Raw genomic sequence first — 56,097 nt, 5'->3', positions numbered from 1 at the left:
ACGAACAGCTCGGGCTGCTGCTCGGCCAGGGCCATGATCGTCATGCCGCCCATGGAATGGCCCACCAGCACGAGCGGGCCCTTCGGCACCAGCGCGCGGAGCACGGAGTCCAGGTCGTGGCCGAGCTGCTCGATGGTGCTGGACTCGGCGGTGGCCCGGCCCGAGCGGCCGTGGCTGCGCTGGTCGTACAGCACCAGGCGAACCCGAGGATCGATCATCTTAGCCAGGTCGCGGCGCTGGAAGTGCCAGCAGCGGCGGTCAAGCACGAAGCCGTGCACCAGCACCACGGTCATCACCGGCGCGCCGCCGTCTTCGGGGTCCACCTCTTCGCACGCGATCGGCACGCCGTCGTCGGCGGCGACCGTGCACTCACGGCTCGCGCGTAACTGGCCTAACGGCTCGTCCTCGTGCGGATCGTCGGTGTCACGGCGCTGCCGGGCGATGCGGGCGTTCTGCGCCGCCGCGCCCAGGACCAGGCCCGTCGCCGCCGCCCCCACCACGCCGCCGGTCACCCCGGCGGCCTTCATCCACGGCCTCATCGACGGCCGCCGACGTAGGTCCGCCGCACTCTCGGTCGGTACATGCCGGTCACGATCTCGTAGTCGATCGTGCCGGTCTTGTCGGCCCACTCCCGGGCCGTCGGCTCGCCCTCGTCACCCGGGCCGAACAGGACGACCTCGTCCCCGTCGGTGATCGGGTCGTCGCCGCAGTCCACCACGATCTGGTCCATGCAGACCCGGCCCACCACCGGCCGGCGGGCGCCGCCCAGCCAGACGTCCATGTTCCCGGACAACGCCCTCGGCACACCGTCCGCGTAGCCCACCGGGACCAGCGCCAGGTTCGTGTCCCGTTCCGCCGTCCAGGTGTGGCCGTACGAGACGGATTCGCCGGCCGGCACCCGGCGGGCCAGCGACACCGAGGAGCGGAACGTCATCACCGGCTTCAGGTCCGAGTCGCCGGGCAGCGGATTCAGGCCGTACACGGCGATGCCCGGGCGGACCAGGTCGAAGTGCAGGTCCGGGCGGCTCAACGTGGCGGCCGAGTTGGCCAGGTGGCGGATCGGGTGCAGGCCCGCCTCCAGCGCCACCTTGTAGGCCTCGTCCAGGCGGGCGGCCTGGAGGTCCATCGACGGGTGGCCGGGCTCGTCGGCGTTGGCCAGGTGCGACCACACCGCCGCGATCTCCACGGTCCCCTCGTCGTGGGCGCTCGCCGCCGCCTCCACCAGCGTCGGCCAGTCCGCCGGCTGGCAGCCGCCCCGGGTCAGGCCGGTGTCGATCTTGAGGTGGATCCTCGCCTCCGTGCCCACCGCCCTGGCCGCCGAGTTCACGGCCCACAGCTGGCGCAGCGAGGACACCGACAGGTGGATCCCCGCCTCGACCGCCGGGCCGAAGTTGTCGTCGACCGTGTGCAGCCAACAGAAGATGCGCCCCTGGATGCCGGCCGCCCGCAGCGCGAGGGCCTCGTCCACCGAGGCCACCCCCAGCCACGACGCCCCCGCCGCCAGCGCCGCGTTGCCCACCGCGACCGCGCCGTGCCCGTATCCGTCCGCCTTCACCACGGCCATCGTCTGCGCGCCGGAGGACCCCGCCAGCCGCGTCAGCAGCTCGACGTTGTGCTTCACGGCGTCGAGGTCGATCCGGACCTCGGCTCGCGGGAGGGGATTGTGCTGATCAGCCATAACAACATCCATGGTGACACACGGCCCTGACACCCGGCCGGGGTAGCTACCGCCGAACGGGTTACAGGGCCCGGATGTGACGGATGGCGTCGGAGATGGCGGCCTGGATGTGGGAGGCGGGGGCGGGGGCGCCGTCGGCGGCGAGGTCGGCGGCGAGCTCGTGGACGTAGGCGGCACAGCCGGCGGCCAGCCAGGGGTCCTCGCCGGCGGCCAGCAGGGCGCCGATGAGGCCGGACAGGACGTCGCCGGAGCCGGCGGTGGCGGGCCAGGAGGATCGGGACTGGCTGACCAGCACGCGGCCGTCGGGGGCGGCGACGACGGTGGAATGGCCCTTGAGCAGCACCACGGCGTGGAAGCGGGCGGCGGCGCGGCGGGCGGCGGAGATGCGGTCGGGGCCGACCTCGCCGGCGAGGCGGGCGAACTCACGGTCGTGCGGGGTGAGCACGAGGGGGGTCTCGGGATCCCGGGCGTCCCACAGGGTGGGGTCGCCGGCCAGGAGGGTGATGGCGTCGGCGTCGGCGCAGACGGGGACGTCGGCGGCGAGGACGTCCACGAGGACCTCACGGCCGGCCTTGCCGGTGCCGAGGCCAGGCCCGACGACCCAGGCCTGCACGCGGCCGGAGTCGCCGACGTGGCCGGTGGCGACGACCTCGGGCCACCGGGAGCGCACGACGTCGGCGGCGGTGCCGGCGTAGCGGACCATGCCGGAGGTGGCCAGCACGGCGGCACCGGTGGACAGCACGGCGGCCCCGGGATAGGTGGCGGAGCCGGCGGCGATGCCGGTGACGCCCTGGCTGTACTTGTCGTCGGAGGGCCCGGGGATGGGCCACGCGTCGGCGACGTCGTCGGCGTCGAGGATCACGGCGTGCGGTTCGTCGAGGTCGTCGGCGATGCCGATGTCGACGACCCGCACGTGACCGCAGGCGACGGCGCCGGGACCGACGACGTGGCAGGGCTTGCGACCGCCGAAGGTGACCGTGACGGTGGCCCGGACGTGCGGCCCGTCGACGGCCCCGGTGTCGGGGTCGACACCGCTGGGCAGGTCGACGGCGACGATGGGCGCAGTGACGGACTCGACCAGTGCGGCGGCGTCCGGGCGAAGGGATCCCTTGGCCGACAGGCCGACAATGCCGTCGACGACGACATCGACCCCCGCCACCGATGAGCCGACACGGCCGCCGGCCCGGCGGAACGCGGCCAGCCCAGCGGCGTGGGCCCGCTCGGGCGCCAACAGCACGGCGGTCACGGAAACCCCGCGCCGGCACAGGAAAGCACCGGCCCACAGGGCGTCGCCGCCGTTGTTGCCGGCCCCGACGAGCAGCCCGACCCGGCGCCCGGACGTGCCGCCGGTCCGCGCGGCCAGCAGCGCGAGCACCTCGTTGGCCACGGCGTACGCGGCGATCCGCATCAGCCGGCTCTCCGGCACCCTGGTGAAGACCCGCTGCTCAGCCGCCCGCACCTGGTCGGCAGTCCACACGCCCCGCATCACACAGCCCCGATTACTCGACGGTCACCGACTTCGCGAGGTTACGCGGCTTGTCGACGTCGTACCCGCGACTGCGGGCGATCTCGGCCGCCAGCACCTGCAGCGGCACGCTGGACACCAAGGGCTGCAACAGGGTCGGCACGGCCGGTACCTCGATCAGGTGGTCCGCGAAGGGCTTCACCGTGTCGTCGCCCTCCTCGGCGATGACGATGGTGCGCGCGCCACGGGCCTGGATCTCGCTGATGTTGGACAGCAACTTGCTGTGCAGGACCGCCCGGCCCTTCGGGGACGGCATCACGACGACGACCGGCAGCTGGTCCTCGATCAGCGCGATGGGGCCGTGCTTGAGCTCGCCGGCGGCGAAGCCCTCGGCGTGCATGTACGCCAGCTCCTTCAGCTTCAACGCGCCTTCGAGGGCGACGGGGAAGCCGACGTGCCGGCCCAGGAACAGGATCGCCTTGGAGTCGGACAGCTCGTGGGCGAGCTCCCGGACCTGGCCGACGGTGCCCAGCGCCTGCTGCACGGCCGCCGGCATGGCCTCCAGCTCGTGGAACTCGCGCGCCACCTCGTCCGGGTACTTGGTGCCGCGGGCCTGGGCCAGTGCGAGACCGACCAGGTAGTTGGCGGCGATCTGGGCCAGGAACGTCTTGGTGGCGGCGACGCCGATCTCCGGGCCGGCGTGGGTGTACAGCACGGCGTCGGACTCGCGCGGGATCTGAGCGCCGTTGGTGTTGCAGATGGCCAGCACGCGGGCCTTCTGCTCACGGGCGTGCCGCACGGCCTCCAGGGTGTCGGCGGTCTCGCCGGACTGCGAGATGGCCACCACCAGGGTGTCGCGGTCCAGCACCGGGTCGCGGTAGCGGAACTCGCTGGCCAGCTCGCACTCGACGGGCAGCCGGGTCCAGTGCTCGATGGCGTACTTGGCGACCAGCCCCGAGTGGTACGCGGTGCCGCAGGCCACCACGAAGACCTTGTCCACGTCACGGAGGTCCTGGTCGGCCAGCCGCTGCTCGTCGAGCACGATGCGGCCGTCGGTGAAGTGGCCGCGCAGCGTGTTGGCCAGCGCCTCGGGCTGCTCCTCGATCTCCTTGAGCATGAAGTAGTCGTGGCCGCCCTTCTCGGCGGCCGACAGGTCCCAGTTCACCTCGAACGGCTTGGCCTGCACCGGCTCCCCGTGGAAGTCGGTGACCTCGTAGCCGTCCTTGGTGATCACGACGACCTGGTCCTGGCCCAGCTCGACGGCGTTGCGGGTGTGCTCGATGAACGCGGCCACGTCGGAGGCGAGGAAGGTCTCGCCCTCGCCGACGCCGACGACCAGCGGCGAGGAGCGCCGGGCCGCGACGACCTTGTCGGGCTCGTCGGCGTGGGTGACCACCAGCGTGAACGCGCCCTCCAGGCGCCGGCACACGGTCCGCACGGCGGCAGCCAGGTCGCCGTCGTAGATCCGGGAGACGAGGTGGGCCGCGGTCTCGCTGTCGGTGTCGCTGGCCAGCTCGACGCCGTCGGCCTCCAGCTCGGCCCGCAGCTGCGCGAAGTTCTCGATGATCCCGTTGTGCACCACGGCGATCCGGCCGGTGGTGTCCCGGTGCGGGTGCGAGTTGCGGTCCACCGGCGCGCCGTGGGTGGCCCACCGGGTGTGTCCCATGCCGGTGCCGCCGGTCAGAGTGTCGCGGCCGACCTCGTCCAGCCGCGCCTCCAGGTTGGCCAGCCGGCCGGCCTTGCGCTCGACCGCCAGCCCGCCGTCGCCGTCCAGAACGGCGACGCCCGCCGAGTCGTATCCCCGATACTCCAACCGGCGCAATCCGTCCAGTACGACGTCCAGTGCCGGGCGATGGCCGGTGTAACCCACGATTCCACACACGACGGTACAGGGTAGCTAGACCATCATCCGGTTGCGACCAGCCCGGTTGTTTCCCGTCACACCTGGTCAGAGGCATGATCGGAATCGATTTGGTGTAGACCAATATGGATCATTGGGGTAAGGCGAGGGCCGGGCACAGACGGAGCGAAGTGAGCGGACGGCGCGGGCGAGGCAGTGTGGGTGGAGGTGAGCACGAGCCGGACAGCGTGCGTGGTCCGGCCGTGAGCTTGATGGGCGGCGAAAACCCGTGATCCGGTACGGTCCCGGGTATGGCGCGACGCAAGCCGTTGACCGCGAAGCAGGCGCTCACCGAGCTCAGCCGGCCCGGTCCGCACGGCGTGCGGCGCGGTGACCTGGCCCTGGTCGGGCTGCCCGGCACGCTGTTCACCCCGCGCGGCGGGCACGGCCTGCCGGCGGTGGCCTTCGGGCACGGCTGGCTGCAGCCGCCGCAGCGCTATCTCGGCCTGTTCCGGCACCTCGCCTCGTGGGGCGTCGTCGTCGCGGCCCCGGCCACCCATCGCGGCCCGCTGGCCTCGGCCCGGCTGTTCGCCGCCGACCTGCGCACGGCGCTGGACGTGGTGTCCGGCGTGCGGCTCGGCGACGGCGACATCGGCGTGGACGCCGGCAAGTTGGCCGTCGGCGGGCACGGTGCCGGCGGCGGCGCGGCGGTGCTGGCGGCGGCCGAGGACGAGCGGATCCGCGGCGTTTTCACTGTCGCCGCCTCGGAAACGATGCCGTCCGCTGTGGACGGTGCGCGGCTGTGCCTGATGCCGGCCGTGCATCTGGCGGCCGAGGAAGACCTTGTCGCGCCGCCGGTCGGCCACGCCGAAGCCATCGCGCAGAGCTGGGGCGGGCCGGTCCAGCTGCGGACCATCGCCGGTGCCAACCACCTCGGCTTCGCCGAAGGGCGGCACTGGAGCGAACTGCTGCTGCCGGGCCGGGGCGAGCCCAGGACGCAGACCGTCGCCAAGGCCGTGATCACCGCGTTTCTGTTGCGGCAGTTGAACGGCGACCGCGCCTACGATTCGCTGCTGTACAGCGACGTGAAGCGAGCACCCGTCACGTACCAGCGTGCGGGCCGTCCGACGACGGCCCGCACGAAGAGCTAGCTATTCCATCCAGCTCTGGTTCGAGTAGTCGTCGTCATCGTCATAGGCGGGACGAGCGGTCCGCCGGGGCGTCGGTCGCGGCGGCGGGGTGACGTCGGGCATCTGGAACGACGGGGCGGCCGGCGGGTTGTACTCGTCCTCGCTGTCGAAGAACGTGTACTTCTCCTCCCGGACCTCCTGCGCGGGCCGGGCGACGGGGCGGCCGCTCTCGGCGGCCTCCCGCTTGGCCTTGGCCTCGGCCATCGCCTTCTGGGAGGCTTCCTTGTTCTCCTTGACGGCGTCCGCGAACTTCTTCTCGGTCGCCGCGCGCTGCCGCTGGACGTCGTCCCGGAGCTCCCGCATCTGCGCGACGGCAGTGTTCACGGCGACGGTCGCCTGATAGCTCACTGGCGCTGGCTCCCTTCGTCCTCACCGAGCACGCCGTTCATCCGGCTCACCGAGGCCGAGCCGTTGTCGTCGAAGACGGCGCTCGGCGTGCGCCACGCCGCGTTCGTGCTGCGCTCCTGGTCCTCGCCGCCGCCACCGTGGCCGCCGCCGCCCATGCCACCCATCATCGGCATGCCGCCGCCCATGGGCGAACCGCCCTGACCGGCCGCCGCCGCATGCGCGCCGCCGAGCTGGGCCAGGCCGGCGTCGCCGGGCGCACTGGCCTGGTTGGTCGATGCCTGCCCGCCCAGACCCGGGTCCGCGGCGCTGTGCGCGGTGTCCCAGGCGCCGGCGTGGTGCATGCCGCCCTGGCTGCCGACCATGCCGTGCCCGCTGTCATCGCCGAGCGTCCACGCCGACGAGCCGCCGGTGTCGGCCGAGGCCGGCGTGAACGAGGCGGCGGCGACGCTGGTGGAGGCCGGGGAGTCGAACAGGCTCCCGGAGAAGCTGCCCTGGTCGTGCTCGCCGGTCGGGGCGTAGGTGAAGCCCGGGTCGGCCGCGGCCGGCGCAGTCCAGGCCGGCTCCGGCATCGGCACGTCGTCCGGCAGCGCGTGGGCCGGGCCGGTGGACGCCGGGGTGTCGTCCGGCATCGTCCAGGCCCCGGCCGGGTCGGTCGACACCGCCGAGGCGGCCGGGTCCTCGCCGAGCTGGGCCGGGTCGTGATGCAGCTGCTGGCCCGGGTCGGCGGGCTCGTCGATCGCGTGTGCGCCGCTGGCGGTGCCGGTGGTGCCGACAACATGGTCCGGCGTCATGTGCGTGCCGCCGCCGGGCTGGCCCGGGTCCGCGCCGGCGGGGTGCGTGCCGGTCGGGGACGCCGACGGGCCGGCGGCGTCGTTGTAGTCGATGGTGTACGTGTGCGGCGCCTTGCCGGTGCCGTCGTCGATGGAGACCTGGACCTCGCCCGGCACCTTGCCCTGCTGCGCGGTGATGGTGAGGTCGCCGTCGTGGATGACGGCCTTGCCGTCGGCGCCGGCCGGCGTCGGGATGGAGCCGTCCGGGTTGGTCCCGGGCTGCCCCGGAACGCCACCGGGTTGGCCCGGCCCGCCGCCGGGCTGACCGGGAACTCCGCCGCCGGTCTGGCCGGGAACTCCGCCGCCGGTCTGGCCGGGCATCTGCCCCTGGACACCGGTCTGCCCCGGCTGGCCCGGAACCTGGCCCGGCCCGCCGGCCTGACCGTGCTGGCCGGCGAGGCCGGCCACGGCCGGGTTGTTGGCCACCTTGCTGAAGTCGACGTCGTAGGTCTTGGCCGGCTTGCCGTCGCCGTCGTCCACCTTGATCTTGACGTGGCCCTGGCCGTCCGGGCTGTCCACCTCGATGGTGTTGGCGCCGTCCTGGATCTTCACCGACTCCGCGGACTGCGGCGCGGTCGGCGTCGGGACCTGAGGCACGCTCGGCTGCGGGATGGACGGAGGCGGAGGCGGGGTCGTGCCGCCGCCAGTGCCACCGCCGCCGGTTCCGCCGCCACCAGTGCCACCGCCACCCGTGTCGCCGCCACCACCGCCGCCGGTCCCGGTGCCGGGACCGCCGCCGGTGTGGCCGGGGCCCTTGGGGTCGCCGCCGGTCTTCTGCTCCGGCTTGCCCTCCGGCACCGCCGACAGGCCCGAGAACGGACTCTGGTTGACCGCCTCGGCGGCGGAGATCAGCTCCTCGAAGGCCTGCTTGATGCCGGTGTCCGCGGTCTTGGAACCCTGTTGCAACAGCTGGAGGTTCTGCTCGAACGGCTCCTTGAAGCCGGCGTCGATGACCTTCTGGGTCAGGCCGGCGATGAACTGCAGGAACATGTCGGCTTCCCAGCCCATGATCCACAGGATGCACTCGCCCAGCGTGCTGCACACCGCCCACGCGGCGTCCAGCGCCCAGCCGCCGGGGAAGTCGAAGCCGATCAGGTCGGCGACGCCGTCCTTGAGCTTGTTGACCAGGTCGTCAAGGCCCTTCTCGGCCTTGTAGATGGCGATCAGCTCCAGCAGCGTGACCGGGTCGAACTGGATCTTGCTGAAGTCGATCTGATCCAGCGTCTGGCCGTAGGCGTCGACGATCTGCTTGGCCGCCGAGGTGCTCGACGTGATGGCCTGGCTCAGCTTGTCCAGGTCGCTGTCGATGGTCTGGGCCTTGGTGCCGAACTGCTGGATGTAGGCGCCGAACGCGTTGGCCGCGTCGCCCTGCCACGAGCTGCCGACGACCCCGGTGACCTTGCCGTTCATCTCGTCACGGGTGTTGGCGAAGTCCGACGCCACCTGCGAGAGCTCGTCCGCGGCCTGGGCCAGCTGGCCGTAGTCGATGCCGCGCGGCTGGTCGAACGGCTTGACGATGTCGGTGTCGAAGTTGAGGTTCTTGCCGGTGTACAGGTTGTAGAGGTCGAGCCATTGCTTGAAGCCGTCGCGCTTGTCGGCGTGGGCGTCGCAGACGTCGTCGGAGCGGCCGCTCAGGTCGCCGCCGGGGTCCCCACCGCTGCCGTCGCTGGTGTCGCCGGAGTCCCCGCCGTCGCCGCCATCTCCCCCGTCGGCGCCATCGCCACCGTCTCCGCCGTCGCCCCCATCGCCGCCGTTCCCACCATTGCCACCATTGCCGCCGTTGCCCCCGCGGCCGTCCTGCCCGTCCTGCCCGTCTTCACCGTCCTGGTCTTTGCCGCGTCGCTTCCCGTCCTCGTCCTTCTTGGGATGCGTGCCGCCGGTGTCCTCGTCGTCGTCCTTCTTGGGCTTGGTGGTGCTGGTGTTGCCACCGTCGTCCTTGTGATGGGTCGACGACGAGCTCGAATGATGGGAGTGCTTGCTTGCTTTGGCCATCAGGCGTTACCCCCCGCGGACGAGATCGAGGACGCATTCGAGGAATCGGTGTCGGCGTAGTTCTTCGCGGTCGCGTTCAATCCGGCGCAGATGTCCTCCGCGTGCGAACCGAAGTCCTTCATGTTGGCGCTCAAGGTCTGCACGGCCTTCGTGGCCGCGTCACCGGCCTGCGGGCACGACTTGCCCGTGATGTCGCCCGTGACGTGCACCGAGTCCAGCGTGGTGCGATATCCGACCGCGGTCGTCTCATCGAGATCTCGGAAGTACGACCCGAGAGTCGTGATCGCCTGGCCGTCGGCCTTGACGCTGCCCGACATGATCTTTGTCCTCCCCTGCCCCCTGCTGTGTACGACAACTCGGACTCCGCGGGGCGCGATTCGGTTCCACGCCGCGACCATGCCGATGCTTCGCACACTATTACAGAAACCGGACAGGGCAGGGCGCTATCACCGAAGTGGTGACCGGCGGTCAGCCGACGGCGGAAACGACCTCGGCCAGGCGGGTCGCGGCGCCGTTGGCCTCGTCGTGGCTGGGCGCCTCGACCATCACCCGCACCAGCTGCTCGGTGCCCGACGGGCGCAGCAGCACGCGGCCGGTCTCCCCCAGCTCGGCGGTCACCTCGGCGACGGCCCGGCTGACGGTCTCGGCCGCCGCGACGGCGGTCTTGTCGGCCACCCGCACGTTGATCAGCACCTGCGGCAGGCGGCGCATCACGCCGGCCAGCTCGCCCAGCGGCTTGCCGGTGGCGGCCACGCGGGCCATCAGCCGCAGCGCGGTCAGCAGGCCGTCGCCGGTGGTGGCGTGCGAGGGCAGGATCACGTGGCCGGACTGCTCGCCGCCCAGCGAGTAGCCGCCGGCCCGCAGTTCCTCCACCACGTAGCGGTCGCCCACCGCGGTGGTGAGCAGGCGCACACCGTACTCCTTCATGGCCAGGTGCAGGCCGAGGTTGCTCATCACGGTGGCGACGAGCGTGTCCTCCTTGAGCTCGCCCGCGTCCTTGAGGGCCAGCGCCAGCACGGCCATGATCTGGTCGCCGTCGATCTCGGCCCCGGTGTTGTCCACCGCGAGGCAGCGGTCCGCGTCGCCGTCGTGGGCGATGCCCAGGTCGGCGCCGTGTTCGAGGACCGCGGCCTGGAGCACGTCCAGGTGGGTGGAGCCGACGCCGTCGTTGATGTTCAGGCCGTTGGGGTCGGCGTGGATGGCGATCACCTCGGCGCCGGCCCGGCGGTAGGCCTGGGGCGCGGTGGTGGAGGCGGCGCCGTTGGCGCAGTCGACCACGATGCGCAGGCCGTGCAGGTCGTGCGGGGTCGACAGCAGCAGGTGGTCGATGTACCGGCTGGCCGCCTCCGGCACGTCGCTGACCCGGCCGACGCCCGCGCCGGTGGGGCGGCCCTCGGTCCGGTCGAGCCGGGCCTCGATCTCGTTCTCCAGCTCGTCGGACAGCTTCAGGCCGCCCTTGGCGAAGAACTTGATGCCGTTGTCGGGCATCGGGTTGTGCGAGGCGGAGATCATCACGCCCAGGTCCGCGCCCAGCTCGGCGACCAGGAAGGCCACCGCCGGGGTCGGCAGCACGCCCAGCCGCAGCACGTCCGCGCCGGCCGCCGTGAGGCCCGCGGTCACCGCCGCCTCCAGCATCTCGCCGCTGGCCCTCGGGTCCCGCCCCACCACCGCGACCGGGCGGTGCGTGGTGTCGTGCTCGGCCAGCACCCGAGCCGCCGCCGCGGCCAGCGAGAGCGCCAGCTCCGGGGTCAGGTCGGCGTTGGCCATACCGCGGACACCGTCGGTGCCGAACAGACGGGACATGGACGCTGCTACCTCCGGGGCGGGGAACGACGGGGCGGCCAGACTACGGCTAGGGCGCGCGAGGGCCGCGAGGGGTTGCTTCGCGGACATGCCCAGAACGCGCCAAAGGCGGCGCAACCTGCAGAAATCGCAGATCGCACCGCCTTTGAACGATACTCAGCGCTTGCTGTACTGAGGCGCCTTGCGGGCCTTCTTCAGGCCGTACTTCTTGCGCTCCTTGGCCCGCGGGTCACGGGTGAGGAAGCCGGCCTTCTTCAGCGCCGGGCGGTCGTCGATCTCGAACACGATCAGGGCACGGGCGATGCCCAGCCGCAGCGCGCCGGCCTGGCCGGAGATGCCGCCGCCGACGAGCGTGGCGATGACGTCGAACATCTCGGTGCGCTCGACGGTGACCAGCGGCTCCTTGATGAGCTGCTGGTGCACCTTATTCGGGAAGTACTCCTCCAGCGTCTTGCCGTTCAGCGTGAACTTGCCGGTACCCGGCACCAGTCGCACGCGAACGATGGCCTCCTTGCGGCGGCCGACGGTCTGGATCAGGCGGTTGGGCAGCGCGACGGGGGCGGGCGCCGGAGCGGCCTCCTCGTCGCCGTCGGCCTCGACGGCCGCGTCGAACTCGGCGACGGCGTCGGCCTCGGTGGTCTCGGCCTCGACATCGGCGGCAGCCGCGTCGGCCTCGACAACGTCGGGGGTCTCGGCAGCCTCGGCCTCGGCGACAGCCTCGGTGGTCTCGGCAGCCTCGGTGGTCTCGACGGCCTCAGCAGCGACGGCCTCGTCGGCGGCCTGCTCGGGCTCGTGGTCAGGAGTGGTCACTGAAACTTCCTCGGTCACTGGGCGATCTTCGTGATCTCGAACGGCTGCGGCTGCTGCGCCGCGTGCGGGTGCTCCGGGCCGGCGTAGACCTTGAGCTTGCTGGCCATGGCGCGACCCAGCCGGGTGTGCGGCAGCATGCCCTTGATCGCCTGCTCGAGGAGACGCTCGGGCTGCTTCTCCAGCATCTCGCCGAAGGAGCGCTTGCTCAGGCCGCCCGGGTGGCCGCTGTGGCGGTACACGAACGCCTGGTCCCGCTTGTTGCCGGTGAGCGCCACCTTCTCGGCGTTCACGATGACGACGAAGTCACCGGTGTCGACATGCGGGGCGTAGATGGGCTTGTGCTTGCCACGCAGCAGCGTCGCGGCCTGGGTGGCGAGCCGGCCGAGCACCACGTCCTGGGCGTCGATGACGTGCCAGGCGCGGTTCACCTCGCCGGCCTTCGGGCTGTACGTGCGCACGGATCTACCTCGTCGTCACTCACTCTGTGGCGCGACCCTACGCAGGTCCACGCTCGTGTCATGGGCTGTCGTTGCGGCGGGGCGCGCCAGCGCGGTCATGGACTGCTGGTGCACGCGCGGCAGCAAGCCTCGCGCCGCATTACCGCACAACAAAGAAAGAAGATACCCGGCCTGACCCGGCAGGGTCAAAACGGGTGGTCGGAACACATACGTGGACCCCAGGACGAGTCGTCCCGGGGTCCACGGGCACCGCACGGGCGGGCGTGACGAAGGTCTCAGCCCCAGAGCTTCTTGGCCGAGCCCTCGGCGCTCTCGTAGCCCTCGCCGGCCTGACGCACGGCGACGCCGATGGCCTGAAGGGTCTCCTGGAAGTCCTTGGCCGCCGCGTCCCAGTTGCGCTGCGCGTTCTGGTAGGCCTCGGCCGCCTCGCCGGTCCAGTCCGCGACGATCGGCGCGATCTTGCCCTTCAGCGTTTCCAGGTGGCTGCCCACGGTGTTCGCCGCATTGGTGACGTCCTGGGACGCCTGCTGGATCTCGGCGAAAGTGACCTTGATGACGGAGTCGCTCACGTTGTTCTCCCCTAAATGAAGTCTGACAAAGCCGCTATAGCAGAAGACGCTTTTCCGGCCGCAGCCGAAACGAGAGGTCAGCCACCCAGCCGGCTGGAGATGCTGCTGATGCCGTGCGAGGCTTCCTCTTCCTGCTGCGCGTAGGTGCCGGACGCGGTCTTCATCGCGGTCGAGATGTCGTTCAGGGCCTGGTTCAGCTTCTTGGCGTCCTCCATCAGACGCTCCTGGAGCTGCTGGAACGCCATCGAGGCCTGACCCTTCCAGCTCGACTGCAGCGGGGTGAGGTCGCCGTTGAGCTTGTTGACCGTCGCGTTGATCTCCTGCTCGACGTTCTCGATGTCCTTGGCGCAGCTCGCCATCTCGGCGAAGTTCGTCCCCATGCTGGACATTGGGAAGGCCCCCTTCAATCTGGGTGAGTACAGCGTGCTTGGTTCGTACGGTTACTGCGACGACGACAGTGCCACGGTCGGTTCCACCCCGTCGCGGGTTCTTCGCAAACCGTTGCTCAAGTAAACGGGCCCGGGTGGAACTAGCCGCGGAACATGATTCCCTCCTGCGAAAAGTCCTCGTCGTCGTCACTCGGACGGGGGCGTCGACCCGCCACGGTGGGGGCCTTCGGGGCACTGGGAGTAGTCGCCGTCATCGGGGCGAGCAGCTCGGTGCCCTCCGGCAGCCGGTCCACCGGCAGCCCCTCGTCGGCCCGGAACGAGGCCGCCGCCCGGCGCAGGCCCGGCGACGTCAGGTCGGCCGGCTGCGGCTGGGCCTGCCGGGACCGGACCCGGCCGACCAGCTCCCGGGTCTGTCCCCGGGTGGCCGCGCTGCGGGCCCTGGCCTCACCGGCGGCCCGGCTGCCCCGCGCGACGGCGGAGTCCACGTCGGACCGGAACTGGCTCATCGCGTCGCCGATCTGCACGGCGTCTCCTCCTCAGGCTTGCACCGCCAGCGTGCTCACGACCTGCCGGCACGCGGCCAGCACGGCGTCGCGGTCGCCGGGCGGGTACTGGCAACCGACGCTGACCTGCGCCTTGCCCTTGAGCACCACGTACCAGTCGACCGATGCCCCGTCGACACTCTCGCGGTAGTAGAGGACATCCTTGCCGCCGAAGCTGGTGGCGTCCGAGAAATCGGAGAACTCGGAGCCGGCCTGCGCCACCGCCGACCGCACCTGGCTGACGGCCAGGTCGCGCTGGGTGCTGGCGTCGTAGTTCAGCGCCCGCTCCTGCACGGCGATCAGGTCGCTGCCGGTCGAGCCGTCCGGCTTGAGCTTCACCTCGCGGAACGAGGCGTCGCCGCCGATCTGGCTCCATCCCGGCGGCGCGGTGAAGCGATAGTCGTACTGGGCCACGTCCTTGCCGTCCGGGCCGCCCGTGACCAGGCGGAACACGGCCACGCCGGCGGCGAGCACCACCACCACGGAGCCGACCACGATCCACGGCAGCCACTTGCCACGCTTGCGCGCCACCACGGGCGCCGGCGGCACCTGCGGGAAGTTCATCGACACCGGCCGGGTGACATCGGAAGATCGCGTCACGTCGGAGGCGCCGGCCGGCATCGGGCCCGCCCCGCCCACCGGGATCGCCGCGAAGCCCGGGCTCGGCGTCTCCAACGGCTGCTGCATCACGTTCGGCGGCCGCACCCCTGGGAACGCGCCCGTCCGATGTGGATCAAGGGTCACCACCCGCAGCGCGCCGCGGGCCACGATGGTCTCCGGCTGGTCCAAGGTGGTCGGCAGCACGCCGGTGCGCTCGTGCACCAGCCGGGCGACCAGTGGGATCCGGCTGGAGCCGCCGACCAGGAACACCGTGCTCAGCTCGCCGCCGGTCAGCCGCGCCGCCTTGACGGTGTCGGCGACCAGGTCGGCCGCCCGACCCAGCTGCGGGCCGATCAGGCGTTCCAGGTCGGCCCGCGTGATGTGGGCGTCCGGAAACGGCTGCGGCATCGGCACATCCGTGTAGGCGTGCCGGGACAGCGTCTCCTTGGCCCCACGCACGTCCTGCCGCAGCACCCGGCGGCGACGGCGGTCGGCCATCTCCCGGCCTTCCATCAACGCCTGCCACGCCGACGGATCCGACCCCGACACCAGCGTGCCGACGTGCTCCAGCAGCGCCTGGTCGATGTCCGCGCCGCCGAAGTTCGGCTCGCCCCGGGTGGCCAGCACCTCGAACGAGGCCCCGCGCCGACGCACCACGCTCGCGTCCACGGTCCCGCCGCCGAAGTCCAGCACGGCCAACGCCGTCCCGTCCGGCATCGCCGTGGACGCCGAGTGGAACACCGCCGCGGCAACGGGTTCCGGCACCAGCGACAGCTCCGCCCCCAGCCCCTGCCCGGCCTGGCGCAGGATCCGGGTGCGGACCGCGCCCCAGTCGGCGGGATGGGTCAGCACCAGCAGGTCGATCCGCGCGCCGCCGACCAGCCGCCGTGCCTCGTTGGTGGCCCGCACCAACACCGCCCGCACCACGTCCAGCACGTTGAGCACGGTGTCGCCGAGCAGCAGCTGCCCCTCGTCGATGCGGCGCTTGGGATTCGGCTCGTAGCGCGACGGGTCCACCGCCGCCTGCCGCTCCGCCTCCTGCCCCACGAACAGCGTGCCGCCGCGGTCGGCGAAGACCGCCGACGGCATCACCGGCGTGCCGCCCTCCAGGACGACCAGCTGCGGCTCCTTGCCGTCGACGGCCACCGCGACGCACGTGCTCGACGTGCCGAAGTCGACCGCTACGTGGACCGTCAACTCACTCGCCCGGCAGCCACGCGGTCTGCATGAGCTGCTGGCCCAGCTTGCGGGTGACGATCATGCCCCGGCCCGGCGGCAGCACCGTCGGCTTGTAGGTGCCGATCAGCACGCCCTCGTCCTTGCTGCAGCTCATCACCATGCCGGGCGCGGCGATCTCCCGCAGCTTGCCGATCACCGGGTCGAACAGCGCCCGGCTGGCGCCGCCGGAGCGGCGGGCCAGGATCATGTGCAGGCCGACGTCCTTGGCCTGCGGCAGGAACTCCGACAGCGGCTGCAGCGGGTTGCCGCTCTGGGTGGCCACCAGGTCGTAGTCGTCGACCACGACGAAGACCTCCGGCCCCTTCCACCAGGACCGGGCCTTGAGCTGCTCCTGCGTGACGTCGGGGCCGGGCAGCCGGCCCTTGAGGGAGTTCTTGACGTCGTTGATGGTGTCGCCGAGCTGGTTGGCCGACACCACGTAGCTGAGCAGGTGGTCGGTGTCGACGAAGCCGAGCATCGTGCGCCGGTAGTCGACCAGCAGGATGACGGCCTCGGTGGTGGTGTAGCGGGTCATGATGCCGCGCACGATGGTGCGCAGCAGGTTGGTCTTGCCGGACTCGCCCTCGGCGAAGGCGTAGAAGTGCGAGTCGTTGTCGAAGTCGAGGAACACCGGCGCCAGGCCGTCCTCGTTGACGCCGATCGGCACGAGGTGCGGGTTGCGCTGCTGTTGCGGCGACGGCATCTGCTCGTAGGGCAGCATCTCGGGCAGCAGCCGGACCTTCGGCGCGACCGGGCCGCGCCAGGCGGCGGTGATCTTGCCGATGGCGTCCTGCACGCCGGCGCCGACGTCGCTCGCGTTGGACGAGGAGTCGATGCGCGGCAACGCGGTCAGGAAGTGCAGGCGGTCCGGGGTCAGGCCGCGGCCGGGGCGGCCGACGGGCACGTTCACGGCCACCTTGCGGTCGAACTCGGACTCGCTGGGGTCACCGAGCCGCAGCTCGAACCGGGTGCCCATCAGGTCCTTGACCGCGGGCCGGATCTCCGCCCAGCGGTTGGCCGAGATCATCACGTGGATGCCGTAGGACAGGCCCTGCGCGGCCAGGCTGAGAATGGCCGGCTCCAGCGCCTCGAACTCCTGTCGGAAGTTCAGCCAGCCGTCGATGACCACGAACACGTCGCCGTACGGGTCGTCCTGGATCTCGCCGCGGCGCTTGCGGTTGCGGAACTCCACCATGCCGTCGATGCCGGCGGCGCGGAACCGCTGCTCCCGGTCGGAGATCAGGCCGCTGAGCTCGGCCACCATGCGCCGGGCCTTGTCCGGCTCCAGCCGGCTGGCCACGCCGCCGACGTGCGGCAGCGCCTCCAGCGGCGAGAGCGTGCCGCCGCCGAGGTCCAGGCAGTAGAACTGGACCTCCTCCGGCGTGTGCGTGATGGCCATCGACATGATCAGCGTCCGCAGCAGCATGGACTTGCCGGACTGCGGCCCGCCGACGACCGCGCCGTGGCCGGCCGCGCCCGAGAAGTCGGCCCAGAACGGGTCGCGTCGCTGGTCGAACGGCTTGTCCACCAGGCCGAGCGGGATCTGCAGGTAGCCCTGGAAGCCCTGCGGGAAGATGCCCCGGTCCGGCGTCGCGGCCAGCGGCGGCAGCAGCATGTCCAGCGACTGCGGCTCGTTCAGCGGCGGCAGCCACACCTGGTGGGCCGGCGCGCCCTGGCCGTTGAGCCGCCCGACGATGACCTCGAGCACGCTGGGCTCGATCTTGTCGTCCTTGGGCTTCTCCTTGACCGCCTCGCGCGGCTTCTCCGGCTCCTTGGGGATCTCCACGAAGTCCGGCACGAAGAACTTGGGCCTGCGGTCGCCGCTGATGCCGGCGGGCGTGGCCGGGCCGGCGATCATGCCGGCCGGCCGGTACGGGCCGGAGACGTAGGCGGCCTTGAACCGGGTCATCGGCTCGCCCTGCACGGCCAGGTAGCCCGAGCCCGGGATCGGCGGCAGCTCGTAGGCGTCGGGCACGCCGAGCACCGCGCGGGACTCGGAGGCGGAGAAGGTCTTCAGACCGATTCGGTAGGACAGGTAGGTGTCCAGGCCGCGGAGCTTGCCCTCCTCCAGCCGCTGCGAGGCCAGCAGCATGTGGATCTGCAGCGACCGGCCGACGCGGCCGATCTGGAGGAAGATGTCGATGAAGTCGGGCTTGGCCGTCAGCATCTCGGAGAACTCGTCGATGCAGATGAACAGGGCCGGCAGCGGGTCGAGGTCGGCGCCCTTCTCGCGGGCGCTCTCGTAGTCCCACACGTTCTTGTAGTTGCCCTTGGCCAGCACTTCCTGGCGGCGGGACACCTCGCCGGCGATCGCGTCCTTCATGCGGTCGACCATGGTGAGGTCGCCGGACAGGTTGGTGATGACCGCGGCCACGTGCGGCGCGTCGTCCAGGCCGAGGAACGTCGCGCCACCCTTGAAGTCGACCAGGATCATGTTGAGCGCGGTGGACGAGTGCGTGGCCAGCAGGCCCAGCACCAGGGTCCGCAGGAACTCGGACTTGCCGGAACCGGTGGCGCCGATACACAGGCCGTGCGGGCCCATGCCGCCCTCGGCCGCCTCCTTGATGTCCAGCTCCACGGACTGGCCGAACTCGCCGACGCCGAACGGGATCTTGTACCGGTCCGACTTGGGCCGCGGCCGCCAGGCCTGCCCGATCTCGAAGGTCATCGGGTCGCCGGGGATGCCCAGCAGCTCCAGGATGGGCGGGTTGGCGTTGAGCAGCGGCTGGTCCTCGGCGCCGGTGGCCTCCTGGCCGCCGACCCGGTACGGCGACAGCCGGCGGGCCAGCGCCTCGGCCTCCGGCACGGTGAGCGTGTCGGGCTGGCCGAACCACTCCACGCCGGCGTTGCTGCGGGCGCCCAGCCGCTCCGGTTCGACGACCAGGCGCAGGCCGCGGCGGGCGGCCAGGTTGCCGAGCGAGTCGGACAGGTCGAGCAGGGTCACGCCGACGAGGCCCTCGTCGAGGATGATCTGCTCCTCGCGGGTGATCTCGCCGTCGTCGACGATGATCAGGATGTGCGGCTGGTCGGTCAGCGGCGGGGCGTTGCGCTGGAAGCGCTGGCGGTCCTTGGTCTGCTCGTGCAGCCAGTCCTCGACCTGCTGGAGCGAGCCGCTCATCAGGCGCAGCTGGCCGATGCCGTCGATGTCGGTGGGGTGCTGGGCGTGGGGCAGCCACTTGCACCATTCCCACTCGTCCTTGGCCCGGCCCGTGCTGACCACGGCGATCAGCAGGTCCTCCGGCGAGTGGAAGGTGACCAGCTGGCCGATCATGGCGCGGGCCAGGCCGCGGGTGAGCTCCCGCTCGCCCAGCAGCGAGATGGCCGCGAAGCCGCGCATGGTGATCATGGTCGGCAGGTCGGGCACGATCGAGTGGGCGCGCACGAAGCGGCGCAGCGCCAGGGTGGCGATCGGCTCCAGCTCGTCGACGGGGCCGGTCTGCGGCGGCACGAGCCGGGTGGCCAGCCGCTGGGAACCGCGGGCGATGCGCACGTGGCCGAAGTCGGGGTCGCTCTGCCGGCGCTCCCACATCCGCCGCGTGGTGGCCATCGACCACAGGGCCTGGGGGTCCGGGTGGTTCCACTCCAGGGCGGCCCGCTGCTCGTCGGCCGCGTCCCGGGCGCGCTCCCGCATCTGGCCGAGGTAGCGCAGGTAGTCCTTGCGGTCCTCGTTCATCTCGGCCTTGCGCTGGCCGCCGCCGCGCCCGCCGCCCGCGCCGCCGGCCATCATGCCGACGGTGGAGATGAGGAAGAAGCCGCCCATCATGATCGTCTGCGGGTTCTTGGCGCCCGGCGCCGTGAACATGTAGCCCATCATGCCGACCGAGGCGACGATCATGACGACCGGCAGCACCTTCATCACGATGTTGCCGGGAATGATCCGGGGCAGCTCGGGCGGCGGCTCCAGATGCACCTCACCGCCGGGCGGCCGGGGCGCGGCTAGGCGCGGCGAACGCCTGAACTGGAGCGTGCTCACCGGGGACACACCTCTTCGGGTCGGGGGTGGATCGAAAACCCATGGGAACGTCTTCACCGGAACCGCCGTTCCCGGCCGCGCCGGTGCGGCCATACTAGGGGCGGCCACCGACGGCGCGCGGGCGGTTCGCGGAGTTCGGACGCGAAACGACCGCACACGGCGGTGGTGAGTCCACACGAGACCGAAAGACGAGGGGGCCCAGGTGGCGACCGGTACGACGGTGTTCAGCCGGGTGACGGTGGTCGCACCGCAGACACGGATCGACGTCGCGTTGCCGTCCGACGTCGCGGTTGCCGACCTGATGCCGATGCTGTTGCACATGGCCAAGGAGGTCAAGCCGGACGGCGGCGCCCGCCACGGCGGCTGGTGCCTGGCCAAGCTGGGCGACCCGCCGCTGGACGCGAGCCGCACGCTGGCCTCGCTCGGCGTCGTGGACGGCGACCTGCTGCAGTTGCGCCGCCGCTCGGAGAATCCGCCGCCGCCGCTGTACGACGACGTCGTCGACGCCATCGCGGAGTCCAATCCGGACAGTTTCCGGCCGTGGACCGCCGACACCGCAAGGCGGATCGGTCACGTGGCCGGCACGGTCGCGCTGATCGGCGCGGCCGTCGCGGTGCTGCTGGCCGGCCCGTTGACGCCCGGCGGCTACGGCCTGGTGGCGGCGATCGCCGCCGGCGTCGGCATGATCGCCAGCGTCGCGGTCGGCGCCGTGCTGACCCGGGTCTACCAGGTGCCCGTGACCGGGGTGATCGTCGCCGCGGCCGGCGGGCTGCCGATGGCCTTCGTGGCCGGGCTGTACGTGATCCCGGGCGAGCTCACCCGGTGGAGCCTGTTGTTGGCCTGCCTGCTGGTGATGATCGTTTCCTGGGCCTGCATCCTGCTGGTCGGATCGGGCGTGACCGTGTTCATCGCGGCCGCCACCGCGTCCACCCTGGGCTGGCTGGCCTTCCTGGTCGGCGCGCTGCTGGACACGCAGCCCATCGCCGGCGTCGCCGCCGGTGCGGCCGCGGTGTCGCTGGTCGCGCTGTCCTGGCTGCCGCGCTTCACCATCCGGCTGGCCAAGCTGCCGCTGCCGACCGTGCCCAGCAACGCCGAGGACCTCAAGGACGACGGCGGCTTCCCCGAGTACGCCATGATCGAGAAGCGAGCCGGCCTCGCCCACGAGTACATGACCGGCATGATCATCGGCGCCGGCGTGACCTCCGCCGTCGCCGCCGTGCTGGCCGCCACCTCCGGCACCGTGTGGGGCCCGATCTTCGCCGTCGCGGTCACGCTGGTGATGCTGCTGCGCTCGCGCACGTACGCCAACGGCTGCCAGGCCGTCGCCCTGCTGGCCAGCGGCATCGTCGCCGGCGCCGGCGTGCTGGCCGGCTGGATCGCGCTGTCCGACCCGTTCGGCCGGCTGCTGTGGGTGTTCGGCACGCTGATCGTGGTCGGCGCGGCCGCCCTGGTGCTCGGCGTCGCCTTCCCCAACCGCAAGTTCTCGCCCGTGCTGCGCCGCTCCGTCGACGTGTTCGAGGCCGTCTGCATCGCCTCGGTGGTGCCGCTGGCGCTGGCCGTCATGGACCTCTACAGCACGCTGCGCCACCTGAACCTCTGAGGGGATCATGCGGATCACACGGACAACCGCGCTGGCGGCGACCGTCCTGGTCGCGCTGCTCGGCCCCGGCCTGGCGCCCGCGCTGGCCCAGAACACCGTGCCCGCCGCCGACTCCGACGCGTGGGCCCCGCCGGCGCTGACCGAGACGGGGGCGCCGGCCAACGTGACGCCGGACAAGGGCATCGGGGTCGCCAACGGCACCTTCACCGAGCAGCAGCAGTGCATCAGCTCCAGTGGCGGCGGCGCGCAGCTCAAGGAGGCGCCCAACGGCCAGACCTGGCTGCGCCTGGACGAGGCGCACCAGTACTCCACGGGGCAGAGCCAGACCGTGGCCGTGATCGACACCGGCGTGAACACGCACGATGAGTTCACCGGGCGACTGCTGCCGAAGGTCGACTACCTCGGCGGCGTCACCGGCGTGAACAAGGACGACTGCGACGGCCACGGCACCGAGGTGGCCGGCATCATCGGCGCGGACACCACCGGCACCGGTGTCGGCTTCCAGGGCGTGGCCCCCAAGGCCAAGATCCTCCCGATCCGGCAGACCAGCCCGTCGATCAAGGTCAAGACGCCGACCGACCAGACCGACCGCGGGGCCGGCAACTCCACCTCGCTGGCCTACGCCATCCTGACCGCCGTCGAGAAACACGCCACGGTCATCAATATTTCGCTGTCGGCCTGCCTGACCCTGAACATGGGCCCGCTCGACCAGAGCTCGCAGAAGCTGTTGCAGCGCATCGTGCACTACGCGGTGAACGACAAGAAGGTGGTCATCGTGGCCGCCGCCGGCAACCTGAGCCAGGGCGCTCCCTGCAACACGCAGAACGACAACCCGGATCCCAACCGTCCCAAGTGGATCGAGTCGCCGGCCTGGTTCGCCAACGACGTGCTGTCGGTCGGCGCGATCAACACCGACGGTCCCAGCCCGGGCGCGCCGTCCGCCTTCTCCATGTGGGGGCCGTGGGTCGGCGTCGCCGGCCCGGGCACCGGCATCATCACCCTGGACCCGGGCCGCACCTCCGGCCTGGCCAACCAGGAGTCCGTCAACGGGCAGATGCAGACGTTGCAGGGCACCAGCTTCGCCGCCCCGTACGTGGCCGGGCTGGCCGCGCTGGTCAGGGACAAGTTCCCCAATCTCGACGCGTACCAGGTGATGCGCCGCATCGAGATGACCGCCCAGCACCCGGGCACGCCGTCCGGCCGCAACAACCAGGTCGGCTACGGCATGGTCGACCCGGTGGCCGCGCTGACCGCCGTGGTCCCGGGTGAGCCCAACGCGCCGGCCACGGCCAAGGCCGCGTCTATCCCGTCGGACGTCGGCGTGGCCGAGGTCAAGAGCCTGTCGCCGATGATGTGGGCCATGTACGGCACGCTCATCGGCGTCGCCCTGCTGCTGATCACCCTGTTCCTGGTCCACGCCACGAACCGGGCCCGCCGCAACCACCGACCGGCCGCCCCGCAACGGCTGCGCATGTGAGCCTCACTCGACAGTGAAAGGGGCCCCGCGCTTGCGGGGCCCCTTTTTGCCGAGTCGAACCGCCTAGTTCTCGCCGATGACCGTGGGCGCGGTCTTCTCCGGCGCTCCCAGCAGGTCACGCAGATCACCGCTGAGCCGGATCTTGGACTTGTGCTCCTGGTCCTCGCCGCCCTGGCCCTTCTGGCCGCCGGCCATGCCGCCCATCATGCCCATGCCACCGCCGGCCTGCCCGCCGCCGGCGGGCGGGGCAGCGGCCGCCGGGGCAGCGGGAGCCGGGCTGAAGTGCTCGGTGGAGGTTGGTTCGACGGCGCCGGAAACGGTGCCCGCGCCCGGTGCCTGTACGGCGTCGTGAGCGATCCCGGCGGCGGACGGCATGGCGGCGTGGGCTCCACCACCGCCTCCTCCGCCGCCACCACCGGCCGCAGCAGCGGCGGCGTGGGCGGCGGGTGCGGCCGCGGCGGCCGGGGCGGTTGCCGCGGCGGGCTGGGGCTGCGACGGAGGCTGGGCCGGCGGGGCGTAGTCGTACGACCAGTTCCCGGTCGGCATCGCGTGCTTGACGGTGATCTTGGAGAAGGCGTCGCCGCCGTGCACACCATCGCACAGCTTGGTGAAGGCCTCCAGCACGTCCCGCACGGACTCGAACAGCTGCTTGGTCGGCTCGTGCTGGTCGTCGAGGTGCTCGGTGGCCCGCTTCTCCCCGTGCACGGGCACGGACAGCGCCTCGGACACGGTGTCGGCGCTCTCGGCCAGCGTGTCGCCGAGCTGGTCGACCAGGTGCTCGACACCGTCGGCGGTCTGCTGCAACGCGTCGGCCATGGCATTCATGGCGTCGGCGAGGTCGTGCCCGGACAGGCCGTAGGACTGCATGTAGGCCATGAACGAGTCGGCGTCCTTGCCCTGCCACGACGCGTCCAGCCCGCCCAGGGACTTGGTCAGCGTGTCGGTGACCTCGCCGGCGGCCTTGGCCGCCTTGCGCCAGCGGTCGGCCTCGTCCCGCAGCGCGGACCACTTGCCGACCAGCGGCGCGTAGTACTCCTCGACGGGATCGGTCACGCCCAGCTGGCGGCTGATCTGGGACAGGTAGTCCAGGTGGGCCGGCGACGCGCTCACCTGGCGCCCGCCTTCTTCAGCAGGGCCGCCACGTCCTGGTCGTGCGAGCCGTAGTGGTCGGCGGTCTTGGCCAGGCTCTCGGACGCCGCGGTCAGCGCGTCGACCGCCCGGGCCAGCTGCTCGGACAGCGTCTGCGCGGCCTGGGCGTACGCGGTGTCGGCGCCAGTGTTGCGCCCGAGCTGGCCGAAGGCGTCGGCCGGCAGCGGCGCGCCCTTGAGGGCGTCGCGCGCCGAACCCAGCTCGGACGCCGACCGGGACACCGTCTTGGCATAGCTCGCGATCCAGTCCGGATCGATGTGCACGCCGCTCACGCCGTCCCCTCTCGTCGAATGCTCCGGCCCCTTCGACGCGCCCGGGCCTGGTTCAGTTCCCCGACCCGCCGGCCGGCGGCGCCTGCTGGTTGTTGCTGGGCGCCGCGGTCGGGTAGCTGCCGGCGTCGGCCGGCAGCTGCATGGTGTCGTAGGTGCGCAGCGCGGCGCCCGGATCGAGCGCGGTGCCCTGCGGCAGCAGCTTCACGATGGCGTCCGGGGCCGGCGGGTAGCTGGCCGGATCCCCGAGGCCGACGCCCGCGGCCACCTGGTCCGGGGTCATGGTGGCGATCGACGACGCGAAGCCGTACCGCACGCCGAGATCGGAGACCACGTACACCGGGCCGGTGCGCTCGTCCGAAGTGGAGGTGCTGTCCCGCACCACGGCGGCCTGGCCGGTGGGCAGGTAGAAGTCGGCGACCTTGGTGCCGTCGGTGCTCGGCGTGCCCAGCTTGATCGGCTTGACGTTGTTGGGCAGCAGCGGCTTGCCGGCTTCGAGGATGCGCACGGTCATGCTCGGGTTGTTGTCCGGATAGCTCCAGGCCGCGCAGACCGCCGGGTAGTCGTTGTAGTCGACCGGATTGACCTTCTCCACCGGGAACTCGTCGAGCGCCCACGGCGTGTGGATGCGCGGGACCGCCTTCAGGTCGCCCGGCTCCACGTTGTGCGGCTTGGTGCCGCCGTTCTCGTAGATGGCCTCGGCCGCGACCGGGGAGACCTCGTGCCGTCCCTCGGCCACCAGCACGTAGTAGTGGTCGGAGTTGTCGACCTCGACGGTGTGCATCACATCGCCGATCTTCGCGCCGGCCGGCGCCTCGTAGCTGGTCGGCTGCTCGCCGCGGCCGGGAATGTCGGGCAGGCTCAGCGGCACCGTGCCCGGGACGGCGTTGAGCACCGCGCTGCTGATCGGCCGCGCGTACTGCTCCTGCAACCGGTAGGCGTTGGCGATGGCCTTGTCCCGGTCCAGGTCCACTTCGGACTTGACCACCCGCGTGTGGTTCAGGCCGAGGCTCGTGCTGAACGAGGACTTGCGGTAGATCAGGTAGTACGACTTGCCCCGGTCCGGGGTGACCAGCAGCGGCTGCGACAGGCTGATCTCCGAGCCGACCCCGTCCACGCCGCCGATCACCGACGTGGTCGGCGTCGAGCTCTTGTCGGCGTTGTCGGGCAGCGTGTCGCACACGTCCCAGAAGTTGCCGACCCGTTGCGGCCCAACGGGAAGCATCTGCGGACCGTCCACAAGGCCCTGCTTCTTGTCACGCGGGAGGCCCTTGAGCACGTCGTCGTCGACCACGGCCGGCGTGGCCACCGCGGGCGAGGCGGCCCCGGCCTGCCCGCCACCGCCGCCGCTGCTGTTGGCCAACAGGATCAGCCGAGCCGACGTCACATTGAACGTGGGCACCAGGCGCTTGTTGTTGCTGCTGTCGGTGATCAACGCGTACACCGCGCCGGACTGCTTGCCGATCACGACGCCGTTGGCCTCGGGCACCGAGCCCGCCGGGCTCAACACGGCGAACAGGACGAAGCCGATGGCCGCGACCATGGCGAGCAGCACGCCCACCACGGCCGAGCGCATGTGCGACCCCATCGGGTCGTGCATCATGACCGAGTCCTTGCGCACCAAGGCGGACTCCATCCGCCTCAGCATGAATCGATACGCCTGGACCTGGGACTTGCTCGTAGGTGTCGAAGGCATTCGCGGCTCGCAGCTCTCCTGTTCGCGGTACGGTTTCGCAGGATAGCGGGAGGCAGTGCCGGCCGGGTGTGCTTCGGGACGACCCGATCGGCCATCGCCCGATATCGCAGCGCACACCGAGGGGAAGATCGAGCGGATGTCCGTCACCACGCAACGCCCGGGGCCGCCCAGCAACGGCGCGCCACCGCCGCAGGCGCAGCCGGCAGCGCCACCGCCGCAGCGCGTGCCGCCGGCACGCCGGCGCAAGGCGGGCGCGAGCATCGGCGGCCTGCCGGTGGCCAACCTCGTCGTGCTGGAGATCGGCGTGGCCGTCGGCCTCGGCCTGCTCGCGATCAACACCTCGCTGCTGCCGGTCGCCGGCGGCATCGCCGGCCTGGCCCTCATCCTGACGTTCATCCGCTGGAGTGGCCGGTGGTTCACCCAGTGGGTGGGCCTGACGGTCCGCTACCTGTTCCGCTCGCACAGCCGGGTCAGCTCGCCGGCCGAGGCCGCGACCGTCCCCGTCGACGACGACGGTGAGACGAAGGTCATCGGCGCCGAGGACGCCCGGGTCGCGCTGCTCCGGCTCGCGGTGCCGGATCTTGTCGTCGCGCACGCCGTCGACCACGAGCGCGCGCCGGTCGGCATGGCGTGGCAGGACGGCGTCTGGACGGCCGTGCTGCGGGTGGAGCTGGAGCCGCTGCTCGTCTCGCCCATCGGCAAGGCCCCCAACCTGCCGCTCGGCGCGCTGGCGCCGTGCCTCGAAGACCGCGGCGTGGTCCTCGACTCGATCCGTGTGCTGTGGCACTGCTACCCCGGCAGCGCCGTGCTGCCCCCCAACTCGCCCGCGCTGTCCTCCTACATGGAGGTGCTCGGCGCGCTGCCGACCTCCGCGCGGCGCACCACGCTCGTGGCCGTGCGGCTGGACCCGCGGCGCTGCGGAGCGGCCATCCGCGAGCGTGGCGGCGGCGTCGTCGGCGCGCACCGGGCGCTGATCGGCGCGCTGTCCCGCGTGCGCAGCGCCCTGGAGGGCCGTGGCGTGCCGACCCGCCCGCTGGACTCCGACGAGCTGCTCACCACCGGCATCGCCATCAGCGAGCTGACCGGCGCGCAGGCCGCCGAGGGCCGCGTGGGGCTGACCGAGAAGTGGGGCGGCGTGACCGCCGCCGGCGTCGGCCACTCCAGCTACTCCATCACCGGCTGGCCCAGCGGCGGCGTCGCCGCCGGCCTGAACGCGTTCACCAGCATCCGGGCGCTGTCCTCCACGGTCGCGCTGGCCATCTCGCCCGGTGGGCAGGACGGCCAGGTCGGGCTGCGCGGGCTGGTCCGGATCAGCGCCCGCACCCCGTCCGAGCTGGACCGCGCCGAGGACCGGCTGGAGAAGATGTCCGACCAGCTCGGATTCGACGTCACCCCGCTGCGCGGCCTGCAGACCGCCGCGCTGGCCGCGACGCTGCCGTTCGGAGGATGGGCATGAGCACGGGTCAGACCCGGTCCCGCGACACCATGGGCAAGGTCGGCGGGCTCGCCCCCGAGTACCTGGTGTCGCCCGAGCTGCTGGACGCCGTCAGCCCGTCGGCCGAGCGCGGCGGCACCCTGATCGGCAGCGACCCGGCCAACGAGCCGGCCAGCGTCTCGCTGCTGCGCCCGATGCCCACCCGCGTGGTCGCCCTCGGCGGCCTGTACCTGGCCCGCCAGCTCGCGCTGCGGGCGCTGGCCGCAGGCGCCTGGGTAATCATCGCCACCGGCCGCCCACAGGCCTGGCAGGCGCTGGCCCAGGCCACCACCACCGGGCCAAACGAGCGTCCGCTGCCGCTGGTGTCCATCCGCCGGCTGTCGCCGATCGAGTTGCCCGACAGCTCCGAGGACAATCCGCTGCTGGTCGTGCACGACGGCGGCGCCACCCCGGTCGAGCTGCTGCCGCCGCGCACGCCCTGGCAGACCACCATGTACGTGCTGCCCTACCTGCACCCGCAGGCCGGGGCGCTGGCCATGAACGCCGACCTGGTGTTGATCCAGCGGCTCCAGGCCGCGCAGGCCCAGCTGGCCGGCCGGATGTGGCGACTCAACCCGGCCCGGGTCACCGAGCTGTCCCAGCTGCGCGACGACCACGTGCTGGCGTTGGGCCAGGACCTGTGGGTGCCGATCCGCCTGGTCACCAACGAGCGTGAGAAGCAGATCCTCGGGCCGGTCCGCCGCGGCGACTGATTCGCCGACATTCTGGCCGGATCCGACGCAACCCGTCCGTGTCACCGACCGTCACCGCATCATGACGTTCACACGATGTGCGGCGCTGGCGGTCGCCGCGGCGACTGCCCTGCTCGCCGTGCCCGCGACCGCCTCGGCCGCCACGGTGCCGACCGGATTCGCACCGGCATCGAGCACCTGGCTCACGCCGCAGCACGGCTACGTGCTCGGCTACGCCGGAACGACCGGCTACCTGCTGGAGACCACCGACGGCGGCGCTCGGTGGTCCCGGCTGGCCGCCCCGCCGATCTCGCTGCCCGACAACCACAACCACGTCGCGCTGACCGTGCCCGACGCCAAGCACGCCTTCGTCTCGGACGGCGAGCACATCCAGGCCAGCACCGACGGCGGCCACCACTGGTTCGCCGTGACGCTGGCCGGGCTGCCCAGCCCCAGCTACCTCAACAAGATCGCCATCGCCGACGGGCACGTGCTGGCCCTGGCCAGCACCCTCAGCCAGCCCGACCACAACACCACCCAGCTCTACACCGGCAAGGTCGGGGCCAAGACCCTGGCCGCCGTGCCCGGCCTGTCGCTGGACGGCGGCATCACCTACGGAGACCTCGCGGTCGGCGGCGGCGTGCAGGTCTCCATCGGCGCCGACCAGTCCACCAGCAAGTACTGGACGTCCACCGACGGCACGCACTTCACGGCCTCGCCGCTGCCCTGCGACGCGTCCAAGCAGACCCTGCTCGACGGCGTGCGGCAGGGCAAGGTGCTCGACCTCTGCCTCGGCGACCCGTCCGACCCCTCGCCCGGCCACATGCACAAGCAGCTGGTCAGCGCGGCCGCCCTCGGCGTCCGCTACCTGCCCTCCGACGCCGAGGCCCCGCTGGCCGGCATCATCCAGGGCTTCGCCTCCGGCTCCGACCAGAACGCCGCCATCGCCGCCACCGGCGGCGGCGTGGAGCTGCTCTACAGCACCACCGACGGCGGCCGCACCTGGCAGACCACCGAGCTCGACCAGGACCGCTTCGGCCTGGCCGACCTCCAGTTCGTCGACCACGCCACCGGCACCGTGATCACCGGCGCCCCCGACGCGTGGAACGGCTCCGTCCTCTACCGCACCACCGACGCCGGCCACACCTGGCAGCCGATCACCTTCAAGTAGAGCCCACTGAAGCTGTGAAGGGGGCTTTCCCACATTCCGAGTGCGGGAAAGCCCCCTTCACAACCAATCAGCCTGCGGAGCTGACCCGGACGTTGCGGGTGATCGCGGCGCGGGCGGCCAGGTCGGCGTCGGCCGGGTAGTCGACGCGGACCAGGGTCAGGCCGTGCGGCGGGGCGACGCTGACGGAGCTGGAACGCTCGCTGGCGCGCAGCAGGGAGGCCGGCCAGTCGACGGGCTTGCGGCCCTCGCCGACGGACAGCAGCGCCCCGACCAGGCTGCGGACCATGGAGTGGCAGAAGGCGTCGGCGGACACGGCGGCGGTCAGCACGCCGTCCTCGCCTCGCGTCCACTCCAGCCGCTGGAGCTCGCGGATGGTGGTGGCGCCCTCGCGTCGTTTGCAGAAGGCGCAGAAGTCGTGTTCGCCGAGCAGCAGCCGGGACGCCTCGGCCATGGCCGCCAGCGACAGTGGGCGGGGCCAGGACAGGGTGTCCAGCCGGCGCAGCGGATGGGCGCCGAAGGGGGCGTCGGCCACGCGGTACTCGTAGTGCCGGCGCAGCGCGGTGAAGCGCGCGTCGAACTCGTCGGGCACCCGGATCGCCCGGAACACCCGCACATCGGCCGGCAGGATGCGGGACAGTCTCTTCGGCAGACCGTCCACATCGGACTCCGCCGGCAGGTCGACGTGCGCCACCTGACCGCCGGCGTGCACGCCGGCGTCGGTCCGGCCGGCCACGGTCAGCGTCAGCGGCTGCCGGAACACCTGGGACAGCGCGTCTTCCAACACGCCGCACACCGTGCGCCGCTCGGGCTGGCGGGCCCAACCGGAGAAGTCCGTGCCGTCGTAGCCGAGATCGAGCCGCACGCGAACGAGCCCGCCATCCCCAGCGGGAATGGCGGGCTCGTCGTGAACCGAAGTCACTCGGACTTCTTGTCCTCAGCCTCGGTGGTCTCCTCGGCCTCGGCGACAGCCTCGGTCTCGGCGGCCTCGTCAGCGACGGCCTCCTCGGCAGCCGGGGTCTCGACGACCTCGGCGGCCGGGGTCGCGGCCTCGTCCTTGGCGAACTTGGTGCCGCGGGCCTTCTCGGCCTCGGTGGCGACCAGCTGCTCCGCGATCAGCTCGATCACGGCCATGGGGGCGTTGTCGCCCTTGCGGGGCATGGTCTTCACGATGCGGGTGTAGCCACCGTTGCGGTCGGCGAAGTGCGGGCCGATCTCGGCGAACAGCTTGTGCAGCACGTCCTTGTCGCGGATGGTCTTGAGGACCTCGCGACGGTTGTGCAGGTCGCCGCGCTTGGCCTTGCTGATCAGCCGCTCGGCGAGCGGACGCAGCTTGCGCGCCTTGGCCTCGGTGGTCTTGATCCGCCCGTGGGTGAACAGCGCCGTGGCCAGGTTGGCCAGCAGCAGCCGCTCGTGGGCCGGAGACCCGCCAAGCCGGGCGCCCTTGGTGGGGGTCGGCATTTCCGTTACTCCTGTGGTCTAGAACAGCTGGGTCAGAGCTGCTCAGTCTCTGCGTAGTCCTGGCCGTCGTCGTGGTGTCCGTCCACACCCGCGTCGGACCAGCCCGCGTCGGCCGGGAAGTCGGTCGCGGCGACCGACGGGTCGAATCCGGGCGGGCTGTCCTTCAGCGCGAGGCCGAGGCCGACGAGCTTGAGCTTGACCTCGTCGATCGACTTGGCGCCGAAGTTGCGGATGTCGAGCAGGTCGGCCTCGCTGCGCGAGACCAGTTCGCCGACGGTGTGGATGCCCTCACGCTTGAGGCAGTTGTAGGACCGGACCGTGAGGTCCAGGTCCTCGATCGGCATCGCGAACGCGGCGATGGTGTCCGCCTCGGCCGGCGACGGGCCGATCTCGATGCCCTCAGCGTCGGTGTTGAGCTCACGGGCCAGCCCGAAGAGCTCGACCAGCGTCTTGCCCGCGGACGCGACGGAGTCGCGAGGCGTGATCGACGGCTTGGTCTCCACGTCCAGGATCAGCTTGTCGAAGTCGGTGCGCTGCTCGACACGAGTGGCCTCGACCTTGTACGTCACCTTCAGGACCGGCGAGTAGATCGAGTCGACCGGGATCCGGCCGATCTCGGCGCCGGCCTGCTTGTTCTGCACCGCCGGGACGTAGCCGCGACCGCGCTCGACAACGAGCTCGATCTCCAGCTTGCCCTTGGCGTTGAGGGTGGCGATGTGCAGGTCGGGGTTGTGCACGGTGACACCGGCCGGAGGCACGATGTCGCCCGCGGTCACCGCGCCGGGGCCCTGCTTGCGCAGGTACATGGTCACCGGCTCGTCCTCCTCGGAGGACACGACCAGCTCCTTGAGGTTCAGGATGATGTCGGTGACATCCTCCTTCACCCCGGGAACCGTGGTGAACTCGTGCAGCACGCCGTCGATCCGGATGCTCGTCACGGCCGCGCCCGGGATGGACGACAGCAGCGTGCGCCGGATCGAGTTGCCCAACGTGTAGCCGAACCCGGGCTCCAGCGGCTCGATGACGAACCGGGACCGGGTGTCGTTGATGGGCTCTTCGGCGAGCGTGGGTCGCTGAGAGATGAGCACTGCTTACCTTCTTTCGTACGACGCCCGCTATTTGACGTCGACCGAGTTCCGGCCTGACCGCCCGAGGGCGGCCAGGCCGGAAAGGATCACTTCGAGTACAGCTCGACGATCAGCTGCTCCGACACCGGCGTGTCGATCTGGGCCCGCTCGGGGAGCTGGTGCACCAGAACACGCAGGGTGGACGGAACCACCTGGAGCCAAGCCGGGATCGGACGGTCACCGAAGGTGGCCTTGGCGACCTCGAAAGGCAGCGTCGGCAGCGACTTCGGCTTCACGTCGATGATGTCCCACTTGGACACCCGGTAGCTGGGGATGTTCACCTTGTGGCCGTTCACGATGAAGTGACCGTGGCTGACCAGCTGGCGGGCCTGGCGGCGAGTGCGAGCCAGACCGGCGCGGTAGACGACGTTGTCCAGTCGCGCCTCGAGGATCTGCAGCAGGTTCTCGCCGGTCTTGCCGGACTTGCGAACCGCTTCCTCGTAGTAGCGACGGAACTGACGCTCCAGCACGCCGTAGGTGTAGCGAGCCTTCTGCTTCTCCTGCAGCTGCAGGAGGTACTCGGACTCCTTGATGCGACCGCGGCCGTGCTGGCCGGGCGGATACGGACGGCGTTCAAAGGACTTGTCGCCGCCGACGAGGTCGACCTTGAGGCGGCGCGAGATGCGCGACGCGGGGCCGGTGTAACGAGCCATCTGTGCTTACTCCTCCCCGTACCCTAGACCCGGCGCCGCTTGGGCGGGCGGCAGCCGTTGTGGGGCTGCGGGGTCACGTCCTGGATGGTTCCGACCTCGAGGCCCGCCGCCTGCAGCGAGCGGATCGCGGTCTCCCGGCCGGAGCCGGGGCCCTTCACGAACACGTCGACCTTGCGCATGCCGTGCTCGGCCGCCTTGCGGGCGGCGTTCTCGGCGGCCATCTGCGCGGCGAACGGCGTCGACTTACGCGAGCCCTTGAAGCCCACGTGGCCGGCCGAGGCCCACGCGATGACGGCGCCGGTCGGGTCCGTGATGGAAACGATCGTGTTGTTGAACGTGCTCTTGATGTGGGCGTGCCCGTGAGAGACGTTCTTCTTCTCCTTGCGCCGGACCTTCTTGACCCCGGCGCCGGAGCGAGTCTTGGGTGGCATTTCTGCTTCAGATCTCCTAGCTAGCGGGGGTTACTTCTTACCGGCCTTCTTCTTGCCGGCCACCGTCTTCTTCGGGCCCTTGCGGGTGCGGGCGTTGGTCTTCGTCCGCTGACCACGCACGGGAAGCCCACGACGGTGCCGAAGCCCCTCGTAGCAGCCGATCTCCATCTTGCGACGGATGTCGGCCTGGACCTCGCGGCGGAGGTCACCCTCGACCTTGTAGTTGGCCTCGATGTGCTCACGCAGCTTGGCCAGGTCGTCGTCGCCCAGGTCCTTGGCGCGCAGGTCGGGGCTGATGCCCGTCGCGGCCAGGAGCGCCTTCGAGCGAGTCCGGCCAATGCCGAAGATGTAAGTCAGCGCGATCTCCATCCGCTTTTCGCGGGGAAGGTCGACGCCAGCGAGTCGTGCCATGCGGCGTACTGCTCCTCACTTGTTTCATCGCTCCAGGTCTGCTCCTCGTCCGTTCCGGGACCGACTCGCTGTGCCGTTGCGCCCGCTTGCGCGGGTGCTGTCCCAGCCCCGGCCTGGAGTCCGGGGGTGAGCCGAATGCGTGTGGCACTCGGCAGGGTCGAGGAGGTGTGTGTACTTGTGGTCGCGTCCACTTGAGTGGATCAGCGACGAGTACGAGGTTCGATGGTCTCGGGGGTCCGGGGCTTGCCCCGGCGTGGGGGCCTGGGGGCCGGGCCCCCAGAAAGCTCCAGCAGGGGGTCGACGGCGAAGCATGTCGACCCACCCCCTGCGACTCAGCCCTGACGCTGCTTGTGTCGCAGGTTGTCGCAGATCACCATGACCCGGCCGTGACGGCGGATCACCTTGCACTTGTCGCAGATCTTCTTGACGCTCGGCTGGACCTTCACGGTCGTGCACTCCTGCGTTGCGTGGTGTGTGGGGTCCGGAGTCCGGACCCCACGGTGGGGGTCCGGGGGCTTGCCCCCGGTGTGGGGGTCTGGGGGCCAGGCCCCCAGTGAGCCCTGTTAGGGGTGCTCAGGCGAAGCATGCGCCCCCACATCCCTAACCTCACTTGTAGCGGTAGACGATTCGGCCGCGGGACAGGTCGTAGGGCGACAGCTCCACGACAACCCGGTCCTCCGGCAGGATACGGATGTAGTGCTGCCGCATCTTGCCGCTGATGTGTGCGAGAACCTTGTGGCCGTTCTCCAACTCGACTCGGAACATCGCGTTGGGGAGTGGCTCGACCACGCGGCCCTCGACCTCGATGGCCCCGTCCTTCTTGCCCATGTCCTCCGCGTTTCGTGACGGTGGTATGACTGGTGTGCGGCCCGCGCGACACCCCGACTCCGATCGCCCACCAAGATCACGAACACGGTGACGTCAAGATCACCGCAGGCACGACGGAATCGACGCGACGAGTGCGCCGTCAATCCAGTGTACGGTGCTCATCCGCATCGCCCAAATCGAGACGCAGGTCACGCCCGGTCAGCCCCAGTGACAGGGCCTCCGCTCAGCCCCGGTTGTCGCGTCCGAGGCCCAGGATGTAGCCCGCGACCAGCAGGGCTCCCCACGGTCCGGCCACCCAGATCCACCACGGGTAGACCATGCCCTCCGTGAACACCACGATCGCCCAGATCACGAAGTTCACCAGGCTCGCCGCGAACCAGGCCCCGGTCGCCACCCTCATGACCGCCGAGCCACGGCCCTCCGGCCGGCGCGCCACCTCCGCCGTCGGCGCGCTCGTCGACGCCGGCTCCTGCACCAACTCCGACCGCGACCACGGCACCGGTTGACGCACATCGGGCAGGTCCGCCGTCACCGCCGCCAGCTCCCCGAACGTCCGCGCCTCCCACACCAGCCGGGTGCGCTCGTCGAACTCGTTCAGGTCGAGGCGGCCCTCCGCATGAGCCTTCTTGAGCTGGCCGGCCACCATCCCGCGGTCGGCATCCGACACTCGCTTGGCGTCTGACGGCACTGGCTGCTCCACAGCATCATCCTGCCAGCCGGCGGCCTTCGATAACACCGTTACCACCGCCCTGTCGGCACCGCCCGGCACAATCCTGTCGTGGAGTTCCGTGTCCTCGGCCCCTTCCAGGTCGTCCACGACGGCGTCGAGATCCCCATCGGCGCCGCTCGGCTGCGCACCCTGCTCGCCGTCCTCGCCCTGCACCACGGTCAGCTCGTCCCGGCCGACCAGCTCATCGACCGCCTCTGGCCGTCTTCTCCGCCGGCCGGCGCCCGTAACACCCTTCGCACCTACGTCATGCGCTTGCGCAAGGTCCTCGGCGATCCCGCCGTGATCGAGACCATGGCCGACGGCTACCGCCTCGCCGCCGGCACCACCGACATCCAGCGCTTCGACTCCCTGCTCCGCCAAGCCCGTGCCACTCCCGCCCTGCCCCTCCTGGACGAGGCCCTCGCCCTCTGGCGTGACACTCCCGTCGACGGTCTCCTCCCCGCCGAGGCGCAAACGCTTGCCGACCTTCGCGTCGACGCCCTCACCCGCCGCTGCGAACTAGCCGTCTCCCTCGGCCGGCACGACGAGGCCATCCCTTCCCTCCAGGACCTCGTCCGTCAGCTCCCCCTGCGCGAGCACCTCTCCGCCCTGCTCATCGGCGCCCTGCACGCTGCCGGCCGCCCTGCCGAGGCTGTGGCCGCCTACGACGAGGCCCGCGCCGCCCTCGCCGACCAGCTCGGCATCGACCTCAGCGCCGAGCTCACCGCCGCACACGCCTTGCTCACCGCTCCCGCCCCGCGCCGCGTCGTCTCCCAGCTCCCCCCGTCCGTCGGCAACTTCGTCGGCCGCCGCCGCGAGCTCGACACCTTGCGCCAGCACATCACGTCCCGCCGCATCGCCGTCGTCTCCGGCCCGCCCGGCATCGGCAAGACCTCCTTGGCCATCCGCTCCGCCCATGCCCTCAAGCCCGATTTCCCCGACGGCCAACTCTTCGTCAACCTCCGCGGCTACGACGCCCGGCAACCGCTGGCCACCACCCAGGTCCTGGCCATGTTCCTGCGCGCCCTCGGTGTCCCCGCCGACCAGATCCCGCCCGACGAGCCCGGTCTCATCGATCGCTACCGCACCGAATGCGCCGGCCGCCGGATGCTCATCGCGCTGGACAACGCCTCATCCGCCGACCAGGTGCGCCCGCTCCTGTTGGACGATCCGACTGTCGCCCACCTGATCACCAGCCGCGATGTGCTTGCCGAGCTCACCGACCCGCTCCAGCTCGACGTCCTGCCCGCCGAGGACTCACTCGCCCTCCTCGGCACCGACATCGTCACCGCCGCCCCCGAGGCCGCCGCCGAGGTCACCGAACTCTGCGGTCACCTCCCCCTGGCGCTGCGCATCGTCATCGGCAACCTGCCCGACCATTCCGCCGCTTCGATCGCCGCCTACGCCATCGAACTGCGCGGGCAGCGACGCATCGACGCACTCGACATTCTCGGTGAGGAGAAGGCCGGCGTCCGCGCGACATTCGACATATCCCTCGCCGCGCTCGACGATCCCAGTCGACGGCTGTTCCAACTGCTCAGCGTTATTCCCGGCCACGACTTCGGCATCGCCCTCGCCGCTGCTGTCGGCAACGTCAGTGTGGACTCCGCCATCTTCCACCTGGCCAGGCTCGCGACCGTCAACCTGCTTCAGGAACACGCTCCGGGTCGATACCAGTTCCACGACCTGATCCGCGTCTACGCCGCGGAGCAATGCCGGCTCGATGACGGCGAACTCGCGACCGACCGGATGCTGAACCACTACCTGCACACCATCGACAACGCCACCGCGACGCTCGGACGTGACGCCCAGCGGCTGCCTTGCCCGCCACCTCCCCAGGACGCCCGCCCGGTCGTCTTCACCGAACCGCAGTCAGCGGCGGACTGGCTCACAACAGAGCTACCCAACCTCACTTCGGCAACTCGCCTCGCCACGGATTTCCGGTCCGGCTGGCATGCCTGGCAACTGGCCAACGCGCTGCATTTCTACTTCATCACCACCATCGGCCCTCAGCATGACTGGCGTACCATCGCCACTTTGGGCCTCGCCGGCGCCGAACGCGACGGCAATCTGGTCAGCCAGGCCGAAATGCACAGATCCATCGGCATCTCGCTACGCTCATGGCTGAACGCGGGCTGGCCAACAGACGACCTCGGCACCCTGGCCCTGGACCATTTGGCGAACGCCACCAGGCTCTTCCAAGAAGCTGGGCATGGCTACGGCTCCGCAAACGCCATCAGCAACTACGGCATAGTGCTGTACGATCTGGGCCGCACAACCGAGACCCTGGACTACTTCAGGGAATCCATAGCGCTGGCCAGGCAGTTCGACCTGGAACAGGTGGAGATCACCGGGCTGTCCAACCTGGCGACGGCCCTGTACGCGCTAGGCCAACTCGCCGAAGCGGTCACCATGAACGAAACCGCCTTCATAGCCGCCCGGCGAGGCGGCCACCAACAGACCGAGGCCCGGATTTTGTTCCGCATGGGCGACACGGCCCATGCTCTTGGAGAGTTCACACAGGCCGAAGAGCTACTCGACCGCGGACTTGTCCTATCTAAATTGCTTTCTTACGAATACATGCGACACGCCACACACGCCCAGCTCATATGGGTGAGAGCAATGAGAACGAGGGCGATCGACAAAAAGGACAGGATCACGCTTGATGAGATGGCGGCCAACGTCGACGACATAGGCCTACTGTCATCCGTTTCCGCCGCATTCTTGGATGGCGGCGACCGCAACTCCGCCTTGTCGCTACTCAAACGCATAACCAGGAGTTTTCAGACACAAAGACCACAGTATGCGGGCTGTCTTGTCATGTCGTACTTGGCCGAGGCATACCTTCGTGATGGTCAGCTGACGAATGCCGACCACACCGTTCGGAAGGCACTGGCAGACAGCAGCACGATCTCGGCAAGAGTCATCAGGGGGAGAAGTATGACCACGCTTGCCGACGTACTGCGGCGACAGGGTGACCAGCAGAAGGCGATGTCGACGGCGTTCGAGGCGCTAGCGATCCAGCGGGAGACCGGACACCGGCCAGGTGAGGCCGATGCGCTGGAATTGCTCGCCGACCTGTGCGGGGACGAGGCCTACCGCAGGCAGGCCGACGAGCTCTACGCCGCGATGGGGATGGTCAGTCCTCGGGGGCGGTGAGGATCCAGGGACCTTCGTCGGTGATGGCGATGGAGTGCTCCCAGTGGGCGGCCCGGGTGCCGTCGGCGGTGATGACGGTCCAGCCGTCGTCGAGTTCCCGGGTCTGGTCTGTGCCGAGGGTGAGCATGGGCTCGATGGCGATGGCCATGCCGGCCTTGAGGCGGGGACCCTTGCCGGGCTTGCCGAAGTTGGGCAGGAAGGGCTCCATGTGCATCTGGGTGCCGATGCCGTGGCCGCCGTAGTCGGTGACGATGCCGTACTCGATGCCGTCGGCCTCGTCGGAACGCAGGACAGAGCTCTCGATGGCGAAGGAGACGTCGGTGAGGCGGGCGCCGACGACGGCGGCCTCGATACCGGCGTGCATGGAGGCGCGGGTGGCCTCGGAGAGCTTGCGGTCGGCCTCAGCGGAGGCGCCGACGAGCACGGTCACGGCGGCGTCGCCGTGCCAGCCCTCGAGGATGGCGCCGCAGTCGATGGAGACGAGGTCCCCGTCGGCCAACACCTGAGTGCGGCTCGGGATGCCGTGCACGACCTGGTCGTTGACCGACGAGCAGATGGACGCGGGAAAGCCGTGGTAGCCCTTGAAGGAGGGCACGGCCCCGGCGTCCCGGATGGTCTGCTCGGCCAACTCGTCCAGCTCGGCGGTGCTGACGCCGGCGGCGGCCCGCTCGGCCATCAGGGCGAGGGAGCGGGCGACCACGATTCCGGCCGCCCGCATCGCCTCCAGCTCACCGCGCGTCTTGATCTCGATACCGCGACCTCGCTTGAGCAACTCAGGCTCCAGCGCGCAGCGCCTTGAGCGCCCGCTCGGTGATCTCGCTGATCTCGCCGACGGCGTCGACGGTGACCAGAATGCTGTCGTAGTAGTCCAGCAGCGGCCGCGTGGCCGACCGGTAGACCTCCTGCCGGTGCCGCACGACCTCCTCGGTGTCGTCGGCCCGGCCCCGCGCGAGCAGCCGCCCGACGACCACGTCCTCGGGCACGTCCAGTTCGAGCACGGCGTCGAGGGTCTCGCCGGACTCGGCGAGGATCTCGGCCAGCACATCGGCCTGGGCGGTGTTGCGCGGGAAGCCGTCGAGCAGGAACCCGGCGTGGGCGTCCGGCTGCGCGAGCCGGTCCTTGACCATCGCGTTGGTCACCGAGTCCGGCACGAGGGCGCCGGTGTCCAGGTACTTCTTGGCTTCCAGCCCGAGAGGGGTCTCATCGGCGATGTTGGCCCGGAACAGGTCCCCGGTGGAGATGTGCGGGACGCCGAGCTTGTCGCTGAGCACGGTTGCCTGAGTACCCTTGCCCGCGCCTGGCGGGCCGACGAGGACGAGTCTCACTAGCGCAGGAACCCTTCGTAGTTGCGCTGCATGAGCTGGCTCTCGATCTGCTTGATCGTGTCGAGACCGACGCCAACCATGATCAGCACAGCGGTGCCGCCGAACGGGAAGTTGTTGTTCGCGCCGCTCGACCCGGTGACGCTGAGGAAGAAGGTCGGCAGCACGGCCACCACGCCCAGGTACAGCGAGCCGGGCAGCGTGATCCGGTTCAGCACGTAGGAGAGGTACTCCGAAGTCGGGCGGCCCGGGCGGATGCCGGGGATGAAGCCGCCGAACTTGCGCATCTCGTCGGCCCGCTCGTCGGGGTTGAACGTGATGGCGACGTAGAAGTACGTGAAGAAGATGATCAGGCCGAAGTACAGCGCGATGTGGCCCCAGCTCTTCGGGTCGACGATGTAGCTCTGCACCCACTGCTGCCAACCGCCGTCGCCGCCCGTGTTGGACGTCAGCGAGATGATCAGCTGCGGCAGGTAGAGCAGCGACGAGGCGAAGATGACCGGGATGACGCCGGCCTGGTTGACCTTCAGCGGCAGGTAGGTCGAGGTGCCGCCGTACATGCGGCGCCCGATCATGCGCTTGGCGTACTGCACCGGGATACGGCGCTGAGCCTGCTCCAGGAAGATGACGAAGCCGATGATCAGCAGGCCGAACACGCAGATCGCGGCGAACACCAGGCCGCCACCCTGCTGCAGGATCTGCTGGCCCTCGGTCGGGATGCGGGCGGCGATCGACGTGAACATCAGGATCGACATGCCGTTGCCGACGCCGCGCTCGGTGATGAGCTCGCCGAACCACATGATGATCGCGGTGCCCGCGGTCATGGTCAGCACGACGACGCTGAGCGAGAACAGGCTCTGGTCGGGGATGACCTGGGCCGGGCAGTTGCCGAACAGCTGGCCGCGGGTGGCCAGCGCGATGATGCCGGTGGACTGCAGGATGGCCAGCGCGACCGTCAGGTACCGGGTGTACTGGGTCAGCTTGTTCTGGCCGGACTGGCCTTCCTTCTTCAGCTGTTCGAAGCGGGGAATCACCACCGTCAACAGCTGGATGATGATGCTCGCCGTGATGTACGGGAGGATGCCCAGCGAGAACACCGACAGCTGGAGCAACGCGCCGCCGCTGAACAGACTGATGAGGCCGAAGACCCCGCCGCTCTGGTCAATACCCGAGATGCACTGCTGAACGTTTGCGAAGTTCACGCCCGGGGAAGGCAGCTGCGAGCCCAGCCGATACAGCGCAAGGATCCCCAGGGTGAAAAGGATCTTGCGGCGCAAGTCCGGCGTCGCGAGAGCCGAGCGGAAGGCGCCAAGCACGCGTGACCTCCTCGGCGTCACCGGTCTCCGACCGGTGAACGGCTTGTCCGACTCTAGGCCGGCTGACGACCTGGCGAGCAAGCCAGGAACGCTTCGTGCCGGTGGGGCCCGAAGCGTGCTCACGACTGTAACAGGCCCGGCCGGGGCTACGGACCCCGCCGGGAACAGAAAGGCGCGGTGATCATCGGGCCCCGCCGGACGGCGGGTCCCGAACCGGACAATCCCGGCCATATAAGCACTGCTCACGCCGTCCCGCCCAGCCGCAAGGGGCCGGGCGGGACGGTGACATCACTTCTGGTCGCCGAAGTTCTTCATGATCAGCTGTCCGGCCGGCACGAGCATCGACTCGGCCTCCTGCGGGGACAGCCCCCGGTCGCCGTGGTCCGGATCCGCGGCCCGCAGCTCGATCACGAACCGCCCCTTGCGGATCAGCAGCACGCCGGCGGTGGCCACCGACCCCGGCTGGTTCATGATCAGCGACTCGTCGCCCATCGGCACGCTGGCAGCCACGCCGTTGTGGTGGGACCGCTCGAAGTTGACGTTCTGCTGGGCCGGCCGGTCCGACAGGTAGCTGGTCACCCGCAGCTCCAGGCTGGTGCGGGACAGCCCGTCGGCCTCGCCGCCGCCACGCTCGCACTCCATCTCCACGTAGTTGTAGAGGTTGTGGTCGTTCTGGTCGCTGAACGCCACCTGGCCGACGGCCGTGCCCGGGGATTCGATCACCAGCGGGGACAGCGGCTTGTGGTAGGCGGCGTCGAAGACCCCGCCGGCCAGCAGCGGGCAGGCCTGCGCATAGCTCTTGGGGAAGGCGCCCTTGTCGTAGATGACCGTCGACGGCCCCGTCGGGCTCGCCATCTGCGTGGCCATGTTGTGGCCGACGGTCGCGGTGAGGTCGGTGAGCTTGCCGGCGTAGCCCGCCTTGCTCAGGGTGAAGTCCATGTCCACGGTGATGCCCTTGGCGCTGAACACGGTGTCGCCGCTCGTGTCGCCGGGCTTGCCGCCGTCCCGCAGCAGTGTGTAGACGCTGATGGCGCCGATGTCGGGCCCGCGCGTGTACCGGTCCACGAAGCCGCTCACCGGGTTGTACGGCTGCTGGGACACGGCGATCCGCACCGAGTCGCCGGTGCTCTTGTCGTTGGCCTCAAGGCTGTACTCGCACCGGTTGAGCGCGAACCCGCTGCCGCTGGCGTAACCGAGGGCGTCGGTGTGCAGCGGCGCCGTCCCGTCGGCGGCGATGGAAATCCGCTCGTAGTTCGCCGAGTTCGGCTCGGGATTGGGGTCGTAGTGCAGGCCCAGCTTGTTCAGGTCGGCCACGGACAGCACGTTGCAGGCCTGCACCACCGCGGTGCCCTGGTAGTTGGTCGGCTGGGGATTGGGCTGCTCGGCCAGCGGCGCCGGGTCCGCGTAGCTGTCCCCGTCGGCCTCGGGTCCGGGCCGCTTCACGGTCATGCCGTCGTCTCTGGCCACGGTCTGCTGGGCGCCGCCGCCCGGGAACAACACGGGCCGCAGCAAGGTGAAACCGAGTATGCCGACGACCAGCAGCGCGCAGCACAGCACGATCACCAGCCGGACGGTGCGGCCGCGGTTCGGGGGCGGCGGCATCGGCGGTCCGGGCCGCCACTGCTGCTGGCCCGGATAGGGCTGGTACGGCTGCTGCGGCGGATAGGGCTGCTGCCAGTGAGGTTGCTGCGGCCCCGGATACGGCGGCTGCTGCCACTGGGGCGGTTGTGGTGGCGTCGACACGCGACCGAAAGGTAGCGGACTGGTCCGTCCGGACTATTGAGGAACTCTTGAACCCGCCGGACCACAACACGAAGCGGCCGGCAGGAGAGGAGCTCCTGCCGGCCGCTTCGCGGTTACTGCGTCAGTTCACAGCGTGGTGGCGGTGCCACCAGCGGCGGCGATCTTCTCCACCGCGCTGCCGGAGAACTTGTGCGCGGTGACGTCCAGCTTCACGCCGGCGATGTCACCGTCGCCCAGCACCTTGACCAGCTCGTTCTTGCGAACGGCGCCCGCGGCCACCAGGGCGGCCACGTCGACGGCGCCACCCTGCGGGAACAGGCGGGCCAGGTCCGCGACGTTCACGACCTGGTACTCGGTGCGGAACGGGTTGCGGAAGCCCTTGAGCTTCGGCAGCCGCATGTGCAGCGGCAGGTTGCCACCCTCGAAGCGAGCCGGCACGTTCTTGCGTGCGCCGGTGCCCTTGGTGCCGCGACCCGCGGTCTTGCCCTTGGAACCCTCACCGCGGCCGACCCGGGTCTTCGCCGTCTTGGCGCCGGGGGCGGGGCGGAGGTGGTGGATCTTGATGGTCATGAGTTGACCTCCTCCACGACCACCAGGTGGCGCACGGTGTGGATCAGACCCCGGTTGACGGGGTTGTCCTCACGCACGACCGACTGGCGGATCTTGCGCAGACCCAGCGTCCGCAACGAGTTGCGGTGGTTCTGCTTGGTACCGATGCTGCTCTTGACCTGCGTCACCTTGAGCTGGGCCATGTCACACCTGCCCCGCGCGAGCGCGCAGCATGCCGGCGGGAGCAACATCCTCCAGCGGCAGGCCACGACGGGCCGCGACCTCTTCGGGGCGCTGAAGGCCCTTCAGAGCGGCCACGGTGGCGTGCACGATGTTGATGGCGTTGTCGCTACCCAGCGACTTGCTCAGCACGTCGTGCACACCCGCGCACTCCAGGACGGCACGCACCGGGCCACCGGCGATAACACCGGTACCGGCGCTGGCCGGGCGCAGCAGAACCACGCCGGCGGCCTTCTCGCCCTGGATCGGGTGCGGGATGGTGCCGCCGATGCGAGGCACGCGGAAGAAGTTCTTCTTCGCTTCCTCGACACCCTTGGCGATGGCGGCCGGAACTTCCTTGGCCTTGCCGTAGCCGACGCCCACCATGCCGTCGCCGTCGCCGACGATCACCAGCGCGGTGAAGCTGAAGCGACGACCACCCTTGACGACCTTCGCCACCCGGTTGATGGCGACGACGCGCTCGAGGTGCGGGGTCTTCTCCTGAGCCGCCCCGCCGCGGCCACCGTCACGACGGTCGCGGCGCTCTCCGCGCTCGCCACCGCCGCCTTCGCGACGCGTGCGTCCCGGCATCAGACGGCCCTCTCAATTCCAGTGTTGTTCCCAGAAAAATTCATACTGTCAGAACTCCAGCCCCGCCTCGCGGGCGGCGTCCGCCAGCGCGGCGATACGGCCGTGGTAGTCGTAACCGCCGCGGTCGAAGACGACCTTGTCGATGCCGGCTTCCTTGGCGCGGGCCGCGACCAGCTGGCCCACCTTGACGGCGCGGGCCTTCTTGTCGCCGTCCATCCCACGCACGTCCGCCTCCAGGCTGGAGGCCGACGCCAGCGTGCGGCCGGCGATGTCGTCGATGACCTGCACGACGATGTGCCGCGAGGAGCGGTTGACGACCATGCGCGGGCGCTCGGACGTGCCGCTGATCTTCTTGCGAAGCCGGAAGTGACGACGGGCCCGCGCGACACGACGCCGGGTCGACACGTCCTTGCCGACCGGCTTCCTCTTGGTAGCAGTGGACTCAGCCATGATCACTTACCCGTCTTCCCGACCTTGCGGCGGATCTTCTCGCCCGCGTACCGCACACCCTTGCCCTTGTACGGGTCGGGCTTGCGCAGCTTGCGGATGTTGGCGGCGACCTCGCCGACCAACTGCTTGTCGATGCCCTGGACGGAGAACTTGGTCGGGGTCTCCACCACGAAGGTGATACCCGCGGGCGCCTTCACCGGGACCGCGTGGCTGTAGCCGAGCGCGAACTCAAGGTCAGAACCCTTGAGCTGCACGCGGTAACCGACGCCGGTGATCTCCATCTTCTTCTCGTAGCCCTGCGTCACGCCGATGATCAGGTTGTTGATCAGCGTGCGGGACAGGCCGTGCAGCGAGCGCGAGAGACGCTCGTCGTCGGGCCGGGTCACCTGGAGCGTGCCGTCCTCGGCCCGCTCCACGGCGATCGGCTCGGCCACGGTGTGCACGAGCGAGCCCTTCGGGCCCTTCACGTTCACGACCTGGCCCTCGATGTTCACGTCGACCCCGGAGGGGACGGTGATGGGCAGCCTTCCAATGCGCGACATCGTCAGTCCCCCTTCCTCACCACACGTAGGCGAGGACTTCCCCGCCCACACCCTGCTTGCCCGCCTGCCGGTCGGTCACGAGACCGCCGGAGGTGGAGATGATGGCGACACCCAGCCCACCGAGCACCTTGGGCAGGTTGGTCGACTTCGCGTAGACCCGCAGACCCGGCTTGGAGACACGCCGGACACCGGCGATGCTCCGCTCACGGTTCGGGCCGTACTTCAGCTCGACGACAAGGTTCTTGCCCTTCTCGCCCGCTGCGTCGCGGTAGCCGGCGATGTAGCCCTCGCGCTTGAGGATCTCGGCAATGTTCGCCTTGAGCTTCGAGTGCGGCATCACGACCTCGTCGTGGTATGCCGAGTTTGCGTTCCGCAGACGCGTCAACATGTCTGCGATCGGGTCGGTCATCGTCATGGGTGACCTGTCAACCTTTCTCGCCCTGGTTCCAAGTGCAGGCCTGGGGCGAAGTGGGGTGGTGCGGGGTCGAACGAATTACCAGCTGGACTTGTGCACGCCGGGCAGCTCGCCGCGGTGCGCCATCTGGCGCAGGCAGATCCGGCACAGGCCGAACTTGCGGAACACGGCGTGCGGGCGGCCGCACTTCTGGCAGCGGGTGTAGGCACGCACGGCGAACTTCTGCTTGCCGGCCGCCTTGTTGATCAGCGCCTTCTTCGCCATCGGCTCAGTTCTCCTTGAACGGGAAGCCGAGGTGCTTGAGCAGCGCCCGACCCTCGTCGTCGTTGGTGGCCGTGGTCACGACGGTGATGTCCATGCCACGGGGACGGTCGATCGAGTCGGGGTCGATCTCGTGGAACATCGACTGCTCGTTCAGCCCGAACGTGTAGTTGCCGTTGCCGTCGAACTGCTTGCCCGACAGGCCGCGGAAGTCACGGATACGGGGCAGCGCGATGGTCAGCAGGCGGTCCAGGAACTCCCACATGCGGTCGCCGCGCAGCGTCACGCGCGCGCCGATCGGCATGCCCTCGCGCAGCTTGAACTGGGCGATGGACTTGCGGGCCTTGCGGACCTCGGGACGCTGGCCGGTGATCGTGGCCAGGTCGCGGACCGCGCCCTCGATCAGCTTGCCGTCACGGGCGGCGTCGCCGACGCCCATGTTGACGACGACCTTCACGACGCCGGGCGTCTGCATGACGTTGTCGTAGGTGAACTGCTCCTGCATGGCAGGAACGATCTCGCTGCGGTACCGGGTCTTCAGCCGCGGCAGGACCTTCTCAGTAGTGGTCATGATCAGATGTCCTTACCGTTGCGGCGGGAGACGCGCACGCGCCGACCGTCGTCGTTCGAGCGGTAGCCGACGCGGGCCGGCTTGCCGTCGGAGTCGACGACCATCACGTTGCTCACGTGGATCGACGCCTCCTGGGTCACGATGCCACCGGACTGAGCGCCACGCTGGGTCTGCGTGACCCTGGTGTGCTTCTTGATCCGGTTGACGCCCTCGACCAGGACCCGGTCGGTGTCGGGGTAGGCCTGGATGACCTTGCCCTTGGCGCCCTTGTCCTTGCCCGCGATGACCACGACCGTGTCGCCCTTGCGCACCTTCATCACAACACCTCCGGTGCGAGCGAGATGATCTTCATGAACTTCTTGTCGCGCAGCTCGCGGCCGACCGGGCCGAAGATGCGGGTGCCCCGCGGCTCGTTGTCGGGCTTGATGAGCACCGCGGCGTTCTCGTCGAACCGGATGTACGAGCCGTCCGGACGGCGCCGCTCCTTGACGGTGCGAACGATGACGGCCTTGACCACGTCACCCTTCTTCACACCGGCGCCGGGAATGGCGTCCTTCACGGTGGCGACGATGATGTCGCCGATGCCCGCGTAGCGACGCGACGAGCCGCCGAGCACGCGGATGCAAAGGATCTCCTTCGCACCGGTGTTGTCGGCGACACGCAGTCGCGACTCCTGCTGAATCACTTACAGCTCCCTGACCATCGATGGCCTGCCAGATTTCCGACCTGACAGGCTCGGTCTTGTTGTTACTTGGCCTTCTCGAGGACCTCGACCAGACGCCAGCGCTTGGTGGCCGACAGCGGACGGGTCTCCATCAGCAGGACGCGGTCGCCGATACCGGCGGCGTTCTCCTCGTCGTGCGCCTTCACCTTGGTCGTGGTCCGCAGGACCTTGCCGTACAGCGGGTGCTTCTTGCGGTCCTCGAGAGAGACGACGATCGTCTTCTCCATCTTGTTGGACACGACAAGCCCCTCGCGCACCTTGCGGTCGTTGCGGCTCGCGGCCTCGTTGGTCTCACTCATGCAGCACCCTCACCAGTCGTAACGTCGTCGGGCGACACGGAAAGACCGAGCTCCCGCTCCCGCATCACGGTGTAGACGCGGGCGATGTCGTGACGGACCGTGCGCAGCCGGCGGTTGTTGTCCAGCTGGCCGGTGGCCATCTGGAACCGGAGGTTGAACAGCTCCTCCTTGGACTCCCGAAGTCGAAGCACGAGCTCCTCGTCGGTGAGCTCACGCATCTCCGCGGCGTTGGTACCCGCTGCCATCAGAAGTCACCACCTTCACGCGTGACGATCCGGCACTTCAGCGGCAGCTTGTGGATGGCGCGGCGAAGCGCCTCCCGAGCAACCGTCTCGTTCGGGTAGCTCATCTCGAAGAGCACCCGGCCGGGCTTGACGTTGGCCACCCAGTACTCGGGCGAGCCCTTACCGGAACCCATGCGGGTTTCCGCCGGCTTCTTCGTGAGGGGGCGGTCCGGGAAGATGTTGATCCAGACCTTGCCGCCACGACGGATGTGCCGGTTGATGGCGATACGAGCGGACTCGATCTGCCGGTTGGTCACGTAGGCCGGCTCCAGCGCCTGGATGCCGAACTCGCCGAAGGTGACACGGGTGCCACCCTTGGCCGCACCACTCCGCTTCGGGTGGTGCTGCTTGCGGTGCTTGACCCTACGCGGGATGAGCACTACTCAGCCCTCCCCATTGCCAGTGCTGGCGGCCTCGACGGCCGGAGCCTCGGTCGCGGTCGCGGCGTTCGCCTCGGCGGCCGCGCGGCCGGCCTCGGTGCTCGTCGCGGTCGTGCCGGCCGAGCCCGAACGACGGGCGCGGTTCGGACGCTCGCGACGCTGCTGCGGGCGGTCGTTGCCGCCGCCGGCCGGAGCCGCGTTGTCGCGGTGACGGAAGCCGCCGACCACGTCGCCCTTGTAGATCCACACCTTCACGCCGATGCGGCCGAAGGTGGTGCGGGCCTCGAAGAAGCCGTAGTCGATGTCCGCGCGCAGCGTGTGCAGCGGGACGCGACCCTCGCGGTAGAACTCCGAGCGGGACATCTCGGCGCCGCCGAGACGGCCACCGCACTGCACCCGGATGCCCTTGACCTGCGGCGAGCGCATGGCCGACTGCATGGCCTTACGCATCGCGCGCCGGAACGACACGCGGTTGGACAGCTGCTCAGCGGTCACCTGGGCGACCAGCTGCGCGTCCGACTCGGGGTTCTTGACCTCGAGGATGTTGAGCTGGACCTGCTTGGCGGTCAGCTTCTCCAGCTCGCCCCGGATGCGATCGGCCTCGGCGCCGCGGCGACCGATGACGATGCCCGGACGGGCGGTGTGGATGTCGACGCGAACCCGGTCCCGGGTGCGCTCGATCTCCACCTTGGAGATGCCGGCCCGCTCCATGCCCTTGCTCAGCATCTTGCGGATCTTGACGTCTTCCGCCACGTACTCCGCGTACTGCTTGTCGGCGTACCAGCGGGACTTCCAGTCGGTGGTGATACCAAGGCGGAAGCCGTGCGGGTTGATCTTCTGACCCACTACTGGGCCCCCTTCTTGGCTCGAGACTTGCCGGCCTTCTTATCCGCCGGGCGGGACTCGACCTCGATCGTGATGTGGCTCGTCCGCTTGCGGATCCGGTAGGCCCGGCCCTGAGCGCGCGGACGGAACCGCTTCAACGTCGGACCCTCGTCCACGTACGCGCTGGACACCCAGAGGGTGTCGCGGTCGAGGCTCAGGTTGTTCTCGGCGTTGGCCATGGCGCTCGCAAGCACCTTGGCCACCGGCTCGCTCGCCGCCTGCGGCGCGAACTGCAGCACGGCCAGGGCCTCCGTGGCGTTGCGGCCACGGATGAGGTCGACCACACGGCGTGCCTTCATTGCCGTCAGGCGGACGTAGCGGGCCCGCGCCACGGCGCGCGGCAGCTCCTCCGCGCCGGTCGCGTTGTCAGCCATTGCTTGTTACCCCTTGCTCCTGTCCGTGCCCGCTTAGCGGCGGCGCGACTTCCGGTCGTCCTTGATGTGACCCTTGAAGGTCCGCGTCGGGGCGAACTCGCCCAACTTGTGACCGACCATGGCCTCGCTGACGAACACCGGAACGTGCTTGCGGCCGTCGTGCACCGCGATGGTGTGCCCCAGCATGTCGGGGATGATCGTCGACCGGCGGGACCAGGTCTTGATCACGGTCTTCTTGCCCGACTCGTTGAGAACGTCCACCTTCTTGAGCAGGTGGTCGTCAACGAAGGGGCCCTTCTTCAGGCTGCGTGGCATCCTTCACTCCCTTCCTGCTCAGCGCTTCTTACCGGTGCGACGACGCCGGACGATGAGCTGGTCGCTTGCCTTGCGGCGGCGGGTACGGCCTTCGGGCTTACCCGCGGGGTTCACCGGGTGGCGACCACCGGAGGTCTTGCCCTCACCACCACCGTGCGGGTGGTCGACCGGGTTCATGGCGACACCACGCACCGTGGGCTTGCGGCCCTTCCAGCGCATGCGGCCGGCCTTGCCCCAGTTGATGTTGGCGTGCTCGGAGTTGCCGACCTCGCCGACCGTGGCGCGGCAGCGCACGTCCACGTTGCGGATCTCGCCCGAGGGCATCCGCAGCTGGGCGTACGGGCCGTCCTTGGCCACCAGCTGCACCTTCGCGCCGGCGGAGCGGGCGATCTTCGCGCCGCCACCGGGGCGGAGCTCGATCGCGTGCACCACGGTGCCGACGGGGATGTTGCGCAGCGGCAGGTTGTTGCCCGGCTTGATGTCGGCGCGAGCGCCGTTCTCGATCGTGTCGCCCTGCGACAACTTGTTCGGGGCGATGATGTAGCGCTTCTCCCCGTCCGCGTAGTGCAGCAGCGCGATACGCGCGGTGCGGTTGGGGTCGTACTCGATGTGCGCGACCTTGGCCGGCACGCCGTCCTTGTCGGCCCGACGGAAGTCGATCAGGCGGTATGCCCGCTTGTGACCGCCGCCCTTGTGCCGAGTGGTGATCTTGCCGTGCGCGTTTCGGCCGCCACGACCGTGCAGCGGACGCACGAGCGACTTCTCCGGCGTCGACCGAGTGATCTCGGCGAAGTCGGAGACGCTCGCACCGCGACGGCCTGGCGTCGTCGGCTTGTATTTGCGAATGCCCATGTCAGATCAGCAGTCCTCAGTCATCAGGCGGTCGGGCCGCCGAAGATCTCGATCGCCTTGCTCTCCGCGGAGAGCGTGACGATCGCGCGCTTCGTGTCCTTGCGCTTGCCGAAGCCGGACCGGGTCCGCTTCCGCTTGCCCTGGCGGTTGATCGTGTTGACGCTCAGGACCTTGACGCCGAAGACCTTCTCGACCGCGATCTTGATCTGCGTCTTGTTGGCGTCCGGAGCCACCAGGAAGGTGTACTTGTTCTCCTCGAGAAGGCCGTAGCTCTTCTCGGAGATCACCGGCGCGAGCAGGATGTCCCTGTGGTCGGGGATCATTGGTCAGACCTCCTCGGTCAGCTCGGACGAGCGGGCCGTGGCCTTGACCGAACGACCCTTGGCCGGGCCGGCGATGAACAGCTCGTACGCGTCCTTGGTGAACACGACGTCGTCGTTGACCAGCACGTCGTAGGTGTTCAGCTGGTCCGGCGCGATCGGGTGCACGTTGGTCAGGTTGCGCACGCTCAGCCAGTCCTGCTCCTGGAAGCGGCCCATCACGACCAGCGTGCGGCGCGACTCCGTGATGGCGGCCAGCGCGAGGCGGGCGCCCTTGGTGGACGGCTTGTCGCCCTCGACCAGGGAGCTGACCACGTGCAGCCGGCCGGCGCGAGCCCGGTCGGACAGGGCGCCACGCAGAGCGGCGGCCTTCATCTTCTTGGGCGTCCGCTGCGAGTAGTCACGCGGCTGCGGGCCGTGCGAGATGCCACCGCCGACGAACTGCGGCGACCGGGTCGAGCCCTGACGGGCGCGGCCGGTGCCCTTCTGGCGGTACGGCTTCTTGCCACCGCCGCGGACGTCGCCGCGGGTCTTGGTGGCGTGCGTGCCCTGGCGGGCCGCGGCCAGCTGGGCCACGACGACCTGGTGCATCAGCGGGATGTTCGCCTGCACGTCGAAGATCTCGGCGGGCAGTTCGACACTGCCGCCGGCCTCACCGGAGGCGTTGCGAATGTCCACAGTGGTCATCAGGCTTCGCCCTTCGCGGCCGTCTTGACGAACACCAGGCCACCCTTGGGGCCGGGAATGGCGCCCTTGATGAGCAGCAGGCCGGACTCGGCCTCCACCTGGTGCACGGTCAGGTTCTGGGTGGTGACGCGGGCGTGGCCCATCCGGCCGGCCATGCGCACACCCTTGAACACACGACCCGGGGTGGCGCAGCCACCGATGGAGCCCGGCGAGCGGTGCTTGCGCTGCACGCCGTGGCCGGCGCCCAAGCCCTTGAAGCCGTGGCGCTTCATGACACCGGCGTAGCCCTTGCCCTTGCTGGTGCCGACCACGTCGACGACGGAGCCCGCCGGGAACACCTCGGCGGTGATCTCCTGGCCGACCTCGTAGGCGTCGGCGTCGGCGGTGCGCAGCTCGGCGACGTGACGACGAGGCGTCACGCCGGCCTTGGCGAAGTGACCGGCGCGGGGCTTGTTCACCTTGCGCGGGTCGATGGCGCCGAAGGCCAGCTGGACGGCGGTGTAGCCGTCCTTCTCCTGCGTACGGACCTGGGTGACGACATTGGGCCCAGCCTTGACGACCGTGACCGGCACAACCCGGTTCTTGTCGTCGAAGACCTGGGTCATGCCGAGCTTGGTGCCCAGGATCCCCTTGATCTGCTTGTCAGACATGAGTTTCGTTACTCTCCGCCGCCGCGCGCTTACTGGATGTTGACGTCGACACTGGCCGGCAGGTCGATGCGCATGAGCGCGTCAACCGTCTTCGGCGTCGGGTCGAGGATGTCGATCAGCCGCTTGTGCGTGCGCATCTCGAAGTGCTCGCGCGAGTCCTTGTACTTGTGCGGCGAGCGAATGACGCAGTAGACGTTTTTCTCGGTCGGCAGCGGCACCGGCCCGACGACCCGAGCGCCGGTGCGCGTCACGGTCTCGACGATCTTGCGCGCGGACGCGTCGATCGCCTCGTGGTCGTAGGCCTTGAGCCGAATGCGGATCTTTTGTCCCGCCATGATGGCTTGCCGTTCCTCTTCTCGTACCGCTGCGGGCTGACTCGTGACGGGCCGGGGCCCAGCTGTGCCGCTCCCCTATTCACGAGTCAATGTCATCAGGTGCCGGGGCCCTCCGGTCCACGCGGTCGGGCGTGTCGCCTTTTCAGGGACACCGCGCCAACGCGCACACCAGCCCTACTGGTCCTTGTTCAGTCCCGAGTAGGCGGGGTCCGGTCAGACCCAGTACACCCAGGCCATCTAGGCCCGTGTGGGTGCCGGCTTCTCGCAGCGAGGCGGCTGGTACGCGAACGAGCCAGCCGCCTCTGCAACGAGCAACCCGTTAAGGATGCCACACCCAGGTGCGGCGTCCAAATCGGGGGCGGCGAAGTGAGGGCCAGATAACAGGTGACTGCCACCCGGCCCCCACCACCAAATTAGTTGATGATCTTCTCGACGGTGCCGGCGCCGACGGTGCGGCCACCCTCGCGGATGGCGAACCGCAGGCCCTCGTCCATGGCGATCGGCTGGATCAGCTTCACGGTCATGGAGGTGGTGTCGCCGGGCATGACCATCTCGGTGCCCTCGGGGAGGGTCACCACGCCGGTCACGTCGGTGGTGCGGAAGTAGAACTGCGGCCGGTAGTTGTTGAAGAACGGCGTGTGGCGGCCGCCCTCGTCCTTGGACAGGATGTAGACGTTGCCCGAGAACTCCGTGTGCACCGTGGTGGTGCCCGGCTTGATCACAACCATGCCGCGCTCGACGTCTTCGCGCTTGACACCGCGCAGCAGCAGCGCGGCGTTGTCACCGGCGCGGCCCTCGTCGAGGAACTTCTTGAACATCTCGATGCTGGTGCAGGTGGTCTTGAACCCCTTCTCGCGGATTCCGACGACCTCCACCTCCTCGTTCACCTTGACCACACCGCGCTCGATGCGGCCGGTGACGACGGTGCCGCGACCGGTGATGGTGAAGACGTCCTCGACGGGCATGAGGAACGGCTTGTCCATCTCACGGACCGGCTCCGGGACGTTCTCGTCCACGGCGTCCATGAGCTCGAGCACCGTGGCGGCCCACTTCTCGTCGCCCTCGAGCGCCTTGAGGCCGGACACGCGCACGACCGGCGCGTCGTCGCCGGGGAACTCCTGGTCCGAGAGCAGCTCACGGACCTCGAGCTCGACGAGCTCCAGGATCTCCTCGTCGTCCACCATGTCGGCCTTGTTCAGGGCGACAACGATGTACGGCACGCCGACCTGGCGGGCCAGCAGCACGTGCTCACGGGTCTGCGGCATCGGGCCGTCGGTCGCGGCGACCACCAGGATCGCGCCGTCCATCTGCGCGGCACCGGTGATCATGTTCTTGATGTAGTCCGCGTGACCGGGGGCGTCAACGTGCGCGTAGTGGCGCTTCTCGGTCTGGTACTCGACGTGCGAGATGTTGATCGTGATGCCGCGCTGCTTCTCTTCCGGCGCCTTGTCGATCTGGTCGAACGCGAACGCGGCGTTCAGGGTCGGGTACTTGTCGGCCAGAACCTTGGTGATCGCCGCCGTCAGCGTGGTCTTGCCGTGGTCGACGTGACCGATCGTGCCGATGTTGACGTGCGGCTTGGTCCGCTCGAACTTCGCCTTCGCCACTGGATTGTCCTCCTGGACTTTGTGTTGCTTCCGCCGGACCGGGTGTTGGTGTGGTCGGCCCGGCGGTTACGTCAGGGTCGGTTGGTCGGTGACCCGAGATCGACTCCCGGGCCACCGTTGAAAGCGGGCGGGTCTGACTACTCCCCGTTCACCTTCGCGATGATTTCCTTCGCCACGTTGGTCGGAACCTCGGCGTAGGAGTCGAACAGCATCGTGTAGTTCGCCCGACCCTGGGTCTTGGACCGCAGGTCGCCGACATACCCGAACATCTCCGACAGCGGAACCAGTGCCTTCACGATACGGGCACCGCTGCGCTCCTCCATCGCCTGGATCTGACCACGGCGGGAGTTCAAGTCGCCGATGACATCGCCCATGTAGTCCTCGGGCGTCGTCACCTCGACAGCCATCACCGGCTCCAGCAACACCGGGTCGGCCTTCCGAGCGGCTTCCTTGAGCGCCATGGAACCGGCGATCTTGAAGGCCATTTCGGAGGAGTCGACCTCGTGGTAGGCGCCGTCCAGCAGCGTCACCTTGATGCCGACCAGCGGGTAACCCGCCAGCACGCCGTACTGCATCGCGTCCTGGGCGCCGGCGTCGACCGAGGGGATGTACTCCCGCGGGATGCGGCCACCCGAGACCTTGTTGTCGAACTCGTACAGCGCGCCGTCTTCGCTCTTCAAGGGCTCGATCTCGATGATCACCTTGGCGAACTGGCCGGAGCCGCCGGTCTGCTTCTTGTGCGTGTAGGAGTACTTCTCCACCTTGCGGCGGATGGTCTCCCGGTAGGCCACCTGCGGCTTACCGATGTTCGCCTCGACCTTGTAGTCGGACTTCATCCGGTTGACGAGCACCTCGAGGTGGAGCTCGCCCATGCCGGCGATGATCGTCTGACCGGTCTCCTCGTCCTGCTTGACCTGGAAGGTGGGGTCCTCCTCGGCCAGCTTCTGGATCGCGGTGCCCAGCTTCTCCTGGTCGGCCTTGGTCTTCGGCTCGATGGCGACCGAGATGACCGGGTCCGGGAAGGTCATCGACTCGAGCACGATGGGCGACTGCGGGTCGCACAGCGTGTCACCGGTCGTGGTGTCCTTCAGGCCGATGGCCGCGTAGATGTGGCCGGCGCTGGCCACCTCGACCGGGTTCTCCTTGTTGGAGTGCATCTGGAAGAGCTTCCCGATGCGCTCCTTGCGGTCCTTGGTCGAGTTGATGACCTGGGTGCCGGCGTTGAGCTTGCCCGAGTAGACCCGGATGTAGGTCAGCTTGCCGAAGAACGGGTGCGCGGCGATCTTGAACGCGAGCGCGGAGAACGGCTCCTCCGAGGACGGCTTGCGGAAGGCCGGCGTCTCGCCGTCCAGCAGCGTGCCCTCGACCGGCGGCACGTCCAGCGGCGACGGCAGGTAGTCGATGACGGCGTCGAGCATGGGCTGCACGCCCTTGTTCTTGAACGCCGAGCCGCACAGCACCGGGTAGGCGACGCGGTCGGTCACGATCTTGCGGATGCCCCGCTTGATCTGCTCGACCGACAGCTCCTCGCCGCCGAGGTACAGCTCCATCAGGGCGTCGTCGGTCTCGGCGACGGCCTCGACGAGCTTCTCGCGGTACTCCGCGGCGATCTCGGCCAGGTCGGCCGGGATCTCCTCGATCGTGTAGTCGTCGCCCTTCTGGACCTCGCCGTGCCAGGTCAGCGCGCGCATCTCGACCAGGTCGACGACGCCGGTGAAGTCGTTCTCGGCGCCGATCGGCAGCTGGATCGGCAGCGGCTTGGCGCCGAGACGCTCCTGGATGGTGCGGACGGTGAAGTAGAAGTCCGCGCCGAGCTTGTCCATCTTGTTGACGAAGCAGATACGCGGGACGTCGTACTTGGTCGCCTGCCGCCAGACCTGCTCGGACTGGGGCTCGACGCCCTCCTTGCCGTCGAACACCGCAACCGCGCCGTCAAGGACCCGCAGCGAGCGCTCGACCTCGACGGTGAAGTCGACGTGCCCCGGCGTGTCGATGATGTTGATCTGGTGGTCGTTCCAGAAGCAGGTGGTCGCGGCGGACGTGATCGTGATGCCGCGCTTCTGCTCCTCCTCCATCCAGTCCATCGTCGCCGCGCCGTCGTGGACCTCACCGATCTTGTAGTTGATCCCGGTGTAGAACAGGATCCGCTCGGTGGTGGTGGTCTTTCCCGCGTCGATATGGGCCATGATCCCGATGTTGCGGACCTTGGCCAGGTCAGTGAGCACTTCCTGTGCCACGGGTTTCTTCCTTGCTTCCGTGCGACTGTGGTCGGTGCGGGCGCCGATCCGTCGCGGGCGGGGGGGAGGGCGGCCCCCGCCGGATCAACAACGGGTTTTGGCGCATGCCGTGTTTTAAGACGGCAGGTTTGGGGTGGGCTCACGGGGGGGGTTGCTGGGG

The 56,097-nt window shown here is 69.8% G+C and carries 61 protein-coding genes (1 of these 61 only partly in view); 7 read left to right on the top strand and 54 right to left on the bottom strand.

Annotated features, from left to right (window positions below; all coding sequences use genetic code 11):
- The 4 genes from AB0M73_RS29365 to glmS all read right to left on the bottom strand — a co-directional run.
- Positions 1-539 carry the beginning of an alpha/beta hydrolase gene (locus tag AB0M73_RS29365; protein ID WP_363896978.1) on the bottom strand. The gene continues 565 nt to the left of window position 1, outside the view, so the window shows 539 of its 1,104 coding nt (coding positions 1-539); the start codon lies at positions 537-539; the stop codon falls past the left edge of the window.
- A complete protein-coding gene (alr, locus tag AB0M73_RS29360) occupies positions 536-1,678 on the bottom strand; it encodes an alanine racemase (protein WP_363896975.1) in 1,143 nt (380 codons plus the stop codon). Before alr ends, AB0M73_RS29365 begins: the two co-directional genes overlap by 4 nt.
- 61 nt (positions 1,679-1,739) lie before the next feature.
- Positions 1,740-3,164, bottom strand: coding sequence for an NAD(P)H-hydrate dehydratase (locus AB0M73_RS29355; protein ID WP_363896972.1), 1,425 nt, complete (start codon positions 3,162-3,164; stop codon positions 1,740-1,742).
- Positions 3,165-3,177: 13 nt separating this feature from the next.
- A complete protein-coding gene (gene glmS, locus AB0M73_RS29350; protein WP_363896969.1) occupies positions 3,178-5,025 on the bottom strand; it encodes a glutamine--fructose-6-phosphate transaminase (isomerizing) in 1,848 nt (615 codons plus the stop codon).
- A gap of 269 nt (positions 5,026-5,294) precedes the next feature.
- On the opposite strand from glmS, the gene AB0M73_RS29345 reads away from it, so the two are divergent.
- A complete protein-coding gene (locus tag AB0M73_RS29345; protein WP_363896966.1) occupies positions 5,295-6,134 on the top strand; it encodes an alpha/beta hydrolase in 840 nt (279 codons plus the stop codon).
- On the opposite strand, the gene AB0M73_RS29340 is transcribed toward AB0M73_RS29345, so the two are convergent.
- The 11 genes from AB0M73_RS29340 to eccCa form a co-directional block, all read right to left on the bottom strand.
- Positions 6,135-6,521, bottom strand: coding sequence for a hypothetical protein (locus AB0M73_RS29340; RefSeq protein ID WP_363896964.1), 387 nt, complete (start codon positions 6,519-6,521; stop codon positions 6,135-6,137).
- Positions 6,518-9,343 carry a WXG100 family type VII secretion target gene (locus AB0M73_RS29335; RefSeq protein ID WP_363896961.1) on the bottom strand — a complete coding sequence of 942 codons (2,826 nt, stop codon included), beginning with the start codon at positions 9,341-9,343 and terminating at the stop codon, positions 6,518-6,520. The genes AB0M73_RS29340 and AB0M73_RS29335 overlap by 4 nt, the downstream gene beginning before the upstream one ends.
- Entirely contained in the window at positions 9,343-9,660 is a 318-nt protein-coding gene (locus AB0M73_RS29330; protein WP_043721598.1) for a type VII secretion target, read from the bottom strand. Before AB0M73_RS29330 ends, AB0M73_RS29335 begins: the two co-directional genes overlap by 1 nt.
- Before the next feature lie 151 nt (positions 9,661-9,811).
- On the bottom strand, positions 9,812-11,146 hold the full coding sequence (gene glmM, locus AB0M73_RS29325) for a phosphoglucosamine mutase (RefSeq protein WP_363896957.1): 1,335 nt from the start codon (positions 11,144-11,146) through the stop codon (positions 9,812-9,814).
- A gap of 156 nt (positions 11,147-11,302) precedes the next feature.
- A complete protein-coding gene (rpsI, locus tag AB0M73_RS29320) occupies positions 11,303-11,956 on the bottom strand; it encodes a 30S ribosomal protein S9 (RefSeq protein WP_363896954.1) in 654 nt (217 codons plus the stop codon).
- Positions 11,957-11,970: 14 nt separating this feature from the next.
- Positions 11,971-12,414: a 50S ribosomal protein L13 gene (gene rplM, locus AB0M73_RS29315; RefSeq protein ID WP_043721594.1), complete on the bottom strand. Its 444-nt coding sequence runs from the start codon at positions 12,412-12,414 to the stop codon at positions 11,971-11,973.
- 275 nt (positions 12,415-12,689) lie between these two features.
- Positions 12,690-12,983, bottom strand: a complete 294-nt coding sequence (locus AB0M73_RS29310; RefSeq protein ID WP_363896950.1) for a WXG100 family type VII secretion target — start codon at positions 12,981-12,983, stop codon at positions 12,690-12,692.
- Positions 12,984-13,060: 77 nt separating this feature from the next.
- On the bottom strand, positions 13,061-13,363 hold the full coding sequence (locus tag AB0M73_RS29305) for a WXG100 family type VII secretion target (protein WP_363896947.1): 303 nt from the start codon (positions 13,361-13,363) through the stop codon (positions 13,061-13,063).
- 149 nt (positions 13,364-13,512) lie between these two features.
- Positions 13,513-13,896, bottom strand: a complete 384-nt coding sequence (locus AB0M73_RS29300; RefSeq protein ID WP_363896944.1) for a hypothetical protein — start codon at positions 13,894-13,896, stop codon at positions 13,513-13,515.
- A gap of 12 nt (positions 13,897-13,908) precedes the next feature.
- Positions 13,909-15,711, bottom strand: a complete 1,803-nt coding sequence (locus AB0M73_RS29295; RefSeq protein ID WP_363896941.1) for a type VII secretion-associated protein — start codon at positions 15,709-15,711, stop codon at positions 13,909-13,911.
- Between the two features lies 1 nt (position 15,712).
- Entirely contained in the window at positions 15,713-19,705 is a 3,993-nt protein-coding gene (eccCa, locus tag AB0M73_RS29290) for a type VII secretion protein EccCa (protein WP_363896938.1), read from the bottom strand.
- A 202-nt stretch (positions 19,706-19,907) separates the two neighbouring features.
- Between eccCa and eccD the strand changes: the two genes are divergently transcribed.
- Together eccD and mycP are read left to right on the top strand one after the other, a co-directional pair.
- A complete protein-coding gene (eccD, locus tag AB0M73_RS29285) occupies positions 19,908-21,305 on the top strand; it encodes a type VII secretion integral membrane protein EccD (RefSeq protein ID WP_363896935.1) in 1,398 nt (465 codons plus the stop codon).
- Between the two features lie 7 nt (positions 21,306-21,312).
- On the top strand, positions 21,313-22,782 hold the full coding sequence (gene mycP, locus AB0M73_RS29280; RefSeq protein WP_363896932.1) for a type VII secretion-associated serine protease mycosin: 1,470 nt from the start codon (positions 21,313-21,315) through the stop codon (positions 22,780-22,782).
- A 63-nt stretch (positions 22,783-22,845) separates the two neighbouring features.
- Here the strand turns inward: mycP and AB0M73_RS29275 are convergent, their stop codons facing one another.
- The 3 genes from AB0M73_RS29275 to eccB are packed head-to-tail and all read right to left on the bottom strand — an operon-like array spanning position 22,846 to position 25,896.
- On the bottom strand, positions 22,846-23,892 hold the full coding sequence (locus tag AB0M73_RS29275) for a WXG100 family type VII secretion target (protein ID WP_363896929.1): 1,047 nt from the start codon (positions 23,890-23,892) through the stop codon (positions 22,846-22,848).
- The gene (locus tag AB0M73_RS29270; RefSeq protein ID WP_363896926.1) at positions 23,889-24,203 is read right to left on the bottom strand and encodes a type VII secretion target; all 315 of its coding nucleotides are present in this window, start codon (positions 24,201-24,203) and stop codon (positions 23,889-23,891) included. Before AB0M73_RS29270 ends, AB0M73_RS29275 begins: the two co-directional genes overlap by 4 nt.
- A 52-nt stretch (positions 24,204-24,255) precedes the next feature.
- On the bottom strand, positions 24,256-25,896 hold the full coding sequence (gene eccB / locus AB0M73_RS29265) for a type VII secretion protein EccB (RefSeq protein WP_363896923.1): 1,641 nt from the start codon (positions 25,894-25,896) through the stop codon (positions 24,256-24,258).
- Positions 25,897-26,170: 274 nt separating this feature from the next.
- On the opposite strand from eccB, the gene eccE reads away from it, so the two are divergent.
- The 3 genes from eccE to AB0M73_RS29250 all read left to right on the top strand — a co-directional run bounded on the left by eccE (position 26,171) and on the right by AB0M73_RS29250 (position 29,233).
- The gene (eccE, locus tag AB0M73_RS29260) at positions 26,171-27,352 is read left to right on the top strand and encodes a type VII secretion protein EccE (RefSeq protein WP_363897070.1); all 1,182 of its coding nucleotides are present in this window, start codon (positions 26,171-26,173) and stop codon (positions 27,350-27,352) included.
- Positions 27,349-28,083 (top strand): hypothetical protein, encoded by a 735-nt coding sequence (locus AB0M73_RS29255; protein ID WP_363896920.1) that lies wholly within the window; start codon positions 27,349-27,351, stop codon positions 28,081-28,083. Before eccE ends, AB0M73_RS29255 begins: the two co-directional genes overlap by 4 nt.
- A 61-nt stretch (positions 28,084-28,144) precedes the next feature.
- Positions 28,145-29,233 carry a hypothetical protein gene (locus AB0M73_RS29250; RefSeq protein ID WP_363896917.1) on the top strand — a complete coding sequence of 363 codons (1,089 nt, stop codon included), beginning with the start codon at positions 28,145-28,147 and terminating at the stop codon, positions 29,231-29,233.
- A gap of 67 nt (positions 29,234-29,300) precedes the next feature.
- On the opposite strand, the gene truA is transcribed toward AB0M73_RS29250, so the two are convergent.
- The 9 genes from truA to AB0M73_RS29205 form a co-directional block, all read right to left on the bottom strand.
- A complete protein-coding gene (gene truA / locus AB0M73_RS29245) occupies positions 29,301-30,152 on the bottom strand; it encodes a tRNA pseudouridine(38-40) synthase TruA (RefSeq protein ID WP_363896914.1) in 852 nt (283 codons plus the stop codon).
- A complete protein-coding gene (gene rplQ / locus AB0M73_RS29240; protein WP_363896911.1) occupies positions 30,149-30,691 on the bottom strand; it encodes a 50S ribosomal protein L17 in 543 nt (180 codons plus the stop codon). Before rplQ ends, truA begins: the two co-directional genes overlap by 4 nt.
- A 32-nt stretch (positions 30,692-30,723) precedes the next feature.
- Positions 30,724-31,779, bottom strand: a complete 1,056-nt coding sequence (locus tag AB0M73_RS29235) for a DNA-directed RNA polymerase subunit alpha (protein WP_043721571.1) — start codon at positions 31,777-31,779, stop codon at positions 30,724-30,726.
- Between the two features lie 86 nt (positions 31,780-31,865).
- Positions 31,866-32,471 carry a 30S ribosomal protein S4 gene (gene rpsD, locus AB0M73_RS29230; RefSeq protein ID WP_363896907.1) on the bottom strand — a complete coding sequence of 202 codons (606 nt, stop codon included), beginning with the start codon at positions 32,469-32,471 and terminating at the stop codon, positions 31,866-31,868.
- A 23-nt stretch (positions 32,472-32,494) separates the two neighbouring features.
- Positions 32,495-32,902, bottom strand: a complete 408-nt coding sequence (gene rpsK, locus AB0M73_RS29225; RefSeq protein WP_025361358.1) for a 30S ribosomal protein S11 — start codon at positions 32,900-32,902, stop codon at positions 32,495-32,497.
- A 30-nt stretch (positions 32,903-32,932) separates the two neighbouring features.
- Complete coding sequence (gene rpsM, locus AB0M73_RS29220) at positions 32,933-33,313, bottom strand: 30S ribosomal protein S13 (RefSeq protein WP_043721567.1); 381 nt, start codon at positions 33,311-33,313, stop codon at positions 32,933-32,935.
- A 332-nt stretch (positions 33,314-33,645) separates the two neighbouring features.
- A complete protein-coding gene (gene rpmJ, locus AB0M73_RS29215; RefSeq protein WP_022925314.1) occupies positions 33,646-33,759 on the bottom strand; it encodes a 50S ribosomal protein L36 in 114 nt (37 codons plus the stop codon).
- Between the two features lie 160 nt (positions 33,760-33,919).
- Positions 33,920-34,141 (bottom strand): translation initiation factor IF-1, encoded by a 222-nt coding sequence (gene infA / locus AB0M73_RS29210; protein WP_005166804.1) that lies wholly within the window; start codon positions 34,139-34,141, stop codon positions 33,920-33,922.
- A gap of 223 nt (positions 34,142-34,364) precedes the next feature.
- Positions 34,365-34,841 carry a DUF1707 domain-containing protein gene (locus AB0M73_RS29205; protein ID WP_363896901.1) on the bottom strand — a complete coding sequence of 159 codons (477 nt, stop codon included), beginning with the start codon at positions 34,839-34,841 and terminating at the stop codon, positions 34,365-34,367.
- A gap of 78 nt (positions 34,842-34,919) precedes the next feature.
- On the opposite strand from AB0M73_RS29205, the gene AB0M73_RS29200 reads away from it, so the two are divergent.
- Positions 34,920-38,009: a BTAD domain-containing putative transcriptional regulator gene (locus tag AB0M73_RS29200; RefSeq protein WP_363896898.1), complete on the top strand. Its 3,090-nt coding sequence runs from the start codon at positions 34,920-34,922 to the stop codon at positions 38,007-38,009.
- On the opposite strand, the gene map is transcribed toward AB0M73_RS29200, so the two are convergent.
- The 27 genes from map to fusA all read right to left on the bottom strand — a co-directional run bounded on the left by map (position 37,990) and on the right by fusA (position 55,937).
- Positions 37,990-38,781 (bottom strand): type I methionyl aminopeptidase, encoded by a 792-nt coding sequence (gene map, locus AB0M73_RS29195; RefSeq protein WP_363896895.1) that lies wholly within the window; start codon positions 38,779-38,781, stop codon positions 37,990-37,992. The two genes, AB0M73_RS29200 and map, sit on opposite strands and share 20 nt — an antisense overlap.
- A 1-nt stretch (position 38,782) precedes the next feature.
- Complete coding sequence (locus AB0M73_RS29190; protein WP_043721557.1) at positions 38,783-39,334, bottom strand: adenylate kinase; 552 nt, start codon at positions 39,332-39,334, stop codon at positions 38,783-38,785.
- Positions 39,334-40,647, bottom strand: a complete 1,314-nt coding sequence (secY, locus tag AB0M73_RS29185) for a preprotein translocase subunit SecY (RefSeq protein WP_043721555.1) — start codon at positions 40,645-40,647, stop codon at positions 39,334-39,336. The genes AB0M73_RS29190 and secY overlap by 1 nt, the downstream gene beginning before the upstream one ends.
- A 288-nt stretch (positions 40,648-40,935) precedes the next feature.
- On the bottom strand, positions 40,936-42,390 hold the full coding sequence (locus AB0M73_RS29180) for a hypothetical protein (protein WP_363896890.1): 1,455 nt from the start codon (positions 42,388-42,390) through the stop codon (positions 40,936-40,938).
- A gap of 126 nt (positions 42,391-42,516) precedes the next feature.
- Positions 42,517-42,960 (bottom strand): 50S ribosomal protein L15, encoded by a 444-nt coding sequence (gene rplO, locus AB0M73_RS29175; protein ID WP_363896887.1) that lies wholly within the window; start codon positions 42,958-42,960, stop codon positions 42,517-42,519.
- On the bottom strand, positions 42,957-43,142 hold the full coding sequence (gene rpmD, locus AB0M73_RS29170) for a 50S ribosomal protein L30 (protein WP_043721546.1): 186 nt from the start codon (positions 43,140-43,142) through the stop codon (positions 42,957-42,959). Before rpmD ends, rplO begins: the two co-directional genes overlap by 4 nt.
- 1 nt (position 43,143) lies before the next feature.
- Positions 43,144-43,749, bottom strand: coding sequence for a 30S ribosomal protein S5 (gene rpsE, locus AB0M73_RS29165; RefSeq protein WP_116172416.1), 606 nt, complete (start codon positions 43,747-43,749; stop codon positions 43,144-43,146).
- A 48-nt stretch (positions 43,750-43,797) separates the two neighbouring features.
- Positions 43,798-44,199 carry a 50S ribosomal protein L18 gene (rplR, locus tag AB0M73_RS29160; protein WP_043731113.1) on the bottom strand — a complete coding sequence of 134 codons (402 nt, stop codon included), beginning with the start codon at positions 44,197-44,199 and terminating at the stop codon, positions 43,798-43,800.
- Positions 44,200-44,201: 2 nt separating this feature from the next.
- The gene (gene rplF / locus AB0M73_RS29155; RefSeq protein ID WP_043721541.1) at positions 44,202-44,741 is read right to left on the bottom strand and encodes a 50S ribosomal protein L6; all 540 of its coding nucleotides are present in this window, start codon (positions 44,739-44,741) and stop codon (positions 44,202-44,204) included.
- 16 nt (positions 44,742-44,757) lie between these two features.
- Complete coding sequence (gene rpsH / locus AB0M73_RS29150) at positions 44,758-45,156, bottom strand: 30S ribosomal protein S8 (RefSeq protein ID WP_043721538.1); 399 nt, start codon at positions 45,154-45,156, stop codon at positions 44,758-44,760.
- Positions 45,157-45,234: 78 nt separating this feature from the next.
- A complete protein-coding gene (locus tag AB0M73_RS29145; protein ID WP_043721535.1) occupies positions 45,235-45,420 on the bottom strand; it encodes a type Z 30S ribosomal protein S14 in 186 nt (61 codons plus the stop codon).
- 4 nt (positions 45,421-45,424) lie between these two features.
- Positions 45,425-45,988 carry a 50S ribosomal protein L5 gene (gene rplE / locus AB0M73_RS29140; protein ID WP_363896879.1) on the bottom strand — a complete coding sequence of 188 codons (564 nt, stop codon included), beginning with the start codon at positions 45,986-45,988 and terminating at the stop codon, positions 45,425-45,427.
- 2 nt (positions 45,989-45,990) lie between these two features.
- The gene (gene rplX / locus AB0M73_RS29135; protein ID WP_043721529.1) at positions 45,991-46,305 is read right to left on the bottom strand and encodes a 50S ribosomal protein L24; all 315 of its coding nucleotides are present in this window, start codon (positions 46,303-46,305) and stop codon (positions 45,991-45,993) included.
- The gene (rplN, locus tag AB0M73_RS29130) at positions 46,305-46,673 is read right to left on the bottom strand and encodes a 50S ribosomal protein L14 (RefSeq protein WP_043721527.1); all 369 of its coding nucleotides are present in this window, start codon (positions 46,671-46,673) and stop codon (positions 46,305-46,307) included. Before rplN ends, rplX begins: the two co-directional genes overlap by 1 nt.
- A gap of 62 nt (positions 46,674-46,735) precedes the next feature.
- Positions 46,736-47,011, bottom strand: coding sequence for a 30S ribosomal protein S17 (rpsQ, locus tag AB0M73_RS29125; RefSeq protein ID WP_043721524.1), 276 nt, complete (start codon positions 47,009-47,011; stop codon positions 46,736-46,738).
- Entirely contained in the window at positions 47,008-47,256 is a 249-nt protein-coding gene (gene rpmC, locus AB0M73_RS29120; RefSeq protein ID WP_043721523.1) for a 50S ribosomal protein L29, read from the bottom strand. The genes rpsQ and rpmC overlap by 4 nt, the downstream gene beginning before the upstream one ends.
- A complete protein-coding gene (rplP, locus tag AB0M73_RS29115) occupies positions 47,256-47,675 on the bottom strand; it encodes a 50S ribosomal protein L16 (RefSeq protein WP_043721520.1) in 420 nt (139 codons plus the stop codon). The genes rpmC and rplP overlap by 1 nt, the downstream gene beginning before the upstream one ends.
- A 3-nt stretch (positions 47,676-47,678) precedes the next feature.
- A complete protein-coding gene (gene rpsC / locus AB0M73_RS29110) occupies positions 47,679-48,521 on the bottom strand; it encodes a 30S ribosomal protein S3 (RefSeq protein ID WP_363896873.1) in 843 nt (280 codons plus the stop codon).
- Positions 48,521-48,934, bottom strand: a complete 414-nt coding sequence (rplV, locus tag AB0M73_RS29105) for a 50S ribosomal protein L22 (RefSeq protein WP_052395573.1) — start codon at positions 48,932-48,934, stop codon at positions 48,521-48,523. The genes rpsC and rplV overlap by 1 nt, the downstream gene beginning before the upstream one ends.
- Positions 48,935-48,967: 33 nt before the next feature.
- Positions 48,968-49,249: a 30S ribosomal protein S19 gene (gene rpsS, locus AB0M73_RS29100; protein WP_033436717.1), complete on the bottom strand. Its 282-nt coding sequence runs from the start codon at positions 49,247-49,249 to the stop codon at positions 48,968-48,970.
- 18 nt (positions 49,250-49,267) lie between these two features.
- Positions 49,268-50,101 (bottom strand): 50S ribosomal protein L2, encoded by an 834-nt coding sequence (gene rplB / locus AB0M73_RS29095; RefSeq protein ID WP_363896868.1) that lies wholly within the window; start codon positions 50,099-50,101, stop codon positions 49,268-49,270.
- Positions 50,102-50,124: 23 nt separating this feature from the next.
- Entirely contained in the window at positions 50,125-50,424 is a 300-nt protein-coding gene (gene rplW / locus AB0M73_RS29090; protein WP_043721514.1) for a 50S ribosomal protein L23, read from the bottom strand.
- 3 nt (positions 50,425-50,427) lie between these two features.
- Entirely contained in the window at positions 50,428-51,111 is a 684-nt protein-coding gene (gene rplD / locus AB0M73_RS29085; protein ID WP_198047817.1) for a 50S ribosomal protein L4, read from the bottom strand.
- On the bottom strand, positions 51,108-51,758 hold the full coding sequence (gene rplC, locus AB0M73_RS29080) for a 50S ribosomal protein L3 (RefSeq protein ID WP_043721510.1): 651 nt from the start codon (positions 51,756-51,758) through the stop codon (positions 51,108-51,110). The genes rplD and rplC overlap by 4 nt, the downstream gene beginning before the upstream one ends.
- 29 nt (positions 51,759-51,787) lie before the next feature.
- Complete coding sequence (gene rpsJ, locus AB0M73_RS29075) at positions 51,788-52,093, bottom strand: 30S ribosomal protein S10 (RefSeq protein WP_003938093.1); 306 nt, start codon at positions 52,091-52,093, stop codon at positions 51,788-51,790.
- 413 nt (positions 52,094-52,506) lie between these two features.
- Positions 52,507-53,700 (bottom strand): elongation factor Tu, encoded by a 1,194-nt coding sequence (tuf, locus tag AB0M73_RS29070; protein WP_043721504.1) that lies wholly within the window; start codon positions 53,698-53,700, stop codon positions 52,507-52,509.
- Between the two features lie 137 nt (positions 53,701-53,837).
- On the bottom strand, positions 53,838-55,937 hold the full coding sequence (fusA, locus tag AB0M73_RS29065; protein ID WP_043721502.1) for an elongation factor G: 2,100 nt from the start codon (positions 55,935-55,937) through the stop codon (positions 53,838-53,840).
- Positions 55,938-56,097: the final 160 nt, after the last annotated feature.

Origin of the sequence: Kutzneria sp. NPDC051319 (assembly GCF_040682195.1) — a bacterium.
Taxonomy (GTDB): Bacteria; Actinomycetota; Actinomycetes; order Mycobacteriales; family Pseudonocardiaceae; genus Kutzneria.
This window is presented reverse-complemented; position numbering and strand designations above follow the sequence as displayed.

Bases quoted from the DNA above. Each gene is read 5' to 3' on its own strand.
- AB0M73_RS29145 (WP_043721535.1), bottom strand. From the start codon at position 45,420: ATGGCGAAGAAGGCGCTGATCAACAAGGCGGCCGGCAAGCAGAAGTTC.
- rplE (WP_363896879.1), bottom strand. From the start codon at position 45,988: ATGACCACTACTGAGAAGGTCCTGCCGCGGCTGAAGACCCGGTACCGC.
- rpsQ (WP_043721524.1), bottom strand. From the start codon at position 47,011: ATGAGTGAGACCAACGAGGCCGCGAGCCGCAACGACCGCAAGGTGCGC.
- rplX (WP_043721529.1), bottom strand. From the start codon at position 46,305: ATGAAGGTGCGCAAGGGCGACACGGTCGTGGTCATCGCGGGCAAGGAC.
- AB0M73_RS29305 (WP_363896947.1), bottom strand. From the start codon at position 13,363: ATGGGGACGAACTTCGCCGAGATGGCGAGCTGCGCCAAGGACATCGAG.
- eccB (WP_363896923.1), bottom strand. From the start codon at position 25,896: ATGCCTTCGACACCTACGAGCAAGTCCCAGGTCCAGGCGTATCGATTC.
- infA (WP_005166804.1), bottom strand. From the start codon at position 34,141: ATGGGCAAGAAGGACGGGGCCATCGAGGTCGAGGGCCGCGTGGTCGAG.
- rpsM (WP_043721567.1), bottom strand. From the start codon at position 33,313: ATGGCACGACTCGCTGGCGTCGACCTTCCCCGCGAAAAGCGGATGGAG.
- rpsH (WP_043721538.1), bottom strand. From the start codon at position 45,156: ATGACGATGACCGACCCGATCGCAGACATGTTGACGCGTCTGCGGAAC.
- rpsE (WP_116172416.1), bottom strand. From the start codon at position 43,749: ATGCCGGGACGCACGCGTCGCGAAGGCGGCGGTGGCGAGCGCGGAGAG.
- AB0M73_RS29335 (WP_363896961.1), bottom strand. From the start codon at position 9,343: ATGGCCAAAGCAAGCAAGCACTCCCATCATTCGAGCTCGTCGTCGACC.
- rplB (WP_363896868.1), bottom strand. From the start codon at position 50,101: ATGGGCATTCGCAAATACAAGCCGACGACGCCAGGCCGTCGCGGTGCG.
- AB0M73_RS29250 (WP_363896917.1), top strand. From the start codon at position 28,145: ATGACGTTCACACGATGTGCGGCGCTGGCGGTCGCCGCGGCGACTGCC.
- AB0M73_RS29330 (WP_043721598.1), bottom strand. From the start codon at position 9,660: ATGTCGGGCAGCGTCAAGGCCGACGGCCAGGCGATCACGACTCTCGGG.
- rplW (WP_043721514.1), bottom strand. From the start codon at position 50,424: ATGATCCCCGACCACAGGGACATCCTGCTCGCGCCGGTGATCTCCGAG.
- rplR (WP_043731113.1), bottom strand. From the start codon at position 44,199: ATGGCTGAGTCCACTGCTACCAAGAGGAAGCCGGTCGGCAAGGACGTG.
- rplF (WP_043721541.1), bottom strand. From the start codon at position 44,741: ATGTCGCGCATTGGAAGGCTGCCCATCACCGTCCCCTCCGGGGTCGAC.
- rpmD (WP_043721546.1), bottom strand. From the start codon at position 43,142: ATGGCCCAGCTCAAGGTGACGCAGGTCAAGAGCAGCATCGGTACCAAG.
- rplO (WP_363896887.1), bottom strand. From the start codon at position 42,960: ATGACCATCAAGATCCACCACCTCCGCCCCGCCCCCGGCGCCAAGACG.
- rpsJ (WP_003938093.1), bottom strand. From the start codon at position 52,093: ATGGCGGGACAAAAGATCCGCATTCGGCTCAAGGCCTACGACCACGAG.
- rpsD (WP_363896907.1), bottom strand. From the start codon at position 32,471: ATGGCTCGTTACACCGGCCCCGCGTCGCGCATCTCGCGCCGCCTCAAG.
- rpsK (WP_025361358.1), bottom strand. From the start codon at position 32,902: ATGCCACCCAAGACTCGCTCCGGCGCCGGGGTCAAGAAGGTCCGGCGC.
- rplQ (WP_363896911.1), bottom strand. From the start codon at position 30,691: ATGCCGACCCCCACCAAGGGCGCCCGGCTTGGCGGGTCTCCGGCCCAC.
- AB0M73_RS29355 (WP_363896972.1), bottom strand. From the start codon at position 3,164: ATGCGGGGCGTGTGGACTGCCGACCAGGTGCGGGCGGCTGAGCAGCGG.
- AB0M73_RS29255 (WP_363896920.1), top strand. From the start codon at position 27,349: ATGAGCACGGGTCAGACCCGGTCCCGCGACACCATGGGCAAGGTCGGC.
- rplV (WP_052395573.1), bottom strand. From the start codon at position 48,934: ATGGCTGACAACGCGACCGGCGCGGAGGAGCTGCCGCGCGCCGTGGCG.
- AB0M73_RS29345 (WP_363896966.1), top strand. From the start codon at position 5,295: ATGGCGCGACGCAAGCCGTTGACCGCGAAGCAGGCGCTCACCGAGCTC.
- glmM (WP_363896957.1), bottom strand. From the start codon at position 11,146: ATGTCCCGTCTGTTCGGCACCGACGGTGTCCGCGGTATGGCCAACGCC.
- rpmC (WP_043721523.1), bottom strand. From the start codon at position 47,256: ATGGCAGCGGGTACCAACGCCGCGGAGATGCGTGAGCTCACCGACGAG.
- rplC (WP_043721510.1), bottom strand. From the start codon at position 51,758: ATGTCTGACAAGCAGATCAAGGGGATCCTGGGCACCAAGCTCGGCATG.
- rpsS (WP_033436717.1), bottom strand. From the start codon at position 49,249: ATGCCACGCAGCCTGAAGAAGGGCCCCTTCGTTGACGACCACCTGCTC.
- mycP (WP_363896932.1), top strand. From the start codon at position 21,313: ATGCGGATCACACGGACAACCGCGCTGGCGGCGACCGTCCTGGTCGCG.
- alr (WP_363896975.1), bottom strand. From the start codon at position 1,678: ATGGCTGATCAGCACAATCCCCTCCCGCGAGCCGAGGTCCGGATCGAC.